The 57,671-nt window shown below is 63.1% G+C and carries 48 protein-coding genes and 3 pseudogenes (1 of these 51 running past the window's edge); 23 read left to right on the top strand and 28 right to left on the bottom strand.

Going from position 1 to position 57,671, the window contains the following annotated elements; genetic code table 11:
* Nucleotides 1-238 carry the final stretch of an efflux RND transporter permease subunit gene (locus FHW97_RS18535; RefSeq protein WP_022676082.1) on the top strand. The gene continues 2,948 nt to the left of window position 1, outside the view, so only the last 238 of its 3,186 coding nucleotides appear in the window; its start codon lies off the left edge, out of view; its stop codon occupies nt 236-238.
* Nucleotides 235-1,758 (top strand): efflux transporter outer membrane subunit, encoded by a 1,524-nt coding sequence (locus tag FHW97_RS18530; protein WP_245652762.1) that lies wholly within the window; start codon nt 235-237, stop codon nt 1,756-1,758. Before FHW97_RS18535 ends, FHW97_RS18530 begins: the two co-directional genes overlap by 4 nt.
* A gap of 73 nt (nt 1,759-1,831) precedes the next feature.
* Here FHW97_RS18530 and FHW97_RS18525 read toward each other — a convergent pair whose 3' ends face one another.
* Nucleotides 1,832-2,626, bottom strand: coding sequence for a TorF family putative porin (locus FHW97_RS18525; protein WP_054132461.1), 795 nt, complete (start codon nt 2,624-2,626; stop codon nt 1,832-1,834).
* A 253-nt stretch (nt 2,627-2,879) separates the two neighbouring features.
* On the opposite strand from FHW97_RS18525, the gene FHW97_RS18520 reads away from it, so the two are divergent.
* The gene (locus FHW97_RS18520) at nt 2,880-3,680 is read left to right on the top strand and encodes a metallophosphoesterase family protein (RefSeq protein WP_054132460.1); all 801 of its coding nucleotides are present in this window, start codon (nt 2,880-2,882) and stop codon (nt 3,678-3,680) included.
* 412 nt (nt 3,681-4,092) lie between these two features.
* On the top strand, nt 4,093-6,681 hold the full coding sequence (locus FHW97_RS18515; protein ID WP_054132459.1) for a TonB-dependent receptor: 2,589 nt from the start codon (nt 4,093-4,095) through the stop codon (nt 6,679-6,681).
* Nucleotides 6,682-7,030: 349 nt separating this feature from the next.
* Here the strand turns inward: FHW97_RS18515 and mtgA are convergent, their stop codons facing one another.
* Complete coding sequence (gene mtgA, locus FHW97_RS18510; RefSeq protein ID WP_082350230.1) at nt 7,031-7,699, bottom strand: monofunctional biosynthetic peptidoglycan transglycosylase; 669 nt, start codon at nt 7,697-7,699, stop codon at nt 7,031-7,033.
* A 198-nt stretch (nt 7,700-7,897) separates the two neighbouring features.
* Here mtgA and FHW97_RS18505 point away from each other — a divergent pair, with 198 nt between their 5' ends.
* Together FHW97_RS18505 and FHW97_RS18500 are read left to right on the top strand one after the other, a co-directional pair.
* Complete coding sequence (locus tag FHW97_RS18505; protein ID WP_171799447.1) at nt 7,898-8,641, top strand: SDR family oxidoreductase; 744 nt, start codon at nt 7,898-7,900, stop codon at nt 8,639-8,641.
* 55 nt (nt 8,642-8,696) lie between these two features.
* Complete coding sequence (locus FHW97_RS18500) at nt 8,697-9,125, top strand: VOC family protein (RefSeq protein ID WP_171797534.1); 429 nt, start codon at nt 8,697-8,699, stop codon at nt 9,123-9,125.
* A 515-nt stretch (nt 9,126-9,640) separates the two neighbouring features.
* On the opposite strand, the gene FHW97_RS18495 is transcribed toward FHW97_RS18500, so the two are convergent.
* A complete protein-coding gene (locus FHW97_RS18495) occupies nt 9,641-10,030 on the bottom strand; it encodes a DUF4440 domain-containing protein (protein ID WP_171799446.1) in 390 nt (129 codons plus the stop codon).
* A gap of 123 nt (nt 10,031-10,153) precedes the next feature.
* Between FHW97_RS18495 and FHW97_RS18490 the strand changes: the two genes are divergently transcribed.
* The 4 genes from FHW97_RS18490 (at nt 10,154) to FHW97_RS18475 (ending at nt 16,375) form a co-directional block, all read left to right on the top strand.
* Complete coding sequence (locus FHW97_RS18490) at nt 10,154-11,437, top strand: HD-GYP domain-containing protein (protein WP_171799445.1); 1,284 nt, start codon at nt 10,154-10,156, stop codon at nt 11,435-11,437.
* 183 nt (nt 11,438-11,620) lie between these two features.
* The gene (gene betB / locus FHW97_RS18485) at nt 11,621-13,033 is read left to right on the top strand and encodes a betaine-aldehyde dehydrogenase (RefSeq protein ID WP_171799444.1); all 1,413 of its coding nucleotides are present in this window, start codon (nt 11,621-11,623) and stop codon (nt 13,031-13,033) included.
* Nucleotides 13,020-14,699 (top strand): choline dehydrogenase, encoded by a 1,680-nt coding sequence (gene betA / locus FHW97_RS18480; RefSeq protein WP_171799443.1) that lies wholly within the window; start codon nt 13,020-13,022, stop codon nt 14,697-14,699. The genes betB and betA overlap by 14 nt, the downstream gene beginning before the upstream one ends.
* Nucleotides 14,696-16,375, top strand: coding sequence for an APC family permease (locus FHW97_RS18475; RefSeq protein WP_171799442.1), 1,680 nt, complete (start codon nt 14,696-14,698; stop codon nt 16,373-16,375). Before betA ends, FHW97_RS18475 begins: the two co-directional genes overlap by 4 nt.
* Nucleotides 16,376-16,415: 40 nt before the next feature.
* On the opposite strand, the gene FHW97_RS18470 is transcribed toward FHW97_RS18475, so the two are convergent.
* The 4 genes from FHW97_RS18470 to FHW97_RS18455 form a co-directional block, all read right to left on the bottom strand.
* Nucleotides 16,416-17,207: an NTP transferase domain-containing protein gene (locus FHW97_RS18470; protein WP_171799441.1), complete on the bottom strand. Its 792-nt coding sequence runs from the start codon at nt 17,205-17,207 to the stop codon at nt 16,416-16,418.
* 2 nt (nt 17,208-17,209) lie between these two features.
* Nucleotides 17,210-18,310 (bottom strand): inositol-3-phosphate synthase, encoded by a 1,101-nt coding sequence (locus tag FHW97_RS18465; RefSeq protein WP_171799440.1) that lies wholly within the window; start codon nt 18,308-18,310, stop codon nt 17,210-17,212.
* Between the two features lie 297 nt (nt 18,311-18,607).
* On the bottom strand, nt 18,608-19,552 hold the full coding sequence (locus tag FHW97_RS18460; protein WP_171799439.1) for a CDP-alcohol phosphatidyltransferase family protein: 945 nt from the start codon (nt 19,550-19,552) through the stop codon (nt 18,608-18,610).
* Nucleotides 19,553-19,627: 75 nt separating this feature from the next.
* Complete coding sequence (locus FHW97_RS18455) at nt 19,628-19,906, bottom strand: metal/formaldehyde-sensitive transcriptional repressor (RefSeq protein ID WP_022676028.1); 279 nt, start codon at nt 19,904-19,906, stop codon at nt 19,628-19,630.
* Between the two features lie 471 nt (nt 19,907-20,377).
* Here FHW97_RS18455 and FHW97_RS18450 point away from each other — a divergent pair, with 471 nt between their 5' ends.
* From FHW97_RS18450 to FHW97_RS18430, 5 genes are all read left to right on the top strand, one after another.
* Nucleotides 20,378-21,703, top strand: coding sequence for a carbohydrate porin (locus FHW97_RS18450; RefSeq protein WP_171799452.1), 1,326 nt, complete (start codon nt 20,378-20,380; stop codon nt 21,701-21,703).
* Nucleotides 21,704-21,716: 13 nt separating this feature from the next.
* Nucleotides 21,717-23,444 carry an ABC transporter permease subunit gene (locus FHW97_RS18445; protein ID WP_253941876.1) on the top strand — a complete coding sequence of 576 codons (1,728 nt, stop codon included), beginning with the start codon at nt 21,717-21,719 and terminating at the stop codon, nt 23,442-23,444.
* A gap of 51 nt (nt 23,445-23,495) precedes the next feature.
* Entirely contained in the window at nt 23,496-24,803 is a 1,308-nt protein-coding gene (locus FHW97_RS18440) for an AAA-associated domain-containing protein (RefSeq protein ID WP_171799438.1), read from the top strand.
* A gap of 248 nt (nt 24,804-25,051) precedes the next feature.
* Entirely contained in the window at nt 25,052-27,406 is a 2,355-nt protein-coding gene (locus tag FHW97_RS18435; RefSeq protein WP_171799437.1) for a TonB-dependent receptor, read from the top strand.
* A 119-nt stretch (nt 27,407-27,525) separates the two neighbouring features.
* Nucleotides 27,526-27,867 (top strand): cytochrome c family protein, encoded by a 342-nt coding sequence (locus FHW97_RS18430; protein WP_370525469.1) that lies wholly within the window; start codon nt 27,526-27,528, stop codon nt 27,865-27,867.
* 94 nt (nt 27,868-27,961) lie between these two features.
* Here FHW97_RS18430 and FHW97_RS18425 read toward each other — a convergent pair whose 3' ends face one another.
* Nucleotides 27,962-28,462 carry a hypothetical protein gene (locus FHW97_RS18425; protein ID WP_171799436.1) on the bottom strand — a complete coding sequence of 167 codons (501 nt, stop codon included), beginning with the start codon at nt 28,460-28,462 and terminating at the stop codon, nt 27,962-27,964.
* Complete coding sequence (locus tag FHW97_RS18420) at nt 28,459-30,168, bottom strand: amidohydrolase (RefSeq protein WP_171799435.1); 1,710 nt, start codon at nt 30,166-30,168, stop codon at nt 28,459-28,461. The genes FHW97_RS18425 and FHW97_RS18420 overlap by 4 nt, the downstream gene beginning before the upstream one ends.
* Before the next feature lie 243 nt (nt 30,169-30,411).
* Between FHW97_RS18420 and FHW97_RS18415 the strand changes: the two genes are divergently transcribed.
* Entirely contained in the window at nt 30,412-32,652 is a 2,241-nt protein-coding gene (locus tag FHW97_RS18415; protein WP_253941874.1) for a PQQ-dependent dehydrogenase, methanol/ethanol family, read from the top strand.
* 79 nt (nt 32,653-32,731) lie between these two features.
* On the opposite strand, the gene FHW97_RS18410 is transcribed toward FHW97_RS18415, so the two are convergent.
* The 10 genes from FHW97_RS18410 to FHW97_RS18365 form a co-directional block, all read right to left on the bottom strand.
* The gene (locus tag FHW97_RS18410; protein ID WP_370525468.1) at nt 32,732-34,147 is read right to left on the bottom strand and encodes an NAD(P)/FAD-dependent oxidoreductase; all 1,416 of its coding nucleotides are present in this window, start codon (nt 34,145-34,147) and stop codon (nt 32,732-32,734) included.
* Nucleotides 34,144-34,506 carry a cupin domain-containing protein gene (locus tag FHW97_RS18405; protein ID WP_171799434.1) on the bottom strand — a complete coding sequence of 121 codons (363 nt, stop codon included), beginning with the start codon at nt 34,504-34,506 and terminating at the stop codon, nt 34,144-34,146. The genes FHW97_RS18410 and FHW97_RS18405 overlap by 4 nt, the downstream gene beginning before the upstream one ends.
* Nucleotides 34,507-34,777: 271 nt before the next feature.
* Nucleotides 34,778-35,503 carry an amino acid ABC transporter ATP-binding protein gene (locus tag FHW97_RS18400; protein ID WP_171799433.1) on the bottom strand — a complete coding sequence of 242 codons (726 nt, stop codon included), beginning with the start codon at nt 35,501-35,503 and terminating at the stop codon, nt 34,778-34,780.
* Nucleotides 35,500-36,153, bottom strand: a complete 654-nt coding sequence (locus FHW97_RS18395) for an amino acid ABC transporter permease (protein WP_171799432.1) — start codon at nt 36,151-36,153, stop codon at nt 35,500-35,502. Before FHW97_RS18395 ends, FHW97_RS18400 begins: the two co-directional genes overlap by 4 nt.
* Nucleotides 36,150-36,893: an ABC transporter substrate-binding protein gene (locus FHW97_RS18390; protein ID WP_171799431.1), complete on the bottom strand. Its 744-nt coding sequence runs from the start codon at nt 36,891-36,893 to the stop codon at nt 36,150-36,152. Before FHW97_RS18390 ends, FHW97_RS18395 begins: the two co-directional genes overlap by 4 nt.
* Nucleotides 36,894-37,138: 245 nt before the next feature.
* On the bottom strand, nt 37,139-38,095 hold the full coding sequence (locus FHW97_RS18385) for a LysR substrate-binding domain-containing protein (protein WP_171799430.1): 957 nt from the start codon (nt 38,093-38,095) through the stop codon (nt 37,139-37,141).
* Nucleotides 38,096-38,632: 537 nt separating this feature from the next.
* Complete coding sequence (locus FHW97_RS18380; RefSeq protein WP_171799429.1) at nt 38,633-41,215, bottom strand: TonB-dependent receptor; 2,583 nt, start codon at nt 41,213-41,215, stop codon at nt 38,633-38,635.
* Between the two features lie 183 nt (nt 41,216-41,398).
* Nucleotides 41,399-43,057, bottom strand: coding sequence for an AMP-binding protein (locus tag FHW97_RS18375; protein ID WP_171799428.1), 1,659 nt, complete (start codon nt 43,055-43,057; stop codon nt 41,399-41,401).
* Nucleotides 43,058-43,261: 204 nt separating this feature from the next.
* Nucleotides 43,262-44,128, bottom strand: a complete 867-nt coding sequence (locus FHW97_RS18370) for a cupin domain-containing protein (RefSeq protein ID WP_171799427.1) — start codon at nt 44,126-44,128, stop codon at nt 43,262-43,264.
* A gap of 179 nt (nt 44,129-44,307) precedes the next feature.
* Nucleotides 44,308-44,805 (bottom strand): antibiotic biosynthesis monooxygenase, encoded by a 498-nt coding sequence (locus tag FHW97_RS18365; RefSeq protein WP_168558071.1) that lies wholly within the window; start codon nt 44,803-44,805, stop codon nt 44,308-44,310.
* A 177-nt stretch (nt 44,806-44,982) separates the two neighbouring features.
* Here FHW97_RS18365 and FHW97_RS18360 point away from each other — a divergent pair, with 177 nt between their 5' ends.
* Both FHW97_RS18360 and FHW97_RS18355 read left to right on the top strand, forming a co-directional pair.
* Entirely contained in the window at nt 44,983-46,476 is a 1,494-nt protein-coding gene (locus FHW97_RS18360) for a PLP-dependent aminotransferase family protein (RefSeq protein WP_171799426.1), read from the top strand.
* A 127-nt stretch (nt 46,477-46,603) separates the two neighbouring features.
* A complete protein-coding gene (locus tag FHW97_RS18355) occupies nt 46,604-48,019 on the top strand; it encodes an aldehyde dehydrogenase family protein (RefSeq protein ID WP_171799425.1) in 1,416 nt (471 codons plus the stop codon).
* Nucleotides 48,020-48,232: 213 nt separating this feature from the next.
* Here FHW97_RS18355 and FHW97_RS18350 read toward each other — a convergent pair.
* From FHW97_RS18350 to FHW97_RS18325, 6 genes and pseudogenes are all read right to left on the bottom strand, one after another.
* Nucleotides 48,233-48,515 (bottom strand): annotated as a pseudogene (locus tag FHW97_RS18350) (transposase); the annotation flags it as partial.
* 12 nt (nt 48,516-48,527) lie between these two features.
* Nucleotides 48,528-48,965, bottom strand: a pseudogene (locus tag FHW97_RS18345) (cation:dicarboxylate symporter family transporter); the annotation flags it as partial.
* Nucleotides 48,922-49,077 carry a hypothetical protein gene (locus tag FHW97_RS18340; RefSeq protein WP_183533837.1) on the bottom strand — a complete coding sequence of 52 codons (156 nt, stop codon included), beginning with the start codon at nt 49,075-49,077 and terminating at the stop codon, nt 48,922-48,924. The pseudogene FHW97_RS18345 and the gene FHW97_RS18340, both read right to left, overlap by 44 nt.
* A 42-nt stretch (nt 49,078-49,119) precedes the next feature.
* Entirely contained in the window at nt 49,120-49,356 is a 237-nt protein-coding gene (locus FHW97_RS18335; protein WP_171799417.1) for a phage integrase N-terminal SAM-like domain-containing protein, read from the bottom strand.
* A 913-nt stretch (nt 49,357-50,269) separates the two neighbouring features.
* Complete coding sequence (locus FHW97_RS18330; protein ID WP_171799424.1) at nt 50,270-50,797, bottom strand: hypothetical protein; 528 nt, start codon at nt 50,795-50,797, stop codon at nt 50,270-50,272.
* A gap of 96 nt (nt 50,798-50,893) precedes the next feature.
* Entirely contained in the window at nt 50,894-51,232 is a 339-nt protein-coding gene (locus FHW97_RS18325) for a hypothetical protein (RefSeq protein ID WP_171799423.1), read from the bottom strand.
* Nucleotides 51,233-51,360: 128 nt separating this feature from the next.
* Between FHW97_RS18325 and FHW97_RS18320 the strand changes: the two genes are divergently transcribed.
* Both FHW97_RS18320 and FHW97_RS22385 read left to right on the top strand, forming a co-directional pair.
* Nucleotides 51,361-52,050: a phytanoyl-CoA dioxygenase family protein gene (locus FHW97_RS18320; RefSeq protein WP_171799422.1), complete on the top strand. Its 690-nt coding sequence runs from the start codon at nt 51,361-51,363 to the stop codon at nt 52,048-52,050.
* A complete protein-coding gene (locus FHW97_RS22385) occupies nt 51,947-52,309 on the top strand; it encodes an SEC-C metal-binding domain-containing protein (protein WP_370525467.1) in 363 nt (120 codons plus the stop codon). Before FHW97_RS18320 ends, FHW97_RS22385 begins: the two co-directional genes overlap by 104 nt.
* Nucleotides 52,310-52,635: 326 nt before the next feature.
* On the opposite strand, the gene FHW97_RS18310 is transcribed toward FHW97_RS22385, so the two are convergent.
* Complete coding sequence (locus tag FHW97_RS18310; RefSeq protein ID WP_171799420.1) at nt 52,636-53,379, bottom strand: helix-turn-helix domain-containing protein; 744 nt, start codon at nt 53,377-53,379, stop codon at nt 52,636-52,638.
* The gene (locus tag FHW97_RS18305) at nt 53,376-53,753 is read right to left on the bottom strand and encodes a VOC family protein (RefSeq protein ID WP_216647770.1); all 378 of its coding nucleotides are present in this window, start codon (nt 53,751-53,753) and stop codon (nt 53,376-53,378) included. Before FHW97_RS18305 ends, FHW97_RS18310 begins: the two co-directional genes overlap by 4 nt.
* Before the next feature lie 468 nt (nt 53,754-54,221).
* On the opposite strand from FHW97_RS18305, the gene FHW97_RS18300 reads away from it, so the two are divergent.
* The 3 genes from FHW97_RS18300 to FHW97_RS18290 all read left to right on the top strand — a co-directional run bounded on the left by FHW97_RS18300 (nt 54,222) and on the right by FHW97_RS18290 (nt 56,761).
* The gene (locus FHW97_RS18300) at nt 54,222-54,494 is read left to right on the top strand and encodes a PadR family transcriptional regulator (protein WP_028658365.1); all 273 of its coding nucleotides are present in this window, start codon (nt 54,222-54,224) and stop codon (nt 54,492-54,494) included.
* A 20-nt stretch (nt 54,495-54,514) separates the two neighbouring features.
* Nucleotides 54,515-55,120: a hypothetical protein gene (locus FHW97_RS18295; RefSeq protein ID WP_028658364.1), complete on the top strand. Its 606-nt coding sequence runs from the start codon at nt 54,515-54,517 to the stop codon at nt 55,118-55,120.
* 84 nt (nt 55,121-55,204) lie between these two features.
* Nucleotides 55,205-56,761, top strand: coding sequence for an alpha/beta fold hydrolase (locus FHW97_RS18290; RefSeq protein ID WP_171799418.1), 1,557 nt, complete (start codon nt 55,205-55,207; stop codon nt 56,759-56,761).
* 214 nt (nt 56,762-56,975) lie between these two features.
* Here the strand turns inward: FHW97_RS18290 and FHW97_RS18285 are convergent.
* Nucleotides 56,976-57,578: pseudogene (locus FHW97_RS18285) on the bottom strand (IS3 family transposase); the annotation flags it as partial.
* Nucleotides 57,579-57,671 lie beyond the last annotated feature (93 nt).

The following is a 57,671-nucleotide window of genomic DNA, read 5'->3' as shown; positions in this document are numbered from 1 at the left end:
GGTGGCGGCGATCGGCCTCGCGCCGGCGGCGGTGGCCACTGGCATCGGCAGCCAGGTGCAAAAGCCCCTGGCCCTGGTGGTCGTGGGCGGCATGACGCTGGCCCCGGTGCTGATCCTGCTGATCCTGCCCCTGCTCATCAACCGTTTCTCCAGCCGGGTCGCCGGGCCGCGCAAGCGCGCCGGGGCCGATACCGATGCTGGTGATACCGCAATGCCGCATGAAGGAGAGCCGGCATGATCCGTTTCCCGATGCGCCGTTCGCTGGGCACCCTGGCCAGTGGCATGCTGCTGGCCTCCACCATGCTGGCTACGGCCGGTGCGGCCAAGGCGCCGCCGGTGGTCAATACCGTGGCGGTGCCGATGCCGCCCACCCCGGCGGGCAGCGCGCCGCCCGATCTGCTCAACCAGCCGATCACCGGCGATGGGCAATCGCAGGTGGTTCACCCCGGCACGGCAGTGGCCAAGGATTGGTGGCAGGCGTTCCGCAGCCCGGCGGTCAACACCCTGGTGGATCGCGCGCTGACGGCCAATGCCGATCTGGCCGCTGCCCAGGCCCGCGTGGCCCAGGCGCAGTCGCTGATCGGCGTGGCGCGCGGCGCGCTGTTGCCGCAGCTTGATGCCGGACTGACCAGTGAGCGGCAGCGCCTGTCGCGCAGCCTGTCCACCCCGATCGCCGATCCCAATCCGCAGGTCTTCTCGCTGCATACCGCGCAGGTCAGCGTCAGCTATTCCCCCGACCTGTTCGGCGGCGGCGCGGCGCGGGTGCGATCGGCCAAGGCGGCGGCCGCCGTGGCCCAGGCCCAGGCCGATGCCACGCGCTCGATGGTGGCGGCCAACGTGGTGCTGGCGGTGATCCAGAACGCCGCGCTCGATGCCGAGATCGCCGCCAACAGCGATGCGATCGCCAGCGGTCGCCAGGTCTTGGACCTGCTGCGCCAGCGCGAAAAGCTGGGCGCGGTGGGCCATGCCGACGTGGCGGCACAGGAAGCCGCGCTGGCCGCGGTGGAAGGCACGCTGCCGCCGCTGGTGCGCGCCAGTGCCGCCAACCAGGCCGCGTTGCTGATCCTGATCGGCAAGGCGCCGGGCATGCCGGTGTTCGACAACGGCGCGGCCATGCCGGCGCTGGAAGACCTGACGCTGCCGGCAGACCTGCCAATGGCCTTGCCGGCCGAGTTGCTCAAGACCCGGCCCGACGTGGCGGCGGCAGCGGCCACGCTGGAAGGCGCGGCGGCCGACGTGAAGGTGGCCATGGCTGCGCGCCTGCCGCAGCTCACGCTGTCGGCTACGGCGGGCGGCACGGCGGAAGACTTCGGCCGGATGTTTGCCGATGGCAATCCGTTCTGGCAGTTGCTGGGCGCCCTGGCCGCGCCGATCTTCCATGGTGGCTCGCTCAAGCGGCAGCAGCAGGCGGCCGAGCATGCCCTGGATGCGGCCAAGGCCGGTTATCGCGGCACGGCGCTGCAGGCCTTTGCGGATGTCAGCAATGCGCTGACCGCGCTGTCGGCCGACGCCACCGCGCTGTCGATCGCGCAGCGTGGCGATTCGGCGGCTTCGGCCAGCCTGGGCTTCGTCAAGCGGCAGTTGCAGCTGGGCGGGGTGGGCACGCTGCAGGTGCTCAACGCCAGCGCCGTGGCGCAGACCGCGCGGGCGCAATACGTGGCAGCCAAGGCAGCGCGCCTGTCAGACACCGTGGGCCTGTTCGTGGCGCTGGGTGGCGGCCTGCAGACGCCGCAAGGCGCAGCGGCAACCGGGCACTGAAACGGTAAAAGCCCGCGTCGGTGATCCGACGCGGGCTTTCCCCTGTTGCCCTTGGGCGAACGACGTTACGCGATCAGAACGAGGCCATCAGCGAGACCACGCCAACCGTCTTGCCGGCGCGATACATCTGCTCGCCCGAAACCCCGGCGAAGGGATTGTTGGCGGCATCCTGGCGGCTGACGTTGGTGCCGACGACCGAGAAATCGAGCGTCAGGTTCTTCCACGCGGTGCTGACACCGGCGGTGTAGTCGATGTATTCCTTGGTATAGTTGAACGAACCGCCGGTGTGGCCCAGGTGGGTGTGGATCGTGAACGGCGTGTTCGGAATGGCGCCCGACAGTTCACCATAGACGTAGGTGTCGGTGCGCGTGGCATAGACATCCAGGTTCTTCTGGTGCGGGGCGAAATTGATACCGGCCTTGGCGTTGATCGGGCCGAGCGCCTTGGACAGCGAGCCATAGACTTCATAGAAGTTGAGGCCCGGCGCACCCGGATAGATGTAGCCATAGAGGCCCACGTCGACGGTCACGCCGCTGTTGCTAAGGCCGTGGGTGAAACCGCCATAGACGTCGATTTCGGTGCCGCCGATGTTGACCGCCGGGCTGGGCGAAGCGCTCGAACCCCAGGTCGACACGTAGAAGCCCGAGCTGTGCGACAGGGTCAGCGTGCCCTGGACGGCCGGCAGGTTGTTGGACTGCGAGATGCCGCGGAACCGGTACTGGCTGATGACGCCGGCGGCGCCAGTCACCTTGAAATCGCTCGGGGGCGCGGTCTCGTCGGCCATGGCAGGCACGGCATAGCCGGCAAGCACGGCAAGGCTGAACGCCGTGGCGACCTTGGCCACGCGCGACTTGATGGACGTACGCATGAAATACCTCTTTAATTTTGTCTTTGACGCGTCGCCCCGCCTGCACAAATCGCCCCGGCCTCTTTCTTGCGCGGGCTGGTTGACGACTTGCACTTATCTGGATGCCGCCGCCTGCTGCGTTGCACAAGACCATTCCGCCGACCGTGGCATTCTCGTTCTGGAATGTGTCTTTTGTGCATCATAGTGTTTCTGGCGCTTGTCTCGGCCGTGGCAGCGCCCATATAGTTTGGCGAATGATCGTTACGGCCGGTGCATGCTGAAGTTGCTAAAGTCACTCGTTTCCGGGGCGCGGGCAGAACCGCCTGCGCCGCCCACGCTGGTTCCTTCGGGCCAACGCGTCTATGCGGTGGGTGACATTCACGGCCGGCTCGACCTGTTCGAGCAGATGATCGGCCTCATTGAAGCCGACGATGCGGCACGCAGCGGGCAAGGCGTGGTGAAAACTACGGTTATCCTGCTGGGCGACCTGATCGATCGTGGGCCCGATAGCGCGGGCGTGATCGACCGGGCCAGAAGCTGGGCGCAGCGCCGCCGCGTGCGCATCCTGGCCGGCAATCACGAGGAAATGTTCCTGGGCGCGTTCGAGCGCGATGAAACCCTGCGCCATTTCCTGCGCCATGGTGGCCGGGAAACGCTGTTGAGCTATCCGATTGATCCCGAAGACTATGCGCGGATGACGCTGGAAGAACTGCGTGCCGCGATGCCCGATTTCGTGCCGCAGGCCGACATCGCATTCCTGCGCGGGTTGGAAGACCAGATTCGCATCGGAGACTATGTCTTCGTGCATGCCGGGATTCGCCCCGGCGTGGCGCTGGACGAACAAGTGCCCGGCGACATGCGCTGGATTCGCGGGGAGTTCATCGCCGACCGCACCCCGCGCGATTTCGCCGTGGTGCATGGCCATACCATCGTCGACGAGCCGGAGCTTTCGCCGCTGCGTGTCGGCATTGATACCGGCGCCTATGCCTCGGGTCGGTTGACTGCCGTCGGGCTGGAAGGCGCGGAGCGCTGGCTGCTGGTGGCGCAGGACGAATCGGCAGAGGCTGCGGCCTGACGGGCGCGGCCGCCGGACCGTAACGCCAGGCGGATTTCACCGCAAACTGCGGCTGGTCTTGGCACAAGCGTTTGCTTTGGTGCCAAATGTTTCGCACTTGCGCAAATTCTTTGCTGTTGTTGCGAAGCCGCCACAATCTGCACCATCATTGCGCCTGACTGCTTTCACTTGAAATGATTGGCAAGACTGCGCGCTTGATCCTGAAGCATTTTGTCGCGAACGCCAAAATCAAGTAAAAATTGCAGAAATTTTGTCATTTTCGTGTCACAAGAAACCGGTCAGGGAGGCCTGCCGGCGCGTGGAAGATTTGTGCCGGCGCCCTGCCATGCGTCGGGTCGTCTGATGGCAGCGGGGACGGATCATCTTTCTGTCGTTGCATCGCGGCGACTGATTACACGCAACGGGGACACCAATGCACCGCTCGCACTTTACTGCCGGCTCCATGCTGGCGCTGGGCATGGCTCTGGCCAGCACGCCCGCCTTTGCCCAGTCCACCGGCTCGGTCGATTTCGAACAGCAGGCCATCGTGGTCAGCGGCCATGCCGCCAAGTCGGTGAACGGCGTTCAGCTGCCCGACACGCCCAAGGCCAAGCAGGTTCTCGACCAGACGATCATCGCCCACCAGACGCCGGGCCAGACGATCAACGACATCATCAACCTGGTGCCGGGCGTCAGCTTCCAGAACAACGATCCGTTCGGTTCGGCCGGCGGCAAGCTGTTCATCCGCGGCTTTGACAACACCCGCATTTCGCAGACGTTCGACGGCATGCCGCTGAACGACACCGGCAACTATGCCCTCTATTCAAACCAGCAGCTTGACCCCGAAATCATCGAGCAGGTCAACGTCAACCTCGGCACCACCGACGTCGACTCGCCCACGGCCGCCGCTTCGGGTTCGACCGTCAACTATCGCTCGCGCATGCCGACCGAAGACTTCCACGCGCGCATGCTGGGTTCGGTGGGCGATTTCAACTTCATGCGCATCTATGGCGAAGTTGACACCGGCAACCTGACGGCCTCGGGCCTGCGTGGCTGGATCACGGCGTCGAGCGCGACCAACAACGCCGTGTTCGGCGGTATCGGCAAGATCGACAAGAAGCAGTTCAACGCCAAGCTCTATCAGCCGCTGGGCAGCAACGGCGACTTCATCTCGATCGCCGGCCACTACAACAAGAACCGCAACAACTTCTTCGGCTCGGTGCCGATGTGGACCGAAAACTACGGTTCGCGCGTTGTGGGTGGTTCGTCGGCCAACCGATATCCGCTCAACGGTGACGAGCGCTTCTATCAGGAAGCCCGCTGCACCACCGCGGCGGCCAACGCCGGCGTTGCCGATGTGGCCAACTCGTGCGGTTCTGACTACGAATACCGCTACAACCCGTCGGACACGGCCAACGTGCGCATCAACACGCGCTTCACCCTGGCCGATGGCCTGGTGCTGACGGTCGATCCGTCGATCCAGTGGACCAGCGCCAACGGTGGCGGCACCGTCGTGGCGACCGAAGCGGCAGCACCCAACGGCACGCTCGGCTTCAATGGCAGCAACTACTACTTCGGCCGTGATCTCAACGGCGACGGCGATCTGCGCGACACCGTGCGCCTGCTGGCGCCGAGCCAGACCAAGACCGCGCGTCTCGGCCTGCTTGCCTCGCTGCGGTACGACATCAACCCGAACAACACGATCCGCGTGGCCTATTCGTATGACCGTGGCCGTCACAAGCAGACCGGTGAACTGGGCAACCTTTACACCAACGGCTTCGGGGTGGATTACTTCCCGTCGGAAAACGCGCTGACGGACGCCAAGGGCAACATCGTCCAGAAGCGCAACCGCCTGTCCTATGCGATCCTGCATCAGGTTTCGGCGGAATACCGCGGCACGTTCGATGCGCTGTCGGTCAACGTCGGCCTGCGCATGCCGTTCATGAAGCGCAACCTGAACAACAAGTGCTTCACCACTGGCGCCAGCGGCGGCGTGGCGTGCTATGCCACCTCGGGCGATCTGGCGACCAATGCTGCCGCCAATCCCTATGTCGTGACCGCGGCCGGCCTGCCGACCAGCGGCTGGGCGGCACCGCAGCAGCGCGTGTTCACCTACAGCAAGCCGCTGCCCACCGTGGGCTTCACGCTCAAGGTGGCGCCGTCGGCCAGCATCTTTGCCAACTATTCGAAGGGTCTGCAGGTGCCGGGTACGGACAACCTGTACAACTCGTTCTACTTCCCGCTGAGCAATGCTGCGGCCAAGCCCGACCCGGAAACGACCGACAACTTCGACGCCGGTGTGCGCTTCCGTTCCGGCCCGCTGCTGGCGCAGGTTTCGGCCTGGTACACCATCTACCAGAACCGTCTCGCCTCGGCGTTTGACCGCGATCTCCAGGTTTCGATCTATCGCAACCTCGGTCGCGTGGACAAGTATGGCTTCGACGGCTCGCTGGCCTATGCGCCGACCAAGGATCTCTCGTTCTACGTGTTCGGTTCGTACCTGCACTCGAAGATCCGCGACAACGTCGATGCCGGGACCTGCTCTGCGGCCAACGTGACGCTGGGCATGTATGGCTGCACCGCAGCCGGCACCCAGGCGTTCTACCAGACGGCTGGCAAGCGTGAATCCGGCGCCCCGGTCTACACCTTCGGTGGCCGTGTCGACGGTACGGTCGGCCCGCTCTCGCTGGGCGTGCAGGCCAAGCGCACCGGTCCGCGCTATGTGAACGACCAGAACCTGCCGTTCTATGTGAACAGCGGCGGCAAGCTGGAAATCTTCCCGGCCAAGACGCGCCCGTACACCGTCGTCGATCTCGACGCGAAGCTGGCTCTGTCGAAGGTGGCGGAGATGTTCAACGAACGCACCTTCCTGCAGCTCAACGTCACCAACGTGTTCGACGTGAACTATGTCGGCGGCTTTGACGGCACGCTGCTCAGCCAGGCCACCAACGGCAACCCGATCACCTATGCGCAGCTCAGCCCGCCGCGCACGCTGATCGCGACGCTCAGCTTCGGCTTCTGATCCCTTCGGACAGAGCTGGCTAAAAAGCCCGCCGTCATCCCTTCGGATGGCGGCGGGTTTTTCATTGCGGTCCGCCGCAGCGCCGGGATGCGCGCATGATGCGACCAGTCGTGCTGCACTGCACTATCCAGGACTGGGCCAACTGCGGCATTCTAGGCTCGGCTTAATGCGGCCGGGAACGAACGCCCGCTTTTCGGTGTTGTGCTTTGCAGCATTGTTGTTCCGGTTGAATGCGTGATCCTGCGGCAAGAAGGGGGCAAGCCCTGCCTGCCAAAGATGTGATATCCGGCGGCTCGGCTTACACGCTGGAGGGGCCGTCTCCCGCCACCGGGAGGCGGCCTTTCCGCTATTATTGGTAGACGCAGGTATCGTACTGGCCGCGCACCACCGAAGACCGCGCGGCGATGGCATTGCCATGGCGGCGCACAAAGCCACTCGCGCCGGTTACTTCACGCACCTTGGGCTGGGGAAAGGCCGCAGCGATTCGTGCGGCCTCGATCCGTGACAGGTGCAGCGCGCCCTTGTTGTAATAGCGCTGGGCGCCGGCCTCCACGCCATAGGTGCCGATGCCGGTTTCCGCGACGTTGAGATAGACCTCCATGATCCGCCGCTTGCCCCAGATCTGCTCGATCAGCACGGTGAACCAAGCTTCCAGGGCTTTGCGGAAATAGCCACCGCCCTGCCACAGGAACACGTTCTTGGCTGTCTGCTGGCTGATGGTGGAGCCGCCGCGAATCCGGCCGCCCTGCTGGTTGCGTTCGAATGCCTGGAGCATGGCAGCCTGATCGAATCCGTGATGAGTGCAGAACCGCGAATCCTCGCCTGCGATCGCTGCGTCCACCATCGTGCGGTCGATTCGCGTCAGTGGCGTCCAGTCCTTGGATATGCTGTTGCCGTCCATCAGCATCGTGGCGGTGATCGGCACCGGCACCCACTTGTAGATCAGCACCCACAGCACGCTGCCTACCAGGAACACGACGATGGCGCGGCCCAGCCACCAGCCGAGCCGCCAGGCCATGGAGCGTTCCTGGGACGGGCGGGAGGGCATGAGGTGCTTGAACATGCCCGCCTTATGCCGCGCTGCGGAATGGCAATCAATCCGGCGACGCCACGGGATGCTTCCACCGCGCGCATGGCGGCGCAAACTTTCGGGCAGGGCGTTGCTATCAGTAGGGCCAGCCCCCACTTTGCACGCGACATAAAAAGGATCGCTTCCATGAAAACCAGCGGCAACACCATCCTCGTCACCGGCGGGGGCAGCGGCATCGGGCGCGCACTGGCCCAGGCCTGGCATGCGGCGGGCAACACCGTCATCGTCACCGGCCGCACGCTGGCCACCCTGGAAGAAACCGTGGCCGGGCGCGACGGGCTTCACGCCATGGCGCTCGACGTGACCGACGCCGCCGCGGTCGCCAGCTTTGCCGCCGAAGTGACGGCGCGCTTTCCCGCGCTCAATGTTCTGGTCAACAATGCCGGGATCATGCGGTTCGAGGATCTGCGCGGCACGCGCGATCTGGCCGATGCCGAGGCCACGGTGGTGACCAATCTGCTTGCCCCGATCCGCCTGACCGATGCCCTGGTCAACCACCTGGCGCAGCAGGCCGATGCGGTAATCGTCAACGTCACCTCGGGCCTGGCATTCGTGCCGCTGGCAGCAGCCCCGACCTACAGCGCGACCAAGGCGGCGATGCATTCCTATACCCAGTCGCTGCGCGCGCAACTGACCGGCCGGGTGGACGTCATCGAACTGGCCCCGCCCGCCGTGCAGACCGGACTGACGCCAGGCCAGGAAAGCCGCGAAGGCTATCTGCCGCTCAATACCTATATCGCCCAGGTGATGGATCTGTTCTCGCAGGTGCCCACGCCGGTTGAAATCTGCGTGCCCAACACGCTGGCGTTTCGCCATGCCGAGCGCAACGGCAGGTTCGACGCGCTGTTCGCCCAGCTCAACGGGCACTGAGCGGCCGCTTTGCGCCGCGCACGAATTTCATCGCTTTGAACGGAGCTACCAGACGATGACCAAGTTTTTGCACACCATGATCCGGGTGACCGATCCTGACGCGACGATTGCGTTCTTCAACCTGCTCGGCGTGCAGGAAACGCGCCGCTTTTCCAGTGAGCAGGGCCGTTTCACGCTGATCTACCTGGCAGCGCCCGGCCAGGATTATGAAGTGGAACTGACCTACAACTGGCCGGCCGAGGATGGCAGCGCCGAAACCTATGCGGGCGGGCGCAACTTTGGCCATCTCGCGTTTCAGGTGGAAGATATCTACGCCACGTGTCAGACGCTGGCCGATGCCGGGATCACCATCAACCGCCCGCCGCGCGATGGGCACATGGCCTTTGTGAAGACGCCCGATGGCATCTCGGTGGAATTGCTCCAGAACGGCCGTCTCGATCCGGCTGAACCGTGGGTCAGCATGCCCAATACCGGCACCTGGTAAATCCAGGACATGTCACCGCCCGCCCGCAGGTATGACCACGGTGGGCGCGCTGACATCCTATGATCAGTCGGGCAGCGACAGGGCATAGGATGTCAGCTCAGTGCAGGCCTGCACATCGTCGGGGGATACTACGACACCAGCGGCGGCCAGGCTTTGGCGAATGCCGGCAGGGCCGGCCGCGGTGCCGCTTGGACCTTAATCGGGCGCTGGCCCCACGCGGTGATCGAGCGGGAGCGTGCGCCGCTTCAAATTCTAGATCATGGTGCGCCGCCTGGTTACTGGCGAGTTTGTGACAGTGTTCCGCGTCGCGCGCCAAGTCGGCGTGCGCCTTTGCCGCGCGATAGCTGCCCAGCTCCCGCTGAACGCCAGCGGCGACTACCGCAAGGTTGTGGATGGCCAGTGCCGTTGTAAATCAATGAAAAAAGGGCATGGGAGATCTGGTCGCCGGCCCGCACCGGCCCGGATGGTCGCTTGCTGGCCGCAGGGCTGGCCGTCGCCTCTCACCGCGCCGGTCTTTAGGCCATGGTCACGAATATCTCGGCCACGATGACCCAGCCTGCATCGCTTTGCCGCCACTTGGCGCAATAGCGTCCGCTGGCGTAAACCGCGCCGCTATCGGCGTGGCGGCCCTGCCACTCTCCCTGTTCCAGGGCGATTGGCTCCACCGCCGATGCCTCGATCGTCGCCGGCGTGCGCAGATAGATGCTGCGCGGGCTGGCGGCGAACTCGCGCTTCCACGCCTGGAGTTGTGCTTTGCGCCCGGCCAGCACGGCGCTGTCGCTGCCCGTCACCAGCACGACGTTGGGCGCCAGCAAGGGCCCGATCGCGGCCAGGTCGGCGTCGGCCAGGGCCTGGTTGAATGCGGCGCGGCGCAGGCGGATGGCAAGATCGGCAGGGTGGCTCATGCCACGCTATCACCACGCCGGCGTCGCCGGGGCAACCACTCGTCGCGTTTAACCATGTTTCTGCGGGTTTTCCTGAAGGCCGCTTTAGGCCGGGGGGAAGGTCGTGCACGCAATCTGCGGCACATGATCCGCCATGTCCCTCCCGAACACGTCAAGCTTGGCATGTTCATTTGCGGATTCGGCGGATCATGGTTCGATCATCCGTTCTGGCGCACGCGTTTCGTCATCTCGACTGCTGACGACCTTGCCAAGGTCCATGGCTGTGCCGCCCCCTTCGTGATCATCGACGAGGCGCGCGGCGGCCGATACGAGGCAGAACCGGCGGCGGCCGCGCCGCCCGCATGCGCGGCTGGTCCAATGCCAGGCGAACCGCGTGGGCCGGTCCGCCGTTGCCGGCGTGCCGCGCCCCCACCGCCCGATCGCGCCGATGCGCTGATGCACAGCATCTCGCGCCAGCGCCGTCGCCAGGTCCAGAAAATGGTGGGTCAGGCCCGACAGACGATGCGCGGCCTGTTCGACGATGCCCGCATGGGCCGCGCGGTGCGTGTTGCTGATACCCATCAACTGGTAGAAGATATTGCCGAGGCCGTTGCCAGCAGCCCGCGCACGGTGATCGATGTCGTCCGTCTCAAGAGCAAGGACGAATACACCTTCGCCCATTCGGTGGCGGTGTGCACCCTGATGATCAACGCCGCCACGTTCCTTGGTCTAAGCGCCGAGGAAACCCGCGACTATGGCCAGGCTGGCCTGCTCCACGATCTGGGCAAGATCGGTATCCCGCAAGACGTGCTGAACAAGCCTGCCAGTCTCACGCAGGAAGAATTCGCCCTCGTCCGCGATCATCCCGAACATGGCTTTCGCCTGCTTGCGGCATCAGGCGATGTCTGCCCCACCGCGCTCGATGTCTGCCGGCACCACCACGAACGGCAGGATGGCAAGGGCTATCCCGCCGGCCTGCATGCGGGCGAGATCAGCCGCGCCGCGGCCCTTGGCGCGATCTGCGATTGCTACGACGCGCTCACGTCCGACCGTATCTACAAGCAGGCGTGGACGCCGGTGGAGGCGCTCGCGGCGATGTGGGGATGGGAAGGGCATTTCGATCGCGATCTGCTGTTTGCCTTCATGCAAAGCATCGGGGTGTTTCCGCCCGGCATGGTGGTGCGTTTGCGCAGCAACCGCCTGGCCTTGGTCCAGCCTGGGCGCCGCACGGACACGGGGCCCCATGTGACGGCGTTCTTCTGCACGCGCGAACGCGAACCGCTTACGCCGCAGGACATGCTGCTCGATGATGCCAATCCGCTCGACAGTATTGTGGGCCATGCTTGCGGTCATGAATGGGGCGTGCCCGATTGGAATCGGGTGCGGCGCCGGCTGTGGCGCGGCGCGGCCGATCCCCCGCAGCTGTGAGCATGACTGCCAGCATAAGCAAACTTTATGCACCATATCGGTCTCGGCGATGAAAGCCGGAAAATACCATTATGTTTTAAAAGGATATTTTTCAGCGTTACAAAATTGCGATTTGCACGGTAAAATTGATTCCAAGCCGGCTTGCCGTATTCTGTGGGCACATAACGCCAGACAGAGGGCACGATGGCACCGGCTTCTTTCGATACGATCAACCCCGCCACGGGTGAGGTGCTCGCCACCATCCCCATCGCCGGCGCCGCCGAAATCGATGCCGCCGTGGCCCGCGCCCGCGCTGGGCAGCGGCAGTGGGCTCGCCTGACCGGTACCGAGCGGGGCCGCGTGCTGCGCCGGGCGGTCGATATCCTGCGCGCCCGCAACGATGAACTGGCGCTCTTGGAAACCCGCGACACCGGCAAGCCGATCCAGGAAACCATCGCGGTCGATGTGCTTTCGGGTGCCGATTGCATCGAATACTACGCCAACGTGGCAGCCACGATTGCCGGTGAGCACGTCGATCTTGGCCCCGGCGCGTTCGGCTATACCCGGCGCGAGCCGCTGGGCGTCACCGCCGGGATCGGCGCGTGGAACTATCCGTTGCAGATCGCCTGCTGGAAGAGCGCGCCCGCGCTGGCCTGCGGCAACGCGATGATTTTCAAGCCCGCCGAACTGACCCCGCTCACCGCGATCGAGTTGGAAAAGATCTATCTCGAGGCTGGCGTGCCCGATGGCGTGTTCCAGGTCGTCCAAGGATTTGCCGCCACCGGCCAGTTGCTGTCACGCCACCCCGGCATTGCCAAGATCTCTCTCACCGGAGAAGTTGGCACCGGCCGCAAGGTGATGGCCGACGCTGCCGCCACGCTCAAGCAGGTCACGCTCGAACTGGGTGGCAAGAGCCCGCTGATCGTGTTTCCCGATGCCGATCTGGACAATGCCGTCTCGGGCGCGCTGCTCGCCAATTTCTACTCGGCCGGTGAAGTCTGCTCCAACGGCACGCGCGTGTTCGTCCATGCCAGCGTGATGGATGATTTCCTCGCCCGGTTGAAAACGCGGACCGAGGCGATGATCGTGGGCGATCCCGCCGATCCGGCCACCTATGTCGGCGCGCTGATCAGCCAGGCCCACATGGAAAAGGTGCTCGGCTATATCGCGAAGGGCCAGGCCGAAGGGGCCACCCTAGTCACCGGCGGCCATCGCGTGCTCGCCAACGGCTGCGACAAGGGGGCGTTCGTTGCCCCCACCATCTTTGCCGCCTGCAACGACGAGATGGTTATCGTCCAGGAGGAAATCTTCGGCCCGGTCATGGCCGTCCTGCCTTTCACCGAAGAAGCCGAGGTGATCGAACGCGCCAATGCCACCGAATTCGGTCTGGCCGGCGCGGTGTTCACCCAGGATCTGACCCGCGCCCACCGCGTCGTCGCCGCGCTCGATGCCGGCACCTGCTGGATCAACACTTATAACATCACCCCGATCGAATTGCCGTTCGGCGGGGTCAAGCAATCGGGCCTGGGCCGCGAGAACAGCCGCGCCGCCATCGAGCACTATACGCGCCTCAAGAGCGTCTATGTCGCCATGGAGCCGATCGATGCCCCCTACTGATGCTGATGCGGGCGAGGCGTTCGATTATGTGATCGTTGGCGCCGGGTCGGCCGGATGCGTGCTGGCCAACCGGCTCACCGCCGATGGCCGCCATCGCGTGCTGCTGCTGGAATTCGGGGGATCGGATCGCTCGATCTTCATCCAGATGCCCGCCGCGCTCGCCTATCCGATGAACACCACGCGCTGGAACTGGCGCTATGAAAGCGAGCCCGAGCCGCATCTCAACAACCGCCGCTTGCATTGTCCGCGCGGCAAGGGGCTGGGCGGCTCATCCTCGATCAACGGCCTCGTCTATGTGCGCGGCAATCCGCTCGATTTCGAAAGCTGGGAGGATCAGGGCGCGCGCGGCTGGGGCTATGCCCAGGTGCTGCCCTATTTCAAGCGCGCGGAAACCCGCGCAGAGGGCGGCAATGCCTATCGCGGCGGCGACGGGCCCCTGTCCACCACCTATGGCACGCTCGACAATCCGCTGCACCACGCGTGGATGGAAGCGGCGCAGCAGGCCGGTTACCAGCCGACCGAGGATTACAACGCCTTTCAGCAGGAAGGCTTTGGCCGCATGGACATGACCGTGCGCAAGGGTGAGCGCTGCTCTTCGGCCAAGGCGCATCTCTATGATGCGGTCAAGCGGCCCAATCTCAAGGTTGTGCAGCATGCGCTGGCCACCCGCATTTTGTTCGACGGCACCCGCGCGGTGGGCGTAGAGTACGAACGCGGCGGCACGCTGCACACGGCACGCGCCGGGCGTGAGGTGATCCTCTCGGGCGGGCCGATCAACTCGGTGCAACTGCTCAAGCTGTCGGGCATCGGCCCGGCCCAGGAACTGGCAAGCCATGGCATCCCGGTGTTGGCCGATCGCGCCGGGGTCGGCGCCAACTTGCAGGATCACCTGGAATTCTATTTCCAGATGGCTTGCACCCAGCCGATCACCCTGTTCGGCCACGCCAATCTGGTCGGCAAGGCCAAGGTGGGCCTGGAATGGCTGCTTCGGCGTACCGGCCTTGGCGCGTCCAACCACTTTGAATCCTGCGGTTTCATCCGCAGCCGCGCCGGCATCCGCTATCCCGATATCCAGTATCACTTCTTCCCGATGGCCATCAATTACGACGGCTCCTCGCTCGCCACGGAGCATGGTTTCCAGGCCCACGTCGGGCCGATGCGCTCGAAAAGCCGGGGCACGGTCACGCTGCGCAGCGCCGATCCCCGCGAAAAGCCGGTGATCCGCTTCAACTATATGAGCCACCCGGACGATTGGGCGGAAATGCGCGCCTGTGTGCGCCTCACCCGCGAAATCTTCCAGCAGCCCGCCTTCGCGCCGTTTCGTGGCCGGGAAATCCAGCCCGGCGCCGATTGCGTCAGCGATGAGCAGATCGATGCGTTCATCGCCGACAAGGTGGAAAGCGCGCTGCATCCCTCGTGTACCGCGCGCATGGGCCGCGTCGATGATCCCTTGGCGGTGGTTGACCCAGAACTGCGGGTGATCGGCGTCCAGGGCCTGCGCGTGGTCGACAGTTCGGTCATGCCCTCGATCACCACCGGCAATCTCAATGCGCCCACGATCATGATCGGGGAAAAGGCGGCCGATCACATCCTCGGCAACCCGCTCCTGCCGCCGGCCAACGAGCCTTACTACGTCCACCCCAACTGGGAAACGCAGCAGCGATGATCGGTGAAGACCCCGCGATAACCCCCGCGATGACCTTGGCCGCCCCTGCCGGGGAACTGCACCGCTCGCTCGATTGGAAGGGAGCGTTCTGGGCTTCGTCGGGGGTTCCGGCTGGTGTGCTGCTCACCATGGGTGGCATTGCCGCCACAATCGGCCAGCCAAGCTGGGTGGTCTGGATCGCTTCGATCCTCATGGGGTTTATCCAGAGCTTCGTCTATGCCGAGATTGCCGGGCTCTATCCGCACAAGTCGGGCGGCGCTTCGGTCTATGGCGCGGCGGCCTGGCTGCCCTACAGCCGCTTTGTCGCCCCGATCTCCATCTGGGCCAATTGGCTGGCCTGGTCGCCGGTGCTGACCCTCGCTACCAGCCTGGCCGCCGGCTACATCATGGCCAGCCTGTTCGCGCCCGATGCGGCGATCATGGCCTGGCAGATCAAGCTGGTCGATCTCGGCTTCGTGCGCCCCGGCCTGTCTTTGCGCATCAATGCGGTCTCGCTGATCGCCACTGCGTTCCTGCTGCTCACCTTCGCCTTGCAACATGGCGGTGCTGCGCGGGCGGCCCAAGCCCAAAAGATCCTTGGCCTCGTGTGCCTGGCCCCGCTCATCCTGGTCGGCCTGATCCCGGTGTTTACCGGCAATCTCCCGCGCGAGCATCTCTTCCCGCTGCTGCCCATGCTGCGCGACGCGGCGGGCCATGCCGGCTTTGGCAGCTGGAATGGCTATGGCCTGGTCCTGCTGATGGGCGCGATGTTCGGTGCCGGCTGGTCCACCTACGGCTTTGAAACTGCGGTGTGCTATACCCGCGAATTCCGCAATCCCGCCCGCGATACGCCGCGCGCGATCATCGCCTCGGGCGTGTTGTGCATCCTCGTCTTTGCGCTGGTGCCGCTGGCGTTCCAGGCCTCGCTCGGCCTTGACACCATGCTCTCACCTTCGATCTACGATGGTTCCGGCGTGGCCCAGGCGCTGGCCTCGATCGTCGTCAAGGGGCTGGGTCTCGTCGCCTCCAGCCATGCCGGCGTGTTGATCGCCAACCTGTTCATCGCCATGCTGATCCTGTCGCTGCTGCTGATCGTGATGACCTCGATGATGGGATCGTCGCGCACGCTCTACCAGGCCTCGCTCGATGGCTGGCTGCCGCGCTATCTCTCGCGCGTGAACAGCCACGGGGCGCCCACCGCCGCGATGTGGACGGACCTGGGCTTCAACCTGATCCTGCTGCTGGCGTCAGACTATTTCGCCGTGCTGATGATCAGCAACGTCTGCTACCTCGCGTTCAATTTCCTCAATCTCCAGGCTGGCTGGATTCATCGCATCGATCGCGGTGACAAGGAACGCCCGTTCCGCTGCCCCACCTGGCTCCTGGCGCTGGGTTGCACGTTCGGTTTCGTCAACATGGCCTTCATGGGCGCGGGGGCGGATGTGTGGGGTGCAGGCACGCTGCGCAACGGCCTGATTGCCCTGCTGCTGATCGTGCCGGTTTTCGCATGGCGCCACTATGGGCAGGACAAGGGCGTATTTCCCCATGCCCTGGTCGAAGACTACGCCCGCAACACCGATGGCACGATGACGCGCCGCGCCGGCTGGCTGCCCTGGCTTGCCCTGGTCGGCTGCGCCGCGCTCATTGCCGTCACGCACGCTTTCGCCTTGCACCACGGCGCGCCCACGGCGGGGTGATCCCCTGCCGCTGGTTTGGTCTATTGCTCTGTGAAAGCGGTCAGATCGCTGGGCTGAACAGCGCGGGGATCGCCTGGGGCAGGTCGGCCTCGGCCTGGGCATGGGCGCGCGGGTCGTCCACGTCGATCCACCAGGCGCCATCGATTTCCATCGTGGCGGCGCGGCCGGCATCGGCCAGCACCTGCATGCCATCGGAAAGCGATCCGGGGCGGCCCATGGCCACGGCTTGCGTGATCGCGGCGGGCAGGGCGGCCGTCGCCAGGAAGGCGCCGCAATCCACCGCGTCATAGGGAAAGATGGTCTTGCCGATCGCCGCGATCGTGCCATCGGGCCGCGTGCGCACCCAGGTGGCGTCGTCAGGATCGACCAATGGATTGTCCAGCCGCCGATCGATCGCCAGCGTCACGTCACGCGTCGGCGCACCTTCCTGCGTCAGGCGCTGCAGAATCTCGGCGGAAAAGATATGATCGGCCATCATCAGCAGGAATGGCCCATCGACCAGGGCCGCGCCGGCGATGACGGAATGCCCATTGGGCAAGGTCCAGTCCGCCACGCGGGCTGCCTGGATGGCCAAGCCGCAATGGGCGGCTAGATCGGGCAGGGCGGCTTCCACGCGGGCGGCTTCGTGCCCGGTCACCACCACGATGTGGCTGATGCCGGCAGCAGCAGCCTGGCGCACGCCCAGTTCTAGCAGGGGGAAACCGCAAACGGGGGTCAGCGGCTTGGACTGGCTGAGATCGCGCAAGCGCGATCCCAGTCCAGCAGCCAGGATAACCGCATGCCGCGGCACGGCGGCGCCATGGGCGGGCCGCGACACGGCAGCAGTTTCCATGCTTATTCGGCTGCCTGCGGCACGGCAGCGATATATTCATCGACCATGCGCAGCGCGACATCGTCGATGAACTGTTCGGGCGGGTGCTTGCAGAAATAGGCCGACGGGCCGATCAGCGCGCCGCCTTCACCGCGTTCCAGCGCCACCTTGCAGCAACGGATCGCATCCATCACGCAGGCCGCGGCGTTCGGGCTGTCTTCCACCGACAGGCGCAGTTCCAGGTTCACCGGAACGTTGCCCCACTGCACGCCTTCCATGCGCAGGAAGCAGATCTTGTTGTCCTTCTGCCACGGAACGTATTCCGACGGGCCGATCAGGATGTTTTCTTCGGCCAGGCGCTGGGCCAGCATGGCCTGCACGGCTTCAGTCTTCGATTCCTTCTTGCTCGACAGGCGATGGCGGTCGAGCATGTTGAGGAAGTCGGTGTTGCCGCCGGTGTTGAGCTGATAGGTGCGCTCGGTGGTCACGCCGCGCGCCGAAAACAGCGTCGAGAGCGTGCGGTGCACGATCGTCGCGCCAACCTGGGCCTTGATGTCGTCACCCACGATGGGCAGGCCGGCAGCGCGGAAGCGCGCTTCCCATTCCGGGTTGCTGGCGATGAACACGGGGATGCAGTTCACGACGGCAACGCCCGCTTCCAGCGCGCATTCCATGTAGAATTCGCTGGCCTTCTGCGAGCCGACCGGCAGGAAGTTGAGCAGGATTTCGGCACCCGACGCCTTGAGCGCGGCGACGATGTCGGCCTGGCTTGGATCTTCGCCTTCGGCCACGATGAACCCGCGCTCACCAGCAACGGTCATGTGGTCGGCAACGCCGTCCAGCACGCGGCCGCGCATCACCTTGGCGCCGGTGGTCGGCACGTCCTTGTAGAACACGGTGGTGTTGTTCGGGGCAGCAAAGATGGCCTCGCCCAGGTCCTTGCCCACCTTGCGAGCATCGACATCGATCCCCAGAACAAATTCCACGTCGCCCGGCACATAGTCGCCGATGACATCATGGATCAGGCCTTGGGAAGAGTTGTTGTTCTTGTAATAGAAAACACCCTGAACCAGTGAACTGGCGCAGTTGCCGACGCCAATAACCGCGACTTTGATCGATGGCATTTTAGGTAATTCTCCTGCGGTCACGACGGTGGCCCATGCTGATAACAGCCAGGTACCTGCCTGACACTCAAACGAAACTGCCTTTTCGCGGTGCTGCCCACCCTGCCCTCATACAAGGCCGAATGAGTGGAACCCGGACGGTCCGGACCGGAAGGCGCCAAAATAGTGCAATCCTCGGGCCATGGCAATGGAGCCCGATGTGGTTGTTACATTATGACTGCCATACTGCAGCTGCATTGCAACTTTACGCTCGACTTGTCGCACACTGAAAACGCTTGGGCGCGCGCCCTCGGCGGTTCAGCGGGCGGCAACGCTGTCGGTTGCCGCATTGGCAAAATCATGCTCCAGCCGCCGCGCGGCGCCGCCGGCATGGGCAATCGATGCCAGCAGCACGATATTGAGCACCACCGCTTCAAACAGGAAATAATAAAGCGGCGATCCGGCCAGCATGGCCACCCCCAGCAGGATCGTGCGGCTGTTGGCCCCCAGGATGCGCCAGCCGGGCAGCAGGTCGCGAGCGTGGGCGCGGGCGATCGTGCGCGCATTTGCGGTGCCTGCCGCATCCGTGGCCAGCCGGTCATAGGCGGCATCAACCGCAACCCCGCCAGGCGCCAGGGCACGTCCCAGCAACAGGTAGAGCCGGGCGAGCGCGGTGCCCGGCCCGGTGATCGGCACGTCATCCTGGCGCAGCCACGGGTTGCCATAGGCCCACCACTGGTATTGCCGCCGCTGCACTTCATAATGGTTGGCCTGCACGATGCGGCTCAGGCCAGCGCCGACCACCGCGATCCAGCACCATGGGCTGACATGCTGCTGCAGCCACCAGCCGAGCAGGAGGTAGACCACAGTGTGGCTGCCATAATCGCACAGCCCGTCCACCATTTCGCCATGAGGCCCGCTGCGCCCGGTCAGGCGCGCCAGATCGCCATCGGCGCCATCCACCACGTGCCAGCTCAGGTGCAGGGCCAGCCCCAGCAAGGCCATCCAGGGCCAGCCCGGCTGGCAATAGACCACGCCTGCGGCCACCACCATCACGGCCCCGAATACCGAAACCATGTTGGGCGTGATGGGCGTGGGTGCCAGTGTCCAGGCCAGGCGCCACGACAGGGGATGATAGATCCGGCTGTTCAGCCAGTCCTGCAACTCGGCCGGGCGCAGCGGCCGCGGCGGGCGTACCCGCTGTTGGGTTTCGGCAGGGCCAGAGGTTGCGGTGGTGTTGGGTACGGGACGTGACGGGTTCATCGCCCGTACCCTATACCGCGTCATCGGTCTCGCCAATTGCAAACCATGTCCGTGCCCGTGGCGCGGCGGTGGGCGTCAGCGGATATAGGCCTTGATGATCGCCACCAGTTCCTCGGCGGCCTGGGTCTTGGGATCGCTGCCTGGTTGGCCGGGATCGATCATGTGCTCGCGGATATGGTCTTCGATCACTTCGGCGATGAAGCCTTCCAGGGCGCCCCGGCAGGCCGTTGCCTGTTGCAGCACGCGCGCGCATTCCACTTCGGCGTCCACTGCCCGTTCCAGCGCGTCGATCTGTCCCCTGATGCGTTTCAGCCGGTTGAGCAGTTTCTGCTTTTCGGCTGCCACATGGCTCATGATACTGGTCCCTTTTTCACTTGATACCATACTCCCCTAGGGTATAGGGGCGGGCAAGTCGAGTCGTTCCCGGGCCGCTCCCGCGCGGTCTCAAGACGCGATGATATTCCAAGGAATCCAACCGATGCCGCGAAGTTGCAACCATACCGCCGACGAGGGCGACAGTAGGCGCTCAAGCCTGACTGGCGCTTGCGTTGCGGCCGGCAACTCGCCCGCGGGATCGGTGCGGCACATCCGCTGATGTGTCTTCGGTCCGGCCGGGCAGTTGTCGCCTGACCAAGGACCGAATTGATGATCAAGATTGCTTTCCCGCTGGTGCGGCGCGCATTGCGCGCAACGGCCGCCGACCGCTGCCCCGCCGCCGCCATCGACATGGGCAACACGCGCCTGTCATATTCCACCGCTAGCGCTGCGGCGGTGAACGGGTTGACGGTTGCATCGATCGAATGGCGCATGGCCGGCCGGCTGGCCATGGCTGTTGCGCTCGGCGCATTGCTGGCCCAGGCGCCGGTTCGGGCCGACGCTCCGCCCGCGACCCAGGCGCCGGATCAAACCCCGGATCAAATCTTCGCCATCCATGGCCAATATACGCTGGTGGCGCAGGGCGTGGGTGGGTTCGCGTCTCCCTATTCGGCTGACAACAGCCTGGCGCCCCGCCAGGTCAAGGCCACCAACGATACCACGCTCTATCTCGGGGTGCGGCCCTGGCGGGGGGCGGAAGTCTGGGTGAATCCCGAAATCGACCAGGGGTTCGGCCTGTCCAACACCCTGGGCGCAGGCGGATTTCCCAGCGCAGAGGCCTACAAGGTTGGCCAGTTCAGCCCCTATTTCAAGTTGCAGCGCGCGTTCCTGCGGCAAACCATTGCCCTGGGCGGTGATCCCCTGGCCGTGGCTGCGGGGCAGAACCAGCTGCGCCTGGCCACCACCGCCAACCGCCTGGTGATCACCGCGGGCAAGATGGGCGTGGGCGATGTCTTCGACACCAACCGCTATGCCCATGATCCGCGCGGCGATTTCCTCAACTGGTCGCTCATCGATACCGGCAGCTTCGATTATGCCGCCAACGCCTGGGGCTATACCTATGGCGTCGCGGCCGAATGGTACCAGGGTCCGTGGACCTTGCGTGCCGGGCTCTACAACCTGTCCCAGGTGCCCAACGGCGTCGCGCTGGAAAGCAATTTCTTGCAGAACGCGCTGATTGCCGAGGTTGAGCGCCGCTTCATCCTTGCTGGCCATCCCGGCGCCGTGCGCGTCACCGGCTTCCGCAACCGTGGCCGCTTTGCCCGGTTCGATGATGCCTTGGCGCTCGCTGCCGCTAGCGGGCAGGCCATGCCAGACCTGGCCCCGGCGCGCCGTGTGCAGGATCGCCTCGGCGTGGCGTTCAATGCCGAACAGGAAGTGACCGGCAGCCTTGGCCTGTTCATGCGCGGCGGGTGGAGCGATGGGCGGATCGAAACCTACGATTTCACCGATATCGACCGCACCCTGGCTTTCGGTGGCTCGCTGGCCGGCAAGGGCTGGGGGCGCCCGCAGGATACCTTCGCCGTTGCCGGCGTCGTCAACGGCATTTCGGCGGCGCACCAGCGCTGGCTCGCGGCCGGTGGTCTGGGTGTGCTGGTGGGCGATGGCGCGCTGCCCCATCCTGGGACGGAGCAGATCGTGGAAGCCTATTATGCCTTCCGTCCGGTCGGCTGGGGTTCACTGACGTTTGATTATCAGCATATCGCCAATCCCGGCTACAACCGCGATCGCGGACCGGCCAATATCTTTGCCTTGCGTGTCCACGCCGGCTTCTGAAAGAGCCTGGATCATGACCACCACCCGCCTGCCCAGCTTTTCGCGCATGCTGCGGCTCACCCGTCCGAACCGCGAGGATGCGATTGCCTTCGCCATCCTTTCGGGCCTGGCCGTGCTGGTCTTCCGCGCGGCCGAAGGCGCCGTGGCCCCGCTCAGCAGTCTCAATCTCGAACCGGTCACGCTCGCGCCGGTACATCTGCCCTATTATGCGCTGCGCACCGTGCTGCGGATGTTCGCCGCCTTGCTGGCTTCCACCGTGTTCACGCTGGTGGTGGCCACGCTGGCGGCGCGCAGCCGCCATGCCGGGCGGCTGATCGTGCCGGCGCTCGATATCCTGCAGTCGGTGCCGATCCTGGGCTTCCTCACGTTCACGGTGACGTTCTTCATGAACCTCTTCCCCGGCAACGTGCTGGGGGTGGAACTGGCCAGCGTCTTTGCCATCTTCACCTCGCAGGCGTGGAACATGGCGTTCAGCTTCTATCAGTCGCTGCGCAGCGTGCCGGGCGATCTGGAGGAAGTGTGCCAGGGCTTTGCCCTCTCACCGGTGCGCCGTTTCCTCCGGCTCGATCTGCCGTTTGCCACGCCTGCGCTGGTGTGGAACGCGATGATGTCGATGTCGGGCGGCTGGTTCTTCGTGGTGGCATCCGAGGCGATCACCGTGGGCAACACCACCGCCACTTTGCCGGGTATCGGCTCCTATCTCGCCATGGCGATCCAGCAGCAGAATTTCCACGCGGTGGGCTGGGCCGTGGGCACGATGGCGCTGGTCATCCTGGCCTATGACCAACTGTTCTTCCGCCCGATCGTGGCCTGGGCCGATCGCTTCCGCTTTGAACAGACCGCCAGCACCGATGCCCCGCAAAGCTGGTTTCACGATCTCCTGCGCCGCACCCGCCTGCTGCCGGTGGTGCTGGCGCCGCTGGCCACGCTCGGCCAACTGCTCCTTGCGCTCGAACCGCGCGCGCGGCGCCAGCGTGTCGTAGTCGATGGCGCATCCAACCCCTGGCTGGAACGGCTGTGGCAGGCAGGGGTATGGCTCGGCGTGATCGCGGCGCTCGGCTGGACCGGGCATTACGTGCTCACCTCGCTTACCCTGCAAGACATGGCACAGGCCCTGGGCGACGCCATGATCACCATGGTGCGCGTGATCGTGCTGATCGTGCTGGCCAGTGTGATCTGGGTGCCGCTGGGCGTGATGATCGGCCTGCGTCCGCGCCTGGCGGAGCGGGTTCAGCCGATCGCCCAGTTCCTCGCCGCCTTTCCCGCCAACGTGCTGTTTCCCTTTGCGGTGATCGCGATCGTGCGGTTCGGCCTGGCGCCCGATGTGTGGCTGTCGCCGCTCATGATCCTGGGCACGCAGTGGTATATCCTGTTCAACGTGATCGCCGGGGCCAGCGCCATTCCCAACGACCTGCGCGAGGCGGCTGGCATGTTCGGCGTGCGGGGGTGGCAGTGGTGGCGCCAAGTCGCGCTGCCCGGCATCTTCCCGTACTATATCACCGGCGCGCTTACCGCGTCGGGCGGATCGTGGAACGCCTCGATCGTGGCCGAGGTGGTTACCTGGGGTGATCATCATCTGCGCGCCCATGGCCTTGGCGCCTATATCGCCGATGCCACCACGGCCGGAAACTATCCGCAGGTGGCATTGGGCATCGCGGTGATGAGCCTGTTCGTGCTCGGCTTCAACCGCCTGGTGTGGCGCCCACTCTATGCCTTTGGCGAACGCCGTCTGCGCCTCTGACAAACCCGCCTTTTTCTCAAATCCCTGGCTTATCGTTTTCGGAGTATCCCCATGGCAACTCTCCTGCCGTCCCAGCCGCTGATCGAGGTCAAGGGCCTGAACCATTTCTATGGTCCGCCGCCCGGTGGCCATCTCGTGCTCGAAAACGTCGATCTCACGCTCTACCAGAACGAGGTCGTCGGGCTGCTCGGTCGCTCCGGCTCGGGCAAGTCCACGCTGCTGCGCTCGATCGCCGGCCTGATCCATCCGCGCCAGGGCACCGTTGCGCGCATCGCCAGCGAGGATTGCCCCGATACCAGCGTGGCCATGGTGTTCCAGACCTTCGCCCTGTTTCCCTGGCTCACCGTGCTGCAAAACGTGGAACTGGGGCTTGAGGCGCAGAAAGTGCCAGCCGCCGAACGCCGCAGCCGCGCGCTGGCCGCGATCGACCTGATCGGCCTCGATGGCTTTGAAAACGCTTATCCCAAGGAACTGTCGGGCGGCATGCGCCAGCGCGTCGGCCTGGCCCGTGCGCTGGTGGTCAATCCCTCGCTCCTGCTGATGGACGAACCCTTTTCCGCGCTCGACGTGCTTACCGCCGAAACGCTGCGCACCGATCTGCTCGATCTCTGGTCGGAAGGGCGCATGCCGATCAAATCGATCCTGATCGTCACCCACAATATCGAGGAAGCGGTGCAGATGTGCGATCGCATCCTGGTCTTCTCTTCCAATCCCGGCCGCGTCGTGGCCGAGATCAAGGTGGATATCCCGCGCCCGCGCGACCGGCTCGATCCGCCGTTCCGCGCGCTCGTCGATGACATCTATGCGCGGATGACCGCCCGCCCGGCCGATGCCGCCCGCCCGCGTGAAGGGGTGTTCCCCGGCACCGGCATCGCCATGGTCCTGCCGCATGTGTCCACCAACACGCTGGCCGGCCTGATCGAAGAGGTCGACGGCACCCCGTTCAACGGCCGCGCCAGCATGGCCGAACTGGCCGATTCCCTCAATTTCGAGATCGACGATCTCTTCCCCATGGCCGAAACCCTGCAACTGCTGCGCTTTGCCGAACTGCGCGGGGCCGAACTGCTGCTCACGCCCGCGGCGCGTCGCTATGCCCAGGCCGATGTCGATCACCGCAAGGCCATGTTCGGAGAGGCGCTGCTCGCCCACGTTCCGCTGGCGGGCCACATCCGCCGCATCCTTGATGAACGCGCCAGCCACAAGGCCCCCGCGCGCCGCTTCCGTGATGAGCTGGAGGACCACATGAGCCCCGATTTCGCCAGCGAAACGCTCAAGACCGTAACCAACTGGGGCCGCTACGCCGAAGTCTTCACCTACCACGAGGACGACGACCAGTTCAGCCTCGACGACCCGCAATAACACGGGACGCGGCGGGCGGTTCGCATCGCTTCCAAACGCGGTGAAAGGTGGTACCCGCCCAGATTGCAACCGCAATGAACTGGCCCTCTCCGATGCATGGCGAGACCCGTGTTTCGGCGCGTACCGGTGACTCTGCTACAACAGGTATCCGGGCTTTGGCACCTCCTTGATTATCGATTGCTATGCCAGCTTTCCATTGCGGAACGGAAATTCCGGACTGGAAAATAGCCAGACAGGGGGAAGCAACGATGACATCAAGGAAGACCGGATTCACCGCGTCAGCGGCGAGTATAGCAATCGCGCTGGCCGCATCGACGATGGGAGCGACCGCGTCCGCGCAGACCGCAGCGGACAGCGCACCGACGCCGCCGCATTCGGATGAAATTCTCGTCACCGCGACGCGGCGCTCGGAATCGGTGTTGAAAGTGCCGGTCAGCATAGCCGCGCTCAACCAACAGAATCTCGACGATCGCGGCATCCGCACCATTCAGGACATCGCGGCACAGACGCCGGGCCTTAATGTCGCGGCCAGTTCTGGCAGCGTTGGCGGTATGCGCGCCTCGATCCGCGGCATCAACTCGACTGCTGGCGCGGCCACCACCGCAACGTATATTGACGATACGCCGGTGCAGTCGCGCAATTCCGCGCTCAACTATTCGCTTTCCACCTTCCCGCGCGTTTTCGACCTTGATCGCGTGGAAGTGCTGCGCGGTCCGCAGGGCACGCTGTTCGGCGCGAGTTCGATGGGGGGCGCCATCCGCTTCATCACGCCAGCGCCCAGTTTGTCGGGCACCAGTGTCTATGGCCGCACCTCGCTCGTCGCGACCGATGGGGGCAGCCCGGGCGGCGAAATCGGCCTCGCCGTCGGTGCACCGATCGTGGAAGACAAGGTCGGTTTTCGGGTCAGCGGTTGGTATCAGCACGAAGGCGGCTATGTCGATCGTGCCAGCTATCAGGATCCGAACAGCAAGCAGAAAAATGCCAACTTCAGCAACACGTACGTCTTGCGCGCGGCTCTGGCCCTGAAGCCGACGGAGTGGCTGACGATCACGCCGTCGATCTATTTCCAGGACCAGAAAATCAACGATACCTCCTACTATTGGAGTTCGCTGTCCAATACGCATGACGGTGAATTCAACAGCGGTTCGTCTATTCCCCAGCCGTCGCATGACCGTTTCTGGCTGCCCTCGCTGAAAATGGTTGCGGATGCTGGTGGCGTAAGCATCACCTCGGTGACCTCGCATTATGCCCGCGATGTGAATGAAACGCGCGATCAGAGCCAGACCAACAATCTGACCACGTTCGGTCCGGCCTATCTCTTCACCAAGGTTAATGGCTATTCCCAGGTCATCGACACTTGGTATTCCCGCACCAAGCAGCGCGACTATGTCCAGGAAATTCGTATTCAAAATACGGCTTCGTCGCGCCTGAACTGGCTGGTGGGTGGGTATTATTCGCACAGCAAGATCTTTTCCGATCCCAAGCTCAACAGCGCCTACCTCAACGATTTCACCAAGCAATATTTCGGTAAGACGGTGGCGCAATACTTCGGCACCGGCTTGGTGGATGGTCTCTACCGTTATACCGGTGTGGAGAATACCGTCGAAGAACAGTTTGCAGCATTTGCTAATCTCGACTGGGAGTTTGTCGATCACCTCAAGATCACCCTCGGTGGTCGCTATTCGATCAACAAAATGGTCTATGATATCGTCGAGAAGAGTCCGACTTATGTCACCGGCGTTTCGCACAACGCCGGTTCGATTAAGGAAAAGCCGTTCACGCCGAAAGTGTCGCTGTCCTATGATGCCAGCAACAATCTCATGTTCTATTCAACCTATGCCCGTGGCTTCCGCACCGGCGGGGTCAACAAGGCCGTGCCCATGCCGGCATGCGCCTCAGGCTTGGCGGCCCTCGGCCTTGATGGCCCGCCGCCAACCTACAAGTCCGATACGACTGACAGCTACGAACTGGGCAGCAAGGGGCGCGTCGGCGGCGGCCTGCTCAGCTTTGAGGCCAGCGTGTACCAGATCAACTGGAAGAACATCCAGCAAAGCATCCGGCTCACCTGCGCCTATCCGTTGACGCTGAATACCGGCAGCGCTCGCAGCCGCGGCTTTGACCTCAATCTCAACATGCATCCCACGGACAAGCTGCGTCTTGGGCTGACGGTTGGCTATAATGACTCCAAGTATCTCGACACGCTCAAGTCCGGGACCAAGGCCACGGTCTTTGCCGGTCAGAAGATTGACGGCTCGCCATGGACCTTGAACGGCTTCTTCGAATATAGCCTGCTGGTTGGGCGGCATGATGCCTATATCAGGGTTCAGGACACCTATAACTCGCGTCCGCAGGGGCCATTCGGCTTCCAGAACCCGATCTCGTCCGTCTACGATCCCACCCGCGTCACCAACGAAGCGATGAACAAGCTCGACGTGCGCCTTGGTCTCAAGGCAGGCCCGGTGAATTGGTCGCTGTTCAGCGAAAACCTGCTGAACGCGCGGCCCATTCTCAACAAGGCCAATCTCTATGCTTATGCGCCGTTCTTTACCGAGCGTACGATCACGCCGCGGACAATCGGCATCATGGCAACCTTGACGATGTGATGGGGCGCCGATGGTGGCATCGTCCGATGCCACCATCGGCCGCCAGGGAAATCCGCGACCGCGCTCGCGATAATCGATTGGAATTGAGCATGTTGCGTACCCTCCTTGTAACGTCTTGCGTGGCCATCGCGATGGCCCCGGCCGCGCTTCGGGCACAAGATGCGGCAGCAGGTGGAGCGGTCTTCAAGCAGCGCTGCGCCATGTGCCACAGCACCACGCCTGACGGGCGCCCAGGCGTCGGTCCCAACCTCAACAATATTGGCAAGCGCGCTGCCGGCAGCACGACATTTGCCTATTCCGCCGCCCTCAAGAGCGCAAAAATCAAATGGGACGCCAAGACATTGGACACGTTCCTGACTGCGCCAGGCAGGATGGTCCCTGGCACCCGCATGGTGGTGTCATTGCCCGATGACAGGCAGCGCGCCAACGTGGTGGCGTATCTGATGACCCTGAAGAACTGAGCACGGCGAACCCCCTGCGACACGAATAGGCCGGGCACCTCGTGCAGAGGTACCCGGCCTTACTTGCGTGGGCAGAGTGGCTGTGGGCCCGAGCCTAGCGACGCACGAACGTCATCAGCGACGTGACATGGCCTTCGCCGTCCTTGAGAACGGCGATGAACGCCGTGCCATCGTTGGTTAGCCAGTGTTCGAGGTTTACCGTACGATGGTCGCTGCCCGCAAACATCATGCGAATTTGGTCTACCTGTGGCCCCTTGCTTTCCAGGGTGGCAATGCCGATTTGCCGGCCGCTCAGTACATCATAGAGCGGAGCTGGCGTTCCATCGGTCAGCGCTTCGAAACGCGCGCCGGAATGCACCCCGTTGACCATCACATCGGCGCGATAGGCGCGCTTGCCGTCGTGATCGGCCATCGTAACGGTTTCCTGCAATTCGCGATGCGGCCCGGAGCGCGACTTGTCATAGATCCAGGTGCCGTCAAAGCCTGGCGCGGCCTGGGCGCACCCCGCTTCGGCTGGCAGGCAAAACGCCAGCATCGCTGCGCCAAGCGACAGGATCGCATTACTGCGCGCGGAAGGATTGCGAAGCGGGCTCATTGCGCGGTCTGCTTGCGATCATAGGCTACGCGGCCGCCGAGAATGGTCATATCGACATTGATCTGGCTGAGCCCGGTCTTGGCGATCTTGAGCGGATCGGCATCGAGCACGACAAAATCGGCCAGCTTGCCCGGCTCGATGCTGCCTCGCGTCTTTTCCATGAAATTGGCTTCGGCGCCCCATATCGTGAACATCTTGATGCCTTCCATGACGGTGATGGCTTCTTCGGGCTGGGCGATCGTGCCGTACTTGGTGTCGCGCACCACCGCGCGCTGAATGGAGAACAGCGGGTACGTCGCGAAATTCTGCGTGCCGATGGTATCGACGCCGCCGGGCGGATGCATGCCCGCGTCGATCAGCGTGCGCAGCGCGAAAAACTTCACGCCCGGCTCCTTCACGTTGACGTTGGTCAGACGCCACAGAAACGCCGGTTGCATCGATGGAATGACGCCATCTGCCTTCATCCGCGCCAAGCGCTGGGCCGTGCGCTCGTCCTGCACCAGAAAGTGACCGAAATGCTCGATCCGGTCCCGCGCATCGGGCCGCGGCGCTGCTGCCTGCGCCGCTTCATAAGCAGTCAGTGCCATGTCCTGCGCGCGATCGCCGTTGGCGTGGATCTGCACCTGCCATCCCGCCTTGTGCGCGGCGACCACTTCGCTGGTGAGTTGTTCCTGGGTGAAGGACGTGCCGCCGCGGTTGTTGGCGATCCAGGTCGTGCCCGAACCATTCCAGAACGGCTTGTAAACCGCAGCCGTGGTTCCCCATACGCCGTCGAGCACGAACTTGATGGCACCGATCGACAGCATGTCGTCGCCAAGGCCCGTGTGCCATCCGGTGGAAAGCATGCCGCCTGCCTGGCCGGGTTTGTTGAACAGCGGGTTCATCCGCACCCGTGCCGGCAATTGGCCCTCGTCCCGCAGTTCCTGATAGGCTTGGAACGTATCGGGCCCGGTAATGGCCATGTCAGACACCGTGGTCACGCCACGCTCCAGATAGAATTTCTCGAGAATGTCCTTGAGCGCTTGCCTCTTTTCCGCGTGGGTGAACGTCTCGACCGGAAAGGGAACGTGATAGTCGCGGATGATCTTCACCTCGCCATCGGCCGTACGCTCCAGTCGTCCGGTCGATCCGGCGGGCGGATCGGGAAAGTTTCGGTCAAGCTTTAACGCCACGGCCGCCGCGTGATTGATCACGTTGTCGTGTACGCTCCAGTCCAGCCGCACCGGATTGTCGGGAAACGCCGCGTCGAGCTGTTCGCGCGTGGGCATGACTTGGTTGTAGGTGCCGTTGCCATGCAGCCAGGCGCCCGGACCCAGCTTCTTCTGCAGCTCCTTGAGGCGGGCGATGATCGCATCCGGACCAGCCAGCGGCGGTACCTGGATGTTGACAGTGTGTGCCTCCACATCCGCCATCCCGTCGACATGGGTATGGCTATCGATGAATCCGGGCAACACCGTGCGTCCCTGAAGGTCCAGCACGCGTGTGTGCGGCCCGATCCAGGCTTGGGCGTCATCGACGGCCACGATATGTCCATCGCGCACGGCCACTGAATGCGCGAGGCGTTCGTGCGCGTCGACAGTGATGACGTTCGCGTTGGTGAGGACCAGATCGGCTTCGCGATGCGGTGCCTCGGCCGCCACGGGCAGCGCAAAACCTGCCATCACCATCAGGCTGGTGCAAAGTGCCGACGTACGCAGTAGCTTCATGCCTGGGCTCCAACATCGCGAATTGCCGCAAAGATCATCAGGATATGGTCTGACACAGCGGGCTGGATATAAAGCTGAAAAAAGGCACCCGCCTGGTGATGAGACGACAACACCGGTGTATCGCGCCGCGCGGAAGCAAGACGCGTCGGTGAACGCCCTGGCGGTGAGTGGTAGTCACCGTGCTTGGCGGGGAACGCAACTTGAACGGAAACTTCGGGAAACTCACCACTGTTCGGCTCGCGCTTGCCTGTCGCAATCCATAAGGGTGCAAAGGCAGGCAGGCCGGAATTAGCAGAGGGGTTTTCAATGGCTTTCAGTCGCCTGCCGAAGGGCAGCCTGGTATCTCGCGGTGCGTTTGTCACCGCATGCGCTGCTCTCTTGCTGGCCAACGCAAAGCACGCGCCAATGCACCTGCTTCCCGGTGGAGACGCCCGGATCGCCGCGGACGATGGGAATTGGGTGACAACCGGCCGCACCTACAGCGAGCAGCGGTTCAGCCCCCTGTCCCAGATCAACGATACCACTGCGTCCCAACTGGGCCTGACGTGGTACGCCGATCTCGACATGTCCCGTGGCGAGGAAGCGACGCCCTTGGTGGTGGATGGCGTCCTTTACGTATCCACGGCCTGGAGCTTGGTGAAAGCCTTTGATGCGACCAACGGCAAGCTTTTGTGGACCTTCGACCCGGCCGTGCCACGCTCGCAACTGGTCAATGCTTGCTGCGATGCGGTCAATCGCGGCGTCGCCTGGTGGCGGGGCCGGCTCTATGTGGGCACGCTCGATGGCCGGCTCATCGCCATCGACGCCCGTACTGGCAAGCAAGCCTGGAGCGTGCAGACAACGCCGAAGGATATGCCCTACACCATCACTGGCGCCCCGCGCGTGATCAAGGGGCGGGTGATCATCGGCAATGGCGGCGCCGAACTTGGCGCCCGCGGGTTCGTGAGCGCCTATGATGCGGTATCGGGCAAGAAAGTCTGGCGCTTCTACATCGTGCCTGGCGCGCCCGGCCAGGCGGACGGGGAAGTGTCCGACCCGCAAATGGCGGCCGCGCGCGCGACCTGGGCCGGTGACGCGTGGTGGAAGCAGAAAGCTGGGGGCGGCAATGCCTGGGATTCCATCGCCTACGATCCCGATCTCGATCTCCTTTACATCGGCACGGGCAATGGCTCTCCCTGGAACCGGATGGCCCGCAGCGAGGGTAAGGGGGACAACCTCTACCTTTCCTCGATTCTGGCAGTGCGGCCCGAAACGGGGCAATATGTCTGGCACTACCAGGAAGTGCCGGGTGACGAATGGGATTACACGGCTACCCAGTCCATCGTCCTGGCCGACCTCGTCATTGCCGGCCAAAAGCGCAAGGTGCTGATGCATGCGCCCAAAAACGGCTTTTTCTACGTTCTCGACCGCGAGACCGGAAAGGTCATTTCCGCCGAAAAATACGTGCCGGTGAACTGGGCATCAAAGATCGATCTGGCCACTGGCCGACCGGTCGAAAACCCCGAGGCGCGCTATAGCGAGCGCGGGAAGCCGTTCTACGGCACGCCCAGTTCGCTCGGTGGGCACAACTGGCCACCGATGGCATTCAGTCCGCAGACCGGCCTGGTCTATATCCCCACTCAGGAACTGGCGCTGCCCTATGTGCCTGATCCAGAATATAAAAAAGCCGCGTTGGGATATAACACCGGCAATCGCCTGGGCGCCTCGGTTCCACAGCTTACTTCGCCGCTCAAGGAAACGAAGGGCTATTTGATGGCGTGGGACCCGGTCAACCAACGGGAAGTCTGGCGCGCGCCGCGCGAGACATTTGGCAACGGAGGGGTTCTGGCAACAGCCGGTAACCTTGTGTTCGAAGGCACGGGCACAGGATTTTTCAAGGCCGTGCGGGCAAGCGACGGCAAGGAACTGTTCTCCATCTGGGGACAGACAGGAATTCTCGCCGCACCGATGACGTATATGGTGCGCGGCAAGCAATATGTGGCGGTGCTGGCCGGCTGCGGCGGCGTCTATGGTTCGGCCTGCAACCTCGTGGGCAAGGATGGGCGGCATGCCAATCTGGACCGGGTGCTGGTCTTTGCCTTGGGCGGCCGGGCGAAGTTGCCCGATGCCCCACCGGCGCAACCGATGGTACTCGATCCCCCGGCAAGTACGGCAAATGCTGCGACGCTTGCGCTGGGCGATGATCTTTACGGACGGCGATGCGCGGTGTGCCATGGCTATCGTGCCGTTAGCACCGGCAATCAGCCTGATCTGCGCTACAGCCCGTTCATCGCCGATCCCGATGCCTGGCGCTCTGTGGTGCTCGATGGCGTTCTGGCCGATGCCGGCATGGTAAGCTTTGCCAAAGTACTGGACCGCGATCAGACAGAAGCGATCCGCCAATATCTGATCGCCAAGGCGCAGGAAAAGCGTGCGCAGACCAAGGATGGGAAGGACGGCAAAGGCCAGAAGAGCGGCGACGAGCCTGTGATGCACGCCAGCTGATGATCGCGCGGGTTTTTCCCGCATGCCTGGATCCCAGCATGCCGTGGTTGCATGCTGGGATCATCCTAAGATGGCGCCTTCACTGCGCGCTCAGGTATTCCGCCAAGGGCGCGTCGATCGGTTTGCTGCGGTTCTGTTCTTCAGCGGCGTCGATCCGCGCCAGCGCACTCTGGACATAGCGTACGCCGCCCCAGCGGAACGGTTCGATCTCCCACTTGCGCGGTGCGGCGCGGTGGAAGGGCAGTCCTTCCAGCCCGGTTTGCCATCCCCCGACCAGGCCTGCCACCAAGCGAGCGCACATCGCGCTGGTTGACACGCCCCGGCCGGTGTAGCCGTAAAGCAAGGCAAGCTTGCTATCCGGGTCAAAGTGAACCGTGGGCATCCAATCGCGCGGTACGCCCAGATAGCCGCCCCAGGCGTTGGTAAACCTGATGTCGGCCAAGGCCGGCCACCATTCCTTCACCGTGCTGCGCATCCAGTCGAAAACGTCTTCCTCGCGCAGCGCTTCGTCACGCGTGGCGGAGCCGAAATGATAGAGCGCGCCGCGGCTGCCATAGAGAATGCGACCATCGCTGGTGCGGGTGAGATAGTTCTTGGTGCGGGCCTGCGAACTCAGGCATTCCCCACCTTTCCAGCCAACAGCGTCCCACTGTGCGGCGCTCAACGGTTCGGTTAGCACGATCATCGACGACATCGGCAGCAGGTCGCGGCGGAAACCGGGAAGGCTTGGTAGATATGCCTCGCCGGCCACAACCACCGCGCGTTTTGCGTGAACCACGCCTGTCGTGCAGCAAATCGCGGCGTCCCGGCCACGCCGAACCGATATCGCCTCGCTCCCTTCGAAAATCTGTGCGCCAAGGGCCTCCACGGCGTTCGCCAGTCCGCGCACCAGCTTGCCGGGGTGGACCGTGGCGCCCAGCACCGAGTGCAGGGCACCGGAAATTCGGGTGACATGAACCTGTTCGGCGGCTTCGTCCGCATCGAGCAGCCGATTGCCCTCGTTCAGGCCGAGGGTTTCATAAGTGGCAAAGGTTTTTTGCAAGGATGCGAGTTGCTGTTCACCCCGCGCGATGCTGAGCAGGCCGGTGTGCTTGAATTCCGCATCGATGCCTGCCGCAGCCAGCGTTCCGTCAAAGCGTGCGACAGTCTCCTGTTGCGCTTCCATCACCCGTCGCGCCATCTGCACGCCATAGCGGCGGATCAGTGGCGCAGGATCAACCGGAAAACGTGGCGAGCACCAGCCGCCATTGCGCCCCGACGCGCCATAGCCGCAGAAGCGCCGTTCCACGATCGCGACCTTCAGCGAGGGATTGCCAGACAAAAGGTGAAACGCGGTCCACAACCCCGAAAAGCCGCCACCCACAATGGCGATATCTGCCGATACATCGCCATCCAGTGCGGGGCGCGAGCGCAGATCGTCGCGCGAACTCGATATCCAGTGATCCCCCTCAATCGGTTCGATCCGGTCGGCGTTTCTCTCCCGCACCTCGCTCACGCGCTCGGCTCCTCGTCAAACACCATGAAAATCTTGCGGCTGGTTTCGTGAATATCCCATACGCCAAGGCTGTTTTCGGGAAAATGGACGACATCGCCGGCCTTGATCTCGATGGCTTCGCCTGTGTCGGGCGTAAAGGTCGCGCGCCCCTCCAGGAAATGGCAGAACTCCGCCTGTACGATCTGGCGCCGCCATCGCCCGGGGCTGCATTCCCATACGCCGATCCTGTTCGTAGCCCTTGCGCTCGACGTCAGTGACGCTGAGCGGACGATCGAGACAGGATCACCCAGCGGCGCCGGAACCGGCTTGCCTTCCGCTGTGTAAAGCAATGTCTCTGGCTGGAAAATGACTGGCTTCATGGAATGCGGGTCTCCTGGTTACCAATGCGACGTTGCGCCCAGCCAGAGCCTGGAAATAGTTGTGTTGCTATGCTCTGGCGGTGTGTGCCGATCACCGCGATCACCGGCATGGATGCGCCAATGGCGCGCGCAGGGCGCCAATCCGGCAGACATGCCGGGCCAGCAGCCGCGACGAACGGCATCGGCGCTCGCAAAGAGTGCGATAGGTGGAGACGGGAGCTATAGCCGGGCCAAAGGCGGCAAAGCTGCAGGCGCCAATTTTGCCGCGCGCCTATAGCGGGTTGAGCACCCGGTCGAGAAACTGCCGCGTGCGCGGCGCGCGGGGCGCGGTCAGCACTTCACGCGCTGGGCCGTCCTCCACCACGACGCCATCCGCCATGAAGATGGCGCGGTCGCCCACCTCGCGGGCAAAGGCGATCTCGTGCGTCACCACGATCATGGTCATGCCGCTTTGCGCAAGCGCGCGCATGACCTGCAGCACCTCACCTACGCGTTCGGGGTCAAGGGCGGATGTGGGTTCATCGAACAGGATCGCCTGCGGGCGCATCGCCAGGGCCCGCGCGATGCCAACGCGTTGCTGTTGACCACCCGACAATTGCGATGGCATCGCGTTGGCGCGGTCAGCCAGGCCGACCTGGTCGAGCAGCGCCATCGCATGGGCCTCTGCTGCATCGCGCGGCTCGCGCAACACATGCACCGGCCCTTCGATCACGTTTTCCAGCACGGTACGATGTGGCAGCAGGTTGAACCGCTGGAACACCATGGCTACCTTGCGCCGGATCGCGGAAAGATTGGCATCCGTCACCGGCACTCCGTCGACCTCGATCGTGCCTTTGTCGTGTCGCTCCAGTCCGTTGATGGCCCGCAGCACGGTGGATTTCCCAGAACCGGACGGACCGATCAGGCAAGCAACCTGGCCTTGCGGCACCGTAAAATCGATGCCGCGCAGAACCGTCTTGTCACCATAGCGCTTGGTGACCCCGTCTAGCCTGATCATCGCCGTGCCAGCCGCCGTTCGAGGGTGCGGACACATGCTGCCAAGGGCAGGCTGGCAGCCAGATAGAGCAGCGCGATGAGCACGTAGACCGTTCCGTTCTTGAAGGTTGAAATGGCGAGCAACTGTCCCGCACGGGTGAGTTCGGCGATGGTGATGGTCGACGCGATGGAGGAATCCTTGAGCAGCATGACCGTCGTATTGCCGAACGAGGGCAGCGCTGCACGCAGCCCCAGCGGCAGCACGATCCGCCGGAAGGCCAGTCGGTCGCTCATGCCGACCGACAGCCCCGCTTCCACCAGTTGTCGATCAACGGCCCCGAAACCGCCGCGAAAATTCTCGGCCTGATACACCGAATAGGCCAGGCCAAGGCCCAGGACACCGGCCAGGAAAGGCGGCAAGTCAATGCCAATGTCGGGCATCACGAAATACACGCAAAACAGCTGCACGATGATCGGGATGCCGCGAACGGTATGCACGATGGCCAGGCTAACGCCGCGCACCACCGCAGACCGGCTCATGCCCATCACCGCCCAGCAAATCCCCAGCGCGATGCTGGTTGCCAGAGCGCACAGGGTCAGGACCATCGTCATGCCCAGTCCCCGCAGCAGGACCGGCAGGAATTGGATCGTATCGGTCAGAAAGTCGCTCATGCCGCCTCTTCGAGTTGCCAGTGTCGAGCGATTGCGGGAATGCGCCGGGGCAGCAGCTGCGCGATCGCCTGGTCCACCTGGGGCAACAATCCGTCCCCCTTGCGCATGACCAGACACAATTCCTCGCGGGCCGGTGCCGTAAATCCAGGAACGATCCGAACCGAGCGCCGCGGGCCCACCCGCAACTGGTAGCGTAGGATCGGTGCATCGCCATAACCGGCATCGATCCGCCCGTGATCCAGGTCTCGCAACAGATCCGACAGGTTTTCATAGGTCGCCACATCGGCCACCCCGGCCGCGTGCAATTGGTCGATGAAACGGGTTCCGATCTGCCCACCGATCCTCAGCGCGCGCGCCGCGGCGAGATCGGGGTAGGGGCGATGATCGCTCGCGCGCACGACCAGCGCGCCTTCATAGGCATAGACGGGGCGGCTGAACGACACGACCTTCTCGCGCTCTGGCGTGCGCAGCAGTGCCGCTGCGATCATGTCGATCTTGCCGGTGACAAGAGACGGAATGAGTGCCGAAAAAGGTGTGACGCGAAGGTCGGGGGAAAGCGACAGCGCGTGCGAAACAGAACTCGCAATATCGACGATCGCGCCGGTCAGCGCATTCGTCATCGGGTCGACAAAGCTGAACGGCACGCCCGTTGGAGAGGAGCCGATCACCAGTTCACCGGCTTTCCGCACGCGACGATGGCACGCGGCAGCCAGCACGCTGCCGATCGATGCGGCAAGCATTGTTCTTCGGCTAATCATGTCGTCGCCACAGCCCCATTGCCCGCCTCCAATCCGGCCGCAATGCCATTGCGGCCTGGGCCATTTCCTGGTCCACCGCGGCTGCGGTCACCATTGCCCCGATCAGGAAGCACTGTCACACGCGATCATGCCCACGTCTTCGGGTGCCATGTCGTCGAATTCGGACAGGCTATGGGCTTCGCCGGCTTCGCCCAAGTTGATAAAAGATCGGCCCTGGTGTCAGCCAGTCACCGCGCGGAATGGGCCATCGCATTCTCGAGCCAGCGTCGGAACGCCGCGATGGCTGTCGCGCGCCAGTTGTCGCGCCTAGCGGTGAAATTGTAGCTGCCCAGGAAGACGTCGGGGAACGCGCCGACTGCTGCCAGGCGGCCGCTTGCCAGGTCATCACTGGCCAGCAAGGCATTGGCCAGTGCAATGCCTTGCCCTTTGCGTGCTGCGGCCAGAGTCAGGTGTCCCTGCCAGAATTTGGGGCCGGGGATCTCGCCCACATCGGTGACCCCGTGCTGATCGAACCAGCGTCGCCACTGATCATTGCTCGCTTCATGGAGCAGCGTTCGCTCCAGCAGTTCCGAAGGGGTGGAAATGGGCGGCGTACTGGCAATGAAGGCCGGGCTGGCGACGGCCAGCACAGCCGGCCGTGCCACCTCGATGGACCGGAGGGTTGCACGCGGTTCCTCGCGATGCGCATCGATGATGTAGTGCAGATAAGCGTCGGCTTCGTTGGCGGCAAATGCCGGCGGTGTGTCCGACGGCTGGAGTTCCAGCTCCACCGAGGGATGATCGCGCATGAATTCTCCGACTCGGCCCGACAGCCATTCCGAGGCCAGTCCTGGCGCCACCCACAGCCGTAGCAGCACATCATCGTCGCGCCGCATCAGATCCTGCGTGGCCAGGGCGATCTCGGCGAGCGCGGCGCTGATCCGGGTGTGATAGGCGCGGCCCTGCTCCGTCAGGTTGCCGTGCCCCGCTCCGTTGCGATCGACCAGCGACATGCCAGTCCATTGTTCCAGCGCATAAAGATGGCGGCTGACCGCAGCATGATCGATAGAGAGCGCAGCCGCCGCCCGCCGAATGCCGCCGCATGAGCCCACTGCCTCGAATGCCCGCAGGGCCGCAAACGGCGGAGTGGCCGCGCGTTGCGCCCGGATAACGCGGGCGCGGTCGGTCGGATCGGTTGTGGACATCGCCCAGATCATTGACCGGCATACGCATTTGTCAACGTTATCTTCGGTGCTTTCCGGTCAACACCACGCTGCCATGCGTCACCGACCTATCCCCGCAGCGCCCAAACGAAGGCCATGTGCGGCGAATTTGCCAGCTAAACTTGCGGGAACGGCCATTGTAATGATGTTGCAAAGGCTGGCAGTTTTTGCGCGTAGGCCCTTGAAAAACCTGGGTGAAGGGAATCGAATTAGCGCTCTATCAAATTGATAAAGCGACAGGTTTTTCGATGATTCGCAAATCGGTCCATCGCGGGTGCTCCTGTCAAGCGGAAAGTAAATGGGTTCGGTTCGCAGGAGCGGAATCCAATGTCCGATTCGGCCGAGTCGTGGGCCACTTGCACCTCGGATTTAGGCGCCGGAGTTTGAGCCAGATCGCCCTCATTCCTGCCATTCCCGAGTCCGGATGCCGACAACGAAACTGCGCCTTCGTTCATCTCGACGAGGAATGGGGCTCTTCGGCCAATAGTAGGGGATCGACATGCGATCCCCTGACTCACGTCAGAAGCGCAAGGTGCCTTCGACGCCATATGTCCTAGGCAACGCCCGGACCAGGTAGCCCGCTCCGGTAATTCCCTCGTTGGGATAGCCGCCTGGGAAATAGAGCTTGTTCGACAGGTTTTTGCCCCACAGCGAAAGCGTATAGCGACCGGTCACGAAGCTGATGCGGCTGTTGAACACCCAGTAATCGCCTTCACCATTGGTATAAGCGCCAGTGGCGAGGTTCTTGAGGACACCACGACTGTAGTCTTTGAACGAGTCGTAGTAGAAACGGCCGGTATAGGCTGTGTCGCCGTGCAGCTTGATCTTGCCACCCCCGACATCTGCCGCATCCCAGTCGAAGCCAAGGTTGATCGAGGACTTCGGCGCATAGGGAAAGGGATTTCCGCCCACGCTGACACTGCCAGCGCCGGATTGCACGCAGGAGCCTTTCTGAGCCGGGAACAGCCCGCTCAGGTTCAGCGCAGCACAAGTTGCCTGGTCGAAACCCTTGTATTTGCTGTCCAGCAGACCAAGCGATGCACTCAGCGTCAGGCGGTCGGTTGCGGCAAACTGGACATCCAGTTCAAGCCCCTTCATCGTGCCGTCGAGCGTGATGATGTTCGCCGTTACGCTCTGGTCGACGACCTGGCTCTGCTGGTTCTTGTAATCGTAATAGAAGAAGCTGCCGTTGATCTGCAGCCGATTGTCGAGGAACCGGGTCTTGAAACCAATCTCATAGGCATTCACTTCCTCTGGTTTGACGAAATAGACCTGTGGGGAACTGATATAGGCCAAGCCATTGAACGTTCCGGCGCGATAGCCACGGCTGTAGCTGGCATAGAGCATGACACCGTCCACCGGTTTCCAGTCCAAGATGGCGCGACCCGATATGCGGCTGGTCTTGCCATCCTTGTTCACGCCGCCAGGTGTCGTACCCCCGGTGGCCGGGATCGCCACTTTGCCGGCCTCGTCGTAGACCGGCGATAGGAAATAGGGCGCGCCATAAGCCGAGACGGCGAGCATCCGTGGGTTACCGGCATCATCGTAGTACGTGGTGAGACCATCGCGATAGTTGGTGGTGTCGGTCGTGTAGCGCAGACCAGCGGTGAATTTCACCGTCGGCGTGATTTCGTAGCTGCCTTCGCCGTAGATCGCCCAGCTCTCGCGGTTCTGCCTGAAATGCTGCTTGCCAAGAATGCCGGTAGGAAGCGAACCGGCGGACAAACCCTTCCCGTTGAAGCCACCCGCCGGATTGAACCACGTTGCAGGCAGGCCAACTGCCGCGCGGACGTCGCTGAGCAGGTTGAAGATGTCGATATCGTTGTTCGACGTCACCGTGTCCCAGCCATAATAGGCGCCGGCGATCATCTTGAACGGGCCGCTGCTGTAATCGAGCCGGAGATCCTGGTTGAAGGCCTTGAAATCGGAACGGTAGCCGTTCGAGCAGAGGCGCAGGGGGCTGCTGTCACAATCGGTCTGCGTCTGGAGATAGAGGCCAGAATCATAGCCGGTGATCGAGGTGAGGTTGAGCTTGTCGAGGAGTTTGGCCTTCACCGTGAGCACCACGCCTTCCGTGCGGGTCTCGGCGCGGCCAATCGTATCCTGTTCGATCTGCGTGTCCGACAGGCCCGCCCGGCTGTAGCTGCTGGGCAGCAAACCGGCGCCGTTGGAGCCTAGCGCGCGAAACAATGGTGCCAGGATGAAATTGGAGTTTTCATAGTCGAACAGGGCCGGATTGGCCTTGTACGAGCCCGCGCCGAGCGAGGCCGCGGTCCCGCCGATCGATTTCGACGCATAGCCCTTCACCGTGACATCAAGCGTATCGCTCGGCTTGAAACGCAGCGTTCCCCTAAAGGCATATGTTTCATCGCCGCCCGGATCGCGACCCGTGGCGAAATTTCGCCCGGACGCACCGCCTGCGGCCGTCTTGTTGAGGCCGGCGGGCATCAGGTTGTGAATGTAGGGATCCATTTTGACATAAGTGCCGGCGATGCGGATACCCAGCTGGTCCTTGACCGGCGTGAGTTCGACGGCGCCTTCGACGCTCTTGCGGTCAAAATTGCCATAGCCGGCCGTCACATAACCATTTGCGTCCTTCAGATCGGGCTGGCGGGTGATGAAATTGATCGCACCTCCCGTGGTGTTGCGGCCATAGAGCGTGCCCTGCGGGCCGCGTACTACCTCCACCTGAGCCAGGTCATAGAGTTGCTGCCCCTGGCTCGCGCGGAAGGTCTGATAGACCTCGTCGACATAGACGCCGACCGGGGAGGCCGCGCTGGCGCTGAGTTCGGTGCCGACGCCGATGCCGCGCAGAGTGAAATTGGGCTGCTGCGAACCGTAGGCCGATGATACCTGAAGATTAGGCATCGAACTGTTGAGGTCCGACGTATCGAACACGCCCTTGTTGGCGAGTTGCGAGGAGGAGATGGCCGATACGGCGACGGGAACGTTCTGGAGATTTTCCGACCGCTTGGTCGCGGTGACGACAATTTCTCCCAGCCCTCCGGGCTGCGCTTGCTCGTCAGTCGACTGCTGCGCAAATGCCGGCGTCGCAAGACATGCCGCGACGGCAAGAATGCTGATGCCTCCAACCCTGTTCATAGAAAGCTCCCTGATGAGGTCACTGCATCTTGGTGCATTCGTGACCTGTTGCGCCTCGACATCGTCACCGGGGGATACACGGACCTTTCCGCAGAAATCCCCGGCGCTGGTGTCAAGGTCCAACCTGCAGGAAATCTGACCCTCTTCTTAGAACCTGTTCGCCGGTTTTTAATGGAGCCAGTTTCACCGTTGGTCGATATGCATGGCACGCAACATGAAGCGCTGGATTTTGCCGCTGGGCGTCTTGGGCAATTCGGGCACGAACGCGATCAGCCGGGGATACGCATGGGCAGAAAGCCGCGTCCTGACATGCGCTTTGAGGGCATCGGACAGCACTGGCGATGCCGCGAACCCCGCATTTAGCACGACGAGCGCCTTGACCAGCTCGGTGCGTTCGGGATCGGGCACGCCGATGACGGCGGCCTCCATCACGGCGGGATGCTCGATCAGCGCGCTTTCGACATCGAAGGGGCCGATGCGATAACCGGATGAAGTGATGACATCATCGGCACGGCCGATGAAACTAATGCTGCCGTCCGCTTCCCGTTCCACGGTATCGCCGGTATGATAATAGCCTTTCCGGATGGCGGGCGTGGGTTGTTGCCAATAGCCGCGGAACCAGAGCATCGGCGATTGGGCGATGTCGACGGCCAGTTCGCCCGGCTGGTTCGCGCGTCGCTCATTGCCCTCCTCATCCAGCACCGCCAACCGGTAGCCGGGCATCGCGAACCCCGCCGAGCCGGCACGGACCGGGTGCGACAGACCGTGATGGTTGTTCACGACCATGCCGGTTTCGGTCTGTCCGTAATGATCGTACACCGGCACTGCGAGATGCTCGTCAAACCAGCGGATTACTTCGGGATTCAGTGGCTCGCCCGCGCTGCTGACGACGCGCAGCCTGCATCTGACCCTTGTTGCGGCATCGCCGCCTTCGGCCATCAGCAGGCGATAGGCGGTAGGCGAGCCGGCGAGGTTCGTGACGCCAAGGTTGGCGATAAGATCGTAGGCCGCCGCGGCGGAAAATGCGCCTTCGTACAGGATGGTTGACCGGCCCAGCAACAGCGGACCTGTGATCCCGTAATAGAGGCCGTAGGCCCAGCCTGGATCGGCGATGTTCCAGAAACGGTCTTCCGCCCGCAGGTCGATCGCCCAGCGCATATAGGCGCCGATGGCAGGCAGGGCCTTGAGCGGCACACCCACGCCCTTGGGCAGACCTGTCGAACCCGATGTGGACATCATCAGGAAGAGATCGTCGCCGGCGCGCATCACCGGCGCGAAATCGGCGGGCATCTCCATCACTTCGGCGCTGAAGTCGATGTCCCCGGCGGTCAGGAATTCCTCGGGCAAGCGAACGGTGGCGACCGGCGGACATTGCGCGATGCCGGTCAGCTTCGCGCGATTGGCACTGTCCGTAACGACCAGCACGGCCTTGCTCATGCCCAACCGGTGTTCGATGGCCTTGGGACCGAAGGCGGTGAACAGCGGCTGATAGACGGCGCCCGCCCGCCAGACGCCCAGGACCGTGGCGATTAGTTCGGCTCGTCGCGGTAGCAGGCCCGCCACAACATCACCGGGCTTGACGCCATGCGCCGCCAGCATGTTCGCCACTTGCGCCGACAAGCCGCGCAACCGGGCAAAACCGTGGTCTTGCCTCGTGCCGTCTGCCGCCACCGCAATGAAGGCCAGACCGTCGCCATCGGCATATCGGTCGCAGCATTCCACACAGGCGTTGATACCGCCCGAAAGACTGCCAGAAAGCCGGGCCCATTCCCGTTCCATGCAAAATTCTTCGACCGCCCCCTGGTAGCTGGGGGCGGCGACAGCAACCGGTGTTCCGGTCATGCCTTTGTTCCTCTCCGCAATCATGCCACAACGATACGACCCGCCGGTTTTCCAGCGCGCTCCGAGTATTCACCCCGCCGGATCAATGACAGGCGGCGGCGTGGGTGCGAAATAGTGGATCCGCCGTCGCCATCGCCCCCTCATAGGGCGAGCGAAGTGGCGGGCGCAGAACCGCCCCGCCACCCACCATCGCGAACCTGGACGTTATTCGGGCAACACGTCCCGTGTGATGACCCACAGTTTCTTCGAGAAGGGTCCCTTGGACGTCCATCTGATGTGCATCCCGGAAGACAGGCCGATCGAATCGCCCGCCTTGAAGTTATGCACCTTGCCGCTGTCCGTCTCCACCACTTCGACTTCGCCTTCGAGCAGCAGGATCGTCTCGTCACCCAGCACGCCGGTGTAAGGTGTGACGAGCGTGCCTTTCTCGTCCACGTTAGTCCCGGCGATGCCCTTACCCGAACGCCACACGCCGCTCAGCATCGTGCCCGTCGATCCGACGGCGCGATTGATATAGAGTTCACCGGCAACTTGCGCACCCTCGGCAGGTTCCACAAAATGATACTCCTGCCATTCGTCGGGATTGTCGCTGGTGTGCGTGATGAGTAGTTCCTGGAACGGGTTCGCGGTCGGTTCGCTGCCGTTCCAGATGCACCACCACTTCTTGAAAGACGGCCCCTCGATCTCCCACTGCACCTCCAGCCCTTTGGGCGAATAGATGATCGAGCCGGGGCCAACCTTATAGCTCTTGCCGGTGGCAATGACGGTAAGCACGGCGGTGCCGTCAATCACGCAAGCGGTCTCGTCGCCCAGCGGCGCGGAATAAACGATGGCATGCGACCCATCCGCGGCGGCGCCCGGCGCGGATGGCCCGGTACGCCAGAAACCGGCCGAGAGCGACCCCGACGTGCCTTCCGGCCGGATTACCACGTATTCGCCGTGCACCTGCGCACCGAAACGGGGTTCGATCCATTCAAACGGCACCCATTTCTCGTTGGGTTCGTTCTGCACGCCACCATGAACCGCGTAACGCGGTCCGTCCTGCACTTCCGTGGCCAACTGCGTTGCCATGCGAAAATCTCCCTGGATGCAAGATTAAATCATCACCGGCCGGCCGCGAAAGCCGCGTCTGTCCGCTCAAAGGTCGGCCAATGTCCACTATCAGCGCATTGCGGTCATTGCCCTAGCGCCACCGTTGGCCTTTTCGATTGGGCCAGATGCGGGGCGCGCTGGCCCTCATTCCCGCCCGTTCACGGCGCCACGGACGGCTCTGACGCTTCCGGGAGCAACGGTACGTCCTTGAACACCGCAAAGCTGCTTGGCGTGTTCGGCATGACCGGGAAGTTGAAATCGCACTTGGGGCACGGCTCAGCGAGCACCTTCTGCTCTTCCTGGAGTTCGAACGCCTTGTCCTCGACCAGCCCGCAGCAGGGGCAAACGCGCAGCAGACGCGTGTTGGTAAGCTCGAAATTGGTGATGATGTCTTCCATGATGGCGCCGCGCGCGGCCCATTCTTTGGCGTGCTTGTGATAGGTCGCCATATGCCAGTCTTTGAGCGCCTCGCGGCTCACCCAGAAGCTGACCTCGTTGAACCAGGTGGGGTCTTCGGGATGGACCCACCAGGTCAAATGGAGGAAGCCCGGCAATTTCATGAGATGGGTGCGCGTATCGGCGAAAATGACCTTGAACTTTTCATACCCGTCCGGGCTGGAAAAGCGCACGCGCTGCATGCTGAGATAAATGGACATGGGGTTCTCCTCTCAATGAGTCCAGCACGACAAGCTGTTTGCGCAGGATGAACAGCGCCATGGCCAGCCGGTAGGGCCAGCATCGGCAAAGATGATAGTGCCAGTTGGCAATCGCTCTATCATTGCTGTGGCGGCGCGGTAGGATGGGCTCGATCAAGATGTTAGGGGCTTGTCCAGATGACGATGAATCTGATCATCCGCATCGACCGCAAGGATGAACGATCCCTGCAAGTCCAGATCTATGAGGCGCTGCGCGACCAGATCCTGAAAGGCACACTGGCCGCGGGCAAGCGCCTGCCCTCGACGCGCAGTATGGCAGACCAGCTCGGCATCGCCCGCAACACGGTGACGCTGGCCTATGAACGCCTGGCCGCCGAGGATTATATTACCTCGAGGGCCAAGGCTGGCATCTTCGTCAACGAACGGCTGCCCGACGCCACCGTCCTGCTGCGCAACGGGCACGCGTCGATCCAGCCGAGCCGCAAGCGACTGCGCCTAGGCAAGAACCCGAGTTTCTCCGGGCGAGCGCCCCAGCTTTGGCACGAGAAACGCTCGCGCCCGCAGTTCGATTTCTTTGTCGGACGCCCTCACCCCGAGAGTTTCCCGACCAGCTTCTGGCAGCGCGCCACCGCGCGACACCTGGCCTATGCGCGTGGCATCCAGACCGAATATGGCGATCCGCGCGGACTGCGGGCGCTGCGCGAGGCGATCGCGGCGCATTTGGGCGAAACGCGCGGAATCGATGCGAGCGCCGATCAGGTCATGATCACCTCCGGTATTCAGGGCGCGCTCAACCTGCTGGCCAGAATTTTCATCACCGACCGGGCGCGGGCGAGCGTGGCGGTCGAGAACCCCTGTTATCAGGGCGCGGCCTATCTGTTCGGCAGCTATGGCGCCAGCATCCATCCGATAGACGTCGACGAGCAGGGTATCGTCGTTTCACAACTCGAAGGCTTTCTGGGCAATCTCGTCTATGTAACGCCGTCCCATCAGTTTCCGACCGGCTGCACGCTCAGCCTCGATCGCCGGCTGCACCTGCTCGACTGGGCCTATCAGACGGGCAGCTATATCGTCGAGGACGACTACGACAGCGACTTCCGTTACGACGGGCCGCCGCTCACCGCGCTGGCCGGGCTGGACCGGAATGGTCACGTCATCTATCTCGGAACCTTCTCCAAATCAATCGGCGCGGGACTGAGAGTGGGATATGCTGTCATGCCGCGTCATCTGCTGGACCAGGCGCAACTGGTGAAGACGCTGACCGACAACGGTGCCCCCTGGCTTGAACAGGCAGTGATCTCGGACTTTCTCAAGGAAGGCGCATTCCTCCGCCATCTCCGGCGCATCCGCCGATCCTATATGGGTGCACGCGACACGGTGATCCGGTCGATCGAAGAGCATTTCCCCGGTGGTGCGTTGCTAGGGCGGGAATGCGGCATGCATATGATGTGGACATTGCCACCCAATCTCCCTTCCGCAAACGACATGCAGCGCATCGCACTGAACTGCGGCGTCGGTCTCTACCCGTTCGCGGGCGCGGCGGCGCAGGAATATGGCAATCCCGGCCGCTTCCGCGAACGATCGCTGGTGCTCGGCTATACCGGACTATCGGAAGATACGATCCGCGAAGCCTTTGCTCGAGTGGCCACCGTGGTCGGCCAGGGGTGCTAACTCACACGAACTGGCACCACCTTTAAAGCTGGATATGGCTCTAGGGGTTGGACCGACAGGTCCCTAGCCTTCCTGAAAGTCATCGGCGTCCCTTTGGCGCGCCGCCGACAAGACAGGAGGATTGGATATGCCTGATTACAAACTTCTGATCGGTGGCCGGCTGGTCGATGGGGAGGACACGATGGACGTCATCAACCCTGCCACCGAAGAGGTGCTTGCCTTGTGCCCGCGCGCATCGGCAGGGCAACTGGACGACGCGATCCGGGCGGCGAAGCAGGCCTTTCCTGCCTGGGCGCGGACACCGATTGCGGAACGACGCGCGATGATCCTCAACCTTGCGGACTGCATGGAGGTTCATGCGGAAAGCCAGGCGCGCCTGCTCACGCAAGAACAAGGTAAGCCGCTGAGCGAAGCCACGGCCGAGATCGCCTACAGCATCGCTTTCATCCGCCAGCTCGCGACCCACGACCTGCCGATGCAGGTGCTGGAAGACAATGACAACCGCCGGGTGGAACTGCACCGTCGCCCCCTGGGCGTGGTTGGCGCGATCATTCCCTGGAATTTCCCGGTGCTGATCGTCGCCTTTAAGCTGCCTTTCGCGCTGCTGGCGGGCAATACGCTGGTCATCAAGCCAGCCCCCACGACCCCTTTGTCGGCCCTACGCATGGGCGAGATGATGGCAGGGATCTTTCCTCCCGGCGTGGTCAACATCATCACCGACCAGAACGACCTCGGCGCCCGTCTCACGACACACCCCGATGTCGCGAAGATCAGCTTCACCGGATCGACCGAAACCGGCCGAAAGGTGATGGCCGGCGCGGCAGCCTCGATCAAGCGGCTGACGCTGGAGCTGGGCGGCAACGACGCGGCGATCGTCCTGCCCGATGCCGATCCGGTGAAAGCCGCATCGGGCATCTTCGGTGGCGCCTTCATGAACGCCGGACAAGTCTGTCTCGCCATCAAGCGCGTCTATGCCCATTCGGACATCTATGATGCGCTCTGCGCGGAACTGGCCAGGATCGCCGAAGAGGCGGTCGTCGACGATGGACTGAAGCAAGGCGCGCAGATCGGACCACTCCAGAACCGGGCGCAATATGACAAGGTGCAGGCGTTACTCGAAACGGCGCGATCGGACGGCACGATCCTCGCCGGAGGCGAAGTCCTGGACCGCCCGGGCTATTTCATCCGGCCGACCATCGTGCGCGATATCAGCGACGGCGCGCGGCTGGTCGACGAGGAACAGTTCGGTCCCGTCCTTCCCGTCATTCGCTATGACGATCCTGAAGACGCGCTGGCGCGCGCCAATGCGTCCGACATGGGCCTGGGCGGCTCGATCTGGTCGTCCGATCGCGATGCGGCGCATGACCTTGCCATGCGCATGGAGGCCGGCACGGTATGGATCAACAAGCATCTCGATTTCGGCCCGACCGTTCCTTTCGGCGGCGCCAAGCAATCCGGACTGGGCGTCGAATTCGCCGAGGAAGGATTCCACGAATTCACGCAGGTTCATATCATCAACGAAGCGAAGTCTATGGCTAAATGAGCTTTGGGATGGTTCTGGCGGGTAAGCACTGCCGATCCGGAAGTGCCCCTGTTGGCCCGATCAACTTGATTTGGTGCGGTATCAGATTGCGGGCGACGTTGGTCTTGCTGGCCAGTGTGCCCTGCGCACGGAACAATTCTGGGATGGGTATGCGCCGGGTCATCAGCCAAAACACCATGACCGTGACCGTCGTAAAGGGGGAGCCATGCCCGATCATGGCGCGCGTCTCCGGGCCGGGAATGCTGGCGTTGGTGGTGCGCGTGGTTGGCACCCAGCGGGCGAAGGCCTCGATGATGGTCATGTGCCCGCCGCAGCATGGGCATGGCGGGCGATGATCCGGCGGTTCGTCGGGTTCGGGTTCCGCGATCGGCGCAGCGACGCCCGATAGCCTGCGGGTGAGCCCCATGGCGTCCTTGTGCGTTGAACTGGCGAGCAGACCATAACACCGGATGCGGTGGAAACCGCGCGGCCGGACGTGGTTCAGGAAGCGGCGGATGCCCCAGCCATAGGTCACCACGGCTTTGCCCATTAGCCCGGCGCGGCCCAGCGGCGCCAGTCGCACCACCCAGTTTAGCAGGCGTCGAACGAACGCCAGGACAACACCGGCGCCACGCAGCACGACATCGCCCGCCTCGTCGCTGCGCAGCGCGGCAAACCCCAGCGCCATGCCGATCACCACCAGTTGCAGGACACTGAACCCGATCGTGGTCCGAGCCGTCCCATCCTTGATCTCGGTCGAAGCGATCAGGCCGAGGAAATTACCGGGAATTAGGCCTTTTAGGAAATCGAGCCAACTGCCGACGGTATGCTGCGGCGGCCCCTGCGCCAGCGACACCTGGGCACTGGCGCAGGGGCGCAGGGGCGCAGCACCAGACCCAGCGCAATCCCGATTGCCACCGCGATCAGCGCCGTAATCGCGAACCTCGCCAGGGTTTCCGCGCAGCATTGTTGAGATCGCGCAACTGACCGATGCTGGCGCTGATCGCCGCGAGGACCAATGGCGGCACCAGGGCCTTGAGCAACTGGACAAAACTCGAAGCGATCAGCGCCAGCGCCACAGCGAGGCCGTTCAGGGTTATCCCGAACAGGCACCGCAGTGCCTACACGGCCCCATTGATCGTGGCCGGCCCCACGGCGCGTTCGTGCTGGTCGACCTGATCACGCCGCAGGTCTTCCATTGTGGCCGTATCCGGCGGACGGCCCAGGAACACGACGAAGCTCCGGACATGCCGGATATAGTCCTTCTGCGTGTGCGCCCCGAAGCCACGCATCATCATGTCCTGCAACATCCGCTCACGCAGCGAATGGGTCGGGGTAGCGGTCGTGACAGCATCCATGGTAAGTTCGTCTCCGTTGAAGGAACTCCACAGTCGGCGGGCGACGCCGCCCCGCCGAAAGCCTCGCAAATACTACGCTACGTCACCCCAAGCGACCCTCCCGCGGAGCGGATTCGTGCTCTGGTCGGCTGCTGCCGTTTCCAGCAAGACCCGACCCACCGCCGAGATCGCCTTCATAGCGGCCGTTCAGGCGCCTGAGCCCGTACGCCGAAAGCCGTCGTTTATTCATCAATGTCGCTGGACCCATGAACAGCGTGAGTTGGTGGGGAGCGAACGTTGAAGGATCAGTGCAGGGGCGTAAGTTCTGCAAATGAGATCGTTCCTGAGTCCAGCGTTCTTGCTCTTCATTGGCGGATGCTCGGGCGCATGCACAAATAACCTCGTCACAAAGGCCATCTCTCCGGATGGAAGACACAGCGCTGCATTGTTCGAACGTGACTGCGGTGCGACCGCTGGCTTCTCGACACAGGTTTCCGTATCTGCTCCCGGAAAACTGCCAAGCAGCGGTGGCAATGCATTCCGGGCAGATGATGATCACGGGGCAGCCACTGTGGGCAAATGGGGCGGCCCTTGGGCTGAAGTGGAGTGGTTAGCTGCAGATCACCTGCATGTCCGGTACGCTGCCAAGTCTCGCGTATTCGAAAGAGTTGACCAAATCGATGGCGTTCGTGTGACCTACGAGGCTGTTGCGCACTGAGCGTCCGGAACTGGACGCGAGCTGCCGATCTGGCCATTGCCCGTGCCTTCGCCACGATCGTCCCAAGGGTGGCCGTTCAGGTCCCGTGTCCGCAGCGTCGGAAGTGGTCACAGGTTCAGCCGATCAAAATTGGCACTCAACGGCCGATTTCAATGCGTGGCACCGGCACAATGGTGGTCAGAAATTGGAGGGGGAGCAGACGTCAGCGATCTGCGTTCACTTGCCTCTGATGAGCGGCATAGGCTCGATTGGGGGCATTTCTTGCGAACCAGTGCCTTCATTAAGGGCTTCAACGGACAGTCTAATGGCAACTTCACCGTTTGGAAGGTCTCGGTAATTCAATTCAAGGAGAAGGTGATGTTTAGCACGGCCCCGCAATTTGATGGCCCCTGCAATTCGAGACCAATCCGTTAGCGCATACTTTGGAAATTTATATCCGTAACATTGCATCGTACCTTGCGGCAAAGCCATAGCAAATTCTTGATTAGTATGTTCTTCAAGCCAATGGCAGGTCTGGGATGCGATCATCTGCTTTGAGTGACGACATCCCCATGACCACATTGTGTCTGGATCACGATCAAAGCCCCAATGAAACTCGATCCATCGCTTCTGATGCGGATCGTCCAATGGTTCAGGGGCGCTTCCCTCGAACTTTTTTATGACCTCACAAAGCGGCGTTGCGGCTGCGACAGGCTGGCTGATCGCCACTGATGCGAGGAAAACCAAATGGCGAGCAAGCTTCATGAGGTGATGATGCCATCTTTAAGCAATGTCCGCTACGGTGTCGTGTCCGGAACAGCCGGTTTGGGCGACAAACTGGTGTATTGCCATCATTCGCAGCTATCGATCGATGGCGTAAAGTTGTCGTAGCATGGCTGCGACGTCGTGATCTCGATCCGGATTACTGGGAAGCTCGATCCGATCGCGGACTACCCTTGTCAAATAGGTGGCAATTTCATCCGTTGGCGCATCGGCCTCGAGCAATTTCAGCACTTGAGGCGCGTACATGTCGTATTCGTCCGCGGCGTTCTCGATACCGCGCACGCCGATCGGATCCCAAGCCCAATGCAGGACGATTTGGATCATTTGAAGGTCTAGGTTTCTGCGCATTGGGCGTTTCTGCGCCAAGTATCGAACGTCTACAACTGGGGCGCGAGCCGCCGATTTGAGCATCGCCATGTCCGTCGCCGCCCTCATAGCGGCCATTCAGCGCCCCAGTGCCAACCGTCGAAACTACCCATTCGTTCATCCACGAAATCAGGGAAACCGTCATTGCAAATGCGACTTCGCCTGGCTTAGCCATGGCCATGCAGATGGACAGCGAGCTCGATCATCTTACCCTTGAGGAACATGGCGCCGCCTTGTTCAGGGGCGCGATTCTTTCCCATTTGGAATCGCTGGAGGCCACGGTGGCTTTACTCCCAGCAGAGCAAGCAGGCGTACGGATAAGCGGATTTGGGGCGCTCGAAACCTACGTTGCCCCAGACGGGCCACTTGGGCAGGTTGCACGGCAAGCTCTAGGAACCGCCGGCAAGGCGGTCCGCGCGATTCTGTTCGACAAGACCGAGAGTACGAACTGGTCCCTCGCGTGGCACCAGGATCGGACGATTTGCGTGCGGCAACGGGCGGATGTGGAAGGGTATGGCCCATGGTCGATGAAGGCCGGCCTGCTTCATGTCGCGCCACCATTCGACCTCTTGGCGCGCATGGTCACGCTGCGCGTCCATCTCGACGATGTGCCGCTCAGGAATGCGCCGCTGCTGATCGCTCCGGGCTCGCATAAAATCGGACGCGTGTCGGCGGATCATGTCGAGGAAACGGCGCGTCGCTGCGGCCCGATTGCCTGCACCGCCTTGGCTGGCGACGTCTGGGCCTATTCCACGCCGATCCTCCATGCTTCGGAAGCTGCGATTAAGCCCCGGCGGCGGCGTGTGTTGCAGATCGATTTCAGCGCTGAAGAATTGCCCGAGGGCCTCGCCTGGCTGGGAGTTACTTGATCCTCGATCGACGCGGCCTCTCATGCTATTGGCCAAATCCCACAACGACAGGAGGCCACGATGGCAAACAATCGCGACCCGTTCGACCTACCCTGCTTTCGAGCGCACGTCTAAGCGCCGCAAGGGTTATCCCTCCGAAACCCGCGTGAAGCGCGGCCTGCGCTTTGTCCATGGCGACAAGGAACTGGTTGAAAAGCTCGGGCGCAACGATCCCTGCCCGTGCAACTCGGGCCTCAGATTTCAAGCGGTGCAGTCTTGAAACGGGTGCTTTCGACGGCGCCGAGCGCCATGATTACTGGCGAGACTGATCCTGGCGGGGCTGGCGAATGCCAGCCCCGTATCTGGGGCCGCCCTCATTTCGGTCGTTCAGAGTCGCCGGCAGAGCCGTCGGAACCGGCCATAGGTTCACACGGCGAAAATTAGCAACGGACGACCGGTCCCATTGTCACGCGCTACCATGTGATCAGCGACGGAAGCGGGGGAGCGAACGTCAGCGCTTCCGCCGGCGGCCGGGTTCCATGGGGCGACGATTGCCGCCACAAAAGGGGAGTTGCAGGGCCTGTTGGCCGTCCGCCGGCCGCCCGGTCAGCGGACGGGATATCGGCCAGGCGTCACCCTGAATTGCCTGGTAAAGGCCGTGCTGAAAGCGGCGACGCTCTGGTATCCGCAATCCATTGCTGCTTCGGTGACGTTGGCGCCGGACGACATGCGGGCGATTGCATGCAACAGACGCGCTTTTTGTCGCCACGCCTCGATGGTTAGCCCGGTCTCGCGCGGGAACAATCGTTGCAGTGTGCGTAGGCTGGCTCCCGTCATTTCGGCAAGCTCACTCATGTCCCGCCCGTCAGCAGGCATATTCCGCACATGTTCCGCCAGCCGACGCGCGCGGGCATCCCTGGGCATGGGCAAGTTGAGGTCCTGCGGTCTCGCCTCGAGCAGCAGGTCGATGAGCAGTCCCGCGATCCGGTCATGCTCCGGACGCTCAAGGGCCAGCATGCCGATCGTGATAATGTGGAGGATGAGTTCGCGCAGCAGCGGCGTCACTTCGAGCACCGCCGGCACAGAAGGGAGGTGCGCAGCGCGACTGTTCGCGATGTAAAGCGTGCGCATCGCCACCTCACCGCTGATCGCGATGCCATGCTGAAAGCCGGCGGGTAGCCAGACCGCCCGTGTCGGGGGCACCATCCACAGCATGTCGTCGGTGGTGACGTGCATCAACCCGGAACTGGCGAAGATGAGCTGGCCCCAACGGTGTCGATGCACGCCGACCCGCGCGCCGGTACGAAAGGTCGCTGCCAGCGACCGGACGTCGAAACCATCGCTGGTCAATCGAAGACTCCGGCATCATATTGCATCGCGCCGACAAGATTGCCCTCAGTGTCCTCGAAATAAATGAGTTCGCCGACGCCTTCGATCCGGTAGGGCTGCATCAATATCCTGCCACCGCCTGCTTCGATGGCGGTTATGGTCGCCTTCAAATCCTCGACGCCGAAACTCGTTTCGAAGCTCGTCGCCGGGCGTCCTGCGGTGATATCGCGCCGTTCCTGCAATGCACCAAGCAGGCCGCTACCGGCATTTCTGATCTGGTAGTAATCGGGCGGTCCCCATGGGCTGAAACTCCATCCGAACACCCCTTCGTAAAATTGTCGAGCACGCTGAACATCGTCGGCGTTGATGGCGAAATGGCGGAAGGTGGCTGGCACGGGTGATCCTCCGTTTGTGGAAGGCTCTACCCATAGCAGCAACCACTTTGGCGCGCATTCGTTAGAATGACAAATATAGCCTATCATGCGACAGGTTCGCGCGAGTTCGACACCGTGATGCAGGGCGGCCGAAAATCAGTTAGTGGCCATTTGTGGATTATCGCAATCGGCTTGGCGATGCCCGCCGCAATTACTGACGACCCTCCCCATCAATAGGCCCGTCAAAACCCGCCGCTAATTTATCCAGAAAGTTAGCACGTGAATGGGGATCTTGGGGTTTTGATACCGCTCCAGCGGAAATACCGAACGAAGGATTTTTTCCCACCGCTTTGCGGCCCATATACCCTCGGCCCGCCACGCGCTCGGTTCAATCTGTCTGAATACCTTGAACGCGACAGTGGCGCTTGACTCTTAAGTCTACATATGTTGCAAAAAGGAATGAAGCGAACACGCCGACCCTCTCATCAAATGCTTACGTTGCTGCAATCACTCGCGGCGCAGGCGCCCGACTGGTGGCACGGATATGAACTGATGAAGGCCACCGGCTTGGCGTCCGGGACCATCTACCCTTTGCTGATGCGGATGACCGACCAAGGCCTGGTTGAGGCCGAGTGGCGCGCGGCGGAAGCCCCTGGGCGCCCACCGCGGCACGTCTATCGCTTGACCGCTACCGGGCTACGCCTGGCGCACGAACATGCCAAGGGCGAGAATGCGCCGTGCGGCGCGCCGTCTTTAGCGTGAGGGCAAAGCTCGCCCGACTGGTGCTTGCGCTGGCTGTCCAGAGCCTCGGCACGCGTCATCGCCCTTGGGCGCAGGCGATGTGCGCCGAGTTCGCCCTGGCCCAGGCAGACGGGACAGCACTGCGCTTCTCAAGTGGCTGTCTGCTGGCGGCCTGGCGCATGCTGCCCCATCACAGCGAAGGGCGTTTCGCGCTGGCTAGCTATGCGCTTTGCCTTGGGCTGCTGTTGCCCATGGGCGCACTGCTGGCCGTGGCGGCGCTGTCTGGCTTTCCCTTTGTTGATGCCAGCGCGGGATGGGCTGGCTTTCTGCTGGGGCAAGGAACCTTCACCTCGCAACTCAACGTGGGCACGCAATGCCTGGCCCCCTTGCTGATGGCGCTAACGATAATGCTGGCCGCTGCTCATGTGCCGCTGGCTTGGTGGGTGCTCGACCATGATTGGCCGCGCATTGCCGCGCTGTCCCGTTTGGGTGCCGCGGGCATGGTGACGCTGCTGCTGGGGTTGGCTTGCGCTGCGGTGAGTGTGGCCAAGTTGGCGCAGCCCTGCGCGGCGATGGCACTAGAATGTGCTGCCGTGTCCGCGCTGGCATTGTGGCACGCCCAGGGTTTTGGAGATGGGATGGCCTAGATGAGAGGCGCCGCGCGCACAGAGCGGGCAACCAACAAGAGAGGATAAGCGATGGCAAACACATCGGCGATGAGATGGCCACGCGTGGCCCTGCTGCTCACGGGCCTCGTGCTCTCGACTGTTGACGCACCCGCAAGGCCCGCCCTTGATGCACAAGCGCAGGCCGCGCTGGCCCCTGTTGTCGGCGTCGGGGGCTGGGCCGTTTATGGCACTGCCTATGCCCATGACAGCGATGCGCATGTGCCCGGTGGAGGCGTGGTCGTCATCCAGCCCGGTGCGCGCCCGGTTGAACCGTGGTCGAGCGGAGCAACCATGCCGCTACCGGGTGGAATCGCTGCGGGAGAACCAATTACGGCCGAGCTATGGGCGCGCGCAGCACGGCCTTTGCGACTCATTATCGCCATGCAAGGGGGCGCGCCACACTATGCACCCTTTGCCGTGCAGGAAGTGGCGCTGACCCGCCAATGGAAGCGTGTGGCCATAAGCGGTATTGCGCCGGCTGACATCAGCACAAACCCGCAATCCCTCTCCGTGCCGCTGGGCAAGGCTGAGGTGGCAGTGCAGTTGGGCCCCGTTGCATTTCTGCGCGGGGCCCCCAGCGCCGCTACGGCCGCACGGGCCTTTGCCGGCTTCCGCCCTGCCGAGATCCTCACCGATGTGCGCATCGCGTCAGAACCGGGCGTGGTGCTGGCTGGCACCCTGCATCTGCCCAGCAAATCGGGCCAAGCGCCATTTCCGCTGGTCGTGCTGATCCAGGGGCATGGTCCGAACGGACGGGGCGGTTTCCCGCAAATCGTCAAGGCTCTGACAGAACAGGGCATCGCCGCGCTGGAGTATGACAAGCGCGGCATCGGACAATCGAGCGGCATATACCAAGAGGATCTTGAAAGGCTGACCGCCGACGCCGCGGCCGCTGTCGCCGCGATGCGTCGCCGCCCTGATATAGACGGCCGCCGCATTGCTTTGGTTGGGCACAGCCAAGGCGGCGTGATTGCCCCGGCGGTGGCCGCTGCCGATCCCACGATCGCAGGCGTGGTGATGCTGGCGGGATCGGTGGGCGATGGTTTGCCCTATTTGCGCGGGGCACTGATCCGCCAGATGATCGCAGCGGGCCGATCAGAGGCGGTCGCAACACCGGCAATCGACGCGGCGATCACCCTGCTGCAAGCGCGGATTGACGGCAAGGACGCAGGCACCGTCGCGCGCCTGCGCGCCGTCGTGGTGGACCGGTTCGAGGCGGCCGGCTTTCCCCGCCAGCAGGCCGAGGGCGCCTTGGCGATGATTGACACTGAAGAAGCACGCGGGGCGGGCAATCTGCGCTCGGCTACTGATCTACGGGCGATCCACGGGCCGGTACTTGCCGTTTTCGGCACAAAAGATCCGCTGGTGATCGCCTCGGACGAGGCGCCGAAAGCCCGGCTGGCACTGGCCAATAACCCGCAAGGCCAAGTGATCGTTCTCGATGGGCTCAGCCATTGGTTCCAGGAAGGCGCGATCACCGGCGGCGAAGACGAGGTGGCCAGACTTGGCCCAAACGCCGGTTCGCCCCGACTGGTCCACCTTGTCGTTGACTGGCTGCTAAAGGCTTTCCATGACGATCATGAGCGGCTTAGCGATCCTCGCCAGACGAACCAAAAGTAGTCCGGCTCCTTAATCGACCTGAAGATCCGTGCTGGAGTATCGCTCACACACTCATTCGCTTTCGTGATACCGGACTTGGTGAACGAAAGACAGTGCGGGCCAGTCCTTCACTGAGGATGCCGTCCTGGTCAGCCCGCAGGAGCAGCCTCAAACCTAGCTAATTGAAGAGCAGCCTGGCCTGCTGCCGGTTTGATGGACACCGAGATAGGCTTCTTTAGGCTACCCCCGCTTGGCGTTCGAAGTCGATAGGGCTGAGATAGCCCAAGGTCGAGTGCCTGCGGGTGGGATTGTAGAAACGCTCGATATAATCGAACACGTCGGCTCTGGCCTGATCGCGTGACCGATAGACTTTCTTGCGGACCCGTTCGGTCTTGAGGGACGAGAAGAAGCTCTCCATCGCCGCATTGTCCCAGCAGTTGCCCGACCGGCTCATGGAGCAGGTCACGCCATTGTCCTGCATCAGGCGCTGGAACTGCTCGCTCGTATATTGGCTACCCTGATCGGAATGATGGAGCAGAGCATCAGGTTTACCCCGACGCCAGATGGCCATCATCATGGCATCCGCCACCAGTTGGGCCGTCATGGTCGCGCTCATCGACCAGCCTACGACACGGCGCGAGAACAGGTCGATGACTGCCGCGACATAGAGCCAACCTTCGGCGGTCCATATATACGTGAAGTCTGCCACCCACTTTTGGTTGGGCGCATCGGCGACGAACTGACGATCCAGCACATTGGCCGCGACCACTGACTTTTCACCATGATCCTTGGGCAGGCCACGCCGGCGCGGTCTGGCGCGCAATCCCTGCTGGCGCATCGTAAGCGGGGTCGCGGCCCCACCTTGCGTGCATGAAGCGCAGCGCCGAGTCTTCGCGCCCTAATCGGGCTGGAGTGCGCTGCTACTATGATA

This window comes from Novosphingobium sp. SG754 (genome assembly GCF_013149315.1).
Lineage (GTDB): Bacteria > Pseudomonadota > Alphaproteobacteria > Sphingomonadales > Sphingomonadaceae > Novosphingobium > Novosphingobium capsulatum.
This window is presented reverse-complemented; position numbering and strand designations above follow the sequence as displayed.

Bases quoted from the DNA above. Each gene is read 5' to 3' on its own strand.
- FHW97_RS18530 (WP_245652762.1), top strand. From the start codon at position 235: ATGATCCGTTTCCCGATGCGCCGTTCGCTGGGCACCCTGGCCAGTGGC.
- FHW97_RS18525 (WP_054132461.1), bottom strand. From the start codon at position 2,626: ATGCGTACGTCCATCAAGTCGCGCGTGGCCAAGGTCGCCACGGCGTTC.
- FHW97_RS18520 (WP_054132460.1), top strand. From the start codon at position 2,880: ATGCTGAAGTTGCTAAAGTCACTCGTTTCCGGGGCGCGGGCAGAACCG.
- FHW97_RS18515 (WP_054132459.1), top strand. From the start codon at position 4,093: ATGCACCGCTCGCACTTTACTGCCGGCTCCATGCTGGCGCTGGGCATG.
- mtgA (WP_082350230.1), bottom strand. From the start codon at position 7,699: ATGGCCTGGCGGCTCGGCTGGTGGCTGGGCCGCGCCATCGTCGTGTTC.
- FHW97_RS18505 (WP_171799447.1), top strand. From the start codon at position 7,898: ATGAAAACCAGCGGCAACACCATCCTCGTCACCGGCGGGGGCAGCGGC.
- FHW97_RS18500 (WP_171797534.1), top strand. From the start codon at position 8,697: ATGACCAAGTTTTTGCACACCATGATCCGGGTGACCGATCCTGACGCG.
- FHW97_RS18495 (WP_171799446.1), bottom strand. From the start codon at position 10,030: ATGAGCCACCCTGCCGATCTTGCCATCCGCCTGCGCCGCGCCGCATTC.
- FHW97_RS18490 (WP_171799445.1), top strand. From the start codon at position 10,154: ATGATCCGCCATGTCCCTCCCGAACACGTCAAGCTTGGCATGTTCATT.
- betB (WP_171799444.1), top strand. From the start codon at position 11,621: ATGGCACCGGCTTCTTTCGATACGATCAACCCCGCCACGGGTGAGGTG.
- betA (WP_171799443.1), top strand. From the start codon at position 13,020: ATGCCCCCTACTGATGCTGATGCGGGCGAGGCGTTCGATTATGTGATC.
- FHW97_RS18475 (WP_171799442.1), top strand. From the start codon at position 14,696: ATGATCGGTGAAGACCCCGCGATAACCCCCGCGATGACCTTGGCCGCC.
- FHW97_RS18470 (WP_171799441.1), bottom strand. From the start codon at position 17,207: ATGGAAACTGCTGCCGTGTCGCGGCCCGCCCATGGCGCCGCCGTGCCG.
- FHW97_RS18465 (WP_171799440.1), bottom strand. From the start codon at position 18,310: ATGCCATCGATCAAAGTCGCGGTTATTGGCGTCGGCAACTGCGCCAGT.
- FHW97_RS18460 (WP_171799439.1), bottom strand. From the start codon at position 19,552: ATGAACCCGTCACGTCCCGTACCCAACACCACCGCAACCTCTGGCCCT.
- FHW97_RS18455 (WP_022676028.1), bottom strand. From the start codon at position 19,906: ATGAGCCATGTGGCAGCCGAAAAGCAGAAACTGCTCAACCGGCTGAAA.
- FHW97_RS18450 (WP_171799452.1), top strand. From the start codon at position 20,378: ATGGCTGTTGCGCTCGGCGCATTGCTGGCCCAGGCGCCGGTTCGGGCC.
- FHW97_RS18445 (WP_253941876.1), top strand. From the start codon at position 21,717: ATGACCACCACCCGCCTGCCCAGCTTTTCGCGCATGCTGCGGCTCACC.
- FHW97_RS18440 (WP_171799438.1), top strand. From the start codon at position 23,496: ATGGCAACTCTCCTGCCGTCCCAGCCGCTGATCGAGGTCAAGGGCCTG.
- FHW97_RS18435 (WP_171799437.1), top strand. From the start codon at position 25,052: ATGACATCAAGGAAGACCGGATTCACCGCGTCAGCGGCGAGTATAGCA.
- FHW97_RS18425 (WP_171799436.1), bottom strand. From the start codon at position 28,462: ATGAGCCCGCTTCGCAATCCTTCCGCGCGCAGTAATGCGATCCTGTCG.
- FHW97_RS18420 (WP_171799435.1), bottom strand. From the start codon at position 30,168: ATGAAGCTACTGCGTACGTCGGCACTTTGCACCAGCCTGATGGTGATG.
- FHW97_RS18405 (WP_171799434.1), bottom strand. From the start codon at position 34,506: ATGAAGCCAGTCATTTTCCAGCCAGAGACATTGCTTTACACAGCGGAA.
- FHW97_RS18400 (WP_171799433.1), bottom strand. From the start codon at position 35,503: ATGATCAGGCTAGACGGGGTCACCAAGCGCTATGGTGACAAGACGGTT.
- FHW97_RS18395 (WP_171799432.1), bottom strand. From the start codon at position 36,153: ATGAGCGACTTTCTGACCGATACGATCCAATTCCTGCCGGTCCTGCTG.
- FHW97_RS18390 (WP_171799431.1), bottom strand. From the start codon at position 36,893: ATGCTTGCCGCATCGATCGGCAGCGTGCTGGCTGCCGCGTGCCATCGT.
- FHW97_RS18385 (WP_171799430.1), bottom strand. From the start codon at position 38,095: ATGTCCACAACCGATCCGACCGACCGCGCCCGCGTTATCCGGGCGCAA.
- FHW97_RS18380 (WP_171799429.1), bottom strand. From the start codon at position 41,215: ATGAACAGGGTTGGAGGCATCAGCATTCTTGCCGTCGCGGCATGTCTT.
- FHW97_RS18375 (WP_171799428.1), bottom strand. From the start codon at position 43,057: ATGACCGGAACACCGGTTGCTGTCGCCGCCCCCAGCTACCAGGGGGCG.
- FHW97_RS18370 (WP_171799427.1), bottom strand. From the start codon at position 44,128: ATGGCAACGCAGTTGGCCACGGAAGTGCAGGACGGACCGCGTTACGCG.
- FHW97_RS18365 (WP_168558071.1), bottom strand. From the start codon at position 44,805: ATGTCCATTTATCTCAGCATGCAGCGCGTGCGCTTTTCCAGCCCGGAC.
- FHW97_RS18360 (WP_171799426.1), top strand. From the start codon at position 44,983: ATGACGATGAATCTGATCATCCGCATCGACCGCAAGGATGAACGATCC.
- FHW97_RS18355 (WP_171799425.1), top strand. From the start codon at position 46,604: ATGCCTGATTACAAACTTCTGATCGGTGGCCGGCTGGTCGATGGGGAG.
- FHW97_RS18335 (WP_171799417.1), bottom strand. From the start codon at position 49,356: ATGGATGCTGTCACGACCGCTACCCCGACCCATTCGCTGCGTGAGCGG.
- FHW97_RS18330 (WP_171799424.1), bottom strand. From the start codon at position 50,797: ATGAAGCTTGCTCGCCATTTGGTTTTCCTCGCATCAGTGGCGATCAGC.
- FHW97_RS18325 (WP_171799423.1), bottom strand. From the start codon at position 51,232: ATGGCGATGCTCAAATCGGCGGCTCGCGCCCCAGTTGTAGACGTTCGA.
- FHW97_RS18320 (WP_171799422.1), top strand. From the start codon at position 51,361: ATGCAGATGGACAGCGAGCTCGATCATCTTACCCTTGAGGAACATGGC.
- FHW97_RS22385 (WP_370525467.1), top strand. From the start codon at position 51,947: ATGCTTCGGAAGCTGCGATTAAGCCCCGGCGGCGGCGTGTGTTGCAGA.
- FHW97_RS18300 (WP_028658365.1), top strand. From the start codon at position 54,222: ATGCTTACGTTGCTGCAATCACTCGCGGCGCAGGCGCCCGACTGGTGG.